The sequence below is a fragment of the Pseudoruegeria aquimaris genome, from assembly GCF_900172235.1.
Lineage (GTDB): Bacteria > Pseudomonadota > Alphaproteobacteria > Rhodobacterales > Rhodobacteraceae > Pseudoruegeria > Pseudoruegeria aquimaris.
In genome coordinates this window covers 1-53782 of record NZ_FWFQ01000025.1, presented here as the reverse complement: position 1 = coordinate 53782, position 53782 = coordinate 1, and the positions used below count along the sequence as shown (strand labels likewise).

Genomic DNA, 53782 nt, shown 5'->3' with positions numbered 1-53782 from the left:
AACGTCCGCGTGGTCAGGACCGTCGACCGAGACCTCTACCGCGAACGCAACAAGGTCGAACGGTTCTTCAATCGTCTCAAACACTTCCGCGGCATCGCAACGCGATACTTCAAAACCGCAGCAAACTTCCTCGCCGCACTTCACCTCGCTTGCTCAAGGCTCTGGATCAGACATTATGAGTCCACGACCTAGTCGCCGATCGTTGCGCCGGTCACGCCGTCGCCTTGCGTGGAGAAGGTCTGGCCGGAGGTGAAGGACGCGGTCAGGTCGTCGTTCACGTTGTCGACGCCGGTGGCGACGGTGGACAGAACGGCGATGGCCAGGCCAACCAAGGCGGCGGTCAGCACAACCCAGTCAACGGTCACGGCGCCGGATTCGTCTTTGGCAAATTTGTTGAAAAGCTTGATCATTGTAGGTCCCTCCAAAGGATCTGAAGTTCAGGTTCGCTCGTTTCACTGACCTTGTCGGACGGTCCGTAAGGCGTCTGCCCTTCTGTCCGGCTCGGTATGACGCCATATGGCCAGTGGATTGGGGCAAGAGTTGGGCGCCCATCGTGCAATTTTGAGCAATGGTGATTTTTGGCCAATCTGGCAGCCAAGGCATTGTAAATAAATAATTTAAATCTGGATTCTCTGCCGATATGCCGCTGCCCTTCCGGCGCGATTTGCGCCGAAACCGCAATTTTCTGGCTCTGGAGGCGAAAATTTGCGATGCTCGGAAACAATAAAAATGAAAACAGAGGCAGAGCAGGACACCGCATGAAGCGGCGCTTCTCATTCTTGACGCTGGTCGTGGCCCTGGCGGGCGCGGGGCATGCCGTGGCGGAATCGCCGTGGCAGCAGCAGGATTTTACCTTCAAGCGCATAAAGGTGCCCGAGGCCGGCGCAGGCAAACGCATCACCGTGCAGATCGATGACTCGGTGCAATGGCCGCCGCCCCCGGTGAAACGCGACAGGGAAAAGGCCGGGGCCGAGGAGGGGGCGGCCGTGTCCGTTGCGGCGGCCGCGGCGGCGCCTGCACCGCAGGCCGATCTCACCAACTGGTTCTGGCAGGGCGTTTCCCCTCTGTTGTCCGACAGCGGGCCGGGGCGGCTCGCGCTCGCGGTGTCGCAGTTGCGGCGCTCGCCCGAGGGGCAGGGGATCGGCGTGCCCCGGATGCAGACCTTGCAGGACATCGCGACCCGCCACGGGACGGACATTCTGAAGGCCACGATCGGCACGCGGGTCTCCCCGGCGCTGGTGCTGGCGGTGATCGGGGTGGAATCCTCCGGCCGCACGCAGGCCGTTTCCTCCGCCGGTGCGCAGGGGCTCATGCAGCTGATGCCGGCGACGGCGGAGCGCTTCGGCGTGGAGGACGTGAACGACCCGGCGCAGAACATCGCCGGCGGCGTGGCCTACCTCGACTGGCTCATGAAGGAATTCGACAATGATCCGATCCTTGCGCTGGCCGGATACAACGCCGGTGAAAACGCGGTGAAGAGGAACGGCGGCGTGCCTCCCTTCGCGGAAACCCGCGCCTACGTGCCCAAGGTGATTTCCGCATGGACCGTCGCGCGCGGCCTGTGCCGGACGCCGCCGGAGCTGGCCACGGACGGCTGCGTGTTCGGCATCCGCACGGCATCGCGCTGAGCGCGACGCGGGGCCGGCTCAGCCGGCGAAGAGATCCGCATGTTCCGGGTGCTTGCGCCGTTCGGCGTTCACGAAGGGGCAGAGCGGCACGATTTTGAACCCCTGCTCCCTGGCATCCTGCACCAGAGCGAGAAACAGCGCCCGCCCGGCGCCGGTGCCGCGCAGGCCATCGGGCACGCCGGTGTGATCGGCGATGACGAGGGAGGGGGGAGGCGACGGAGAAGGTCAGTTCGGCCTCCTGCCCGTCGCGCACGAGGAGGTAGCGGCCCTTGCTGCCGCTGACCTCTTTCCTGATGGTGGCTTCAGACAAGCGTGGCTTCGGTCGCGGCGCGGACTTCTTCTTCCGTCACGCCATCAGCCAGTTCCACCAGCTTCAGCCCGCCTTCGACCACGTCGAAGACGCCGAGGTTGGTGATTATGCGATCCACCACGCCCTTGCCGGTGAGCGGCAGGGTGCATTCCTTCAGAAGCTTGCTTTCGCCCTTCTTGTTGGTGTGATCCATCACCACGACGACCCTTCCGACCCCGGCCACCAGATCCATCGCGCCGCCCATGCCCTTCACGAGCTTGCCGGGGATCATCCAGTTGGCGAGATCGCCGTTTTCGGCCACTTCCATCGCGCCCAGGATCGCCATGGCGATCTTGCCGCCGCGGATCATGGCGAAGGAGGTGGCGCTGTCGAAATAGGCCGTCTGCGGCAGTTCCGTGATCGTCTGCTTGCCGGCGTTGATCAGGTCCGGGTCCACCTCATCCTCGGTGGGGAAGGGGCCCATGCCCAGCATCCCGTTCTCCGATTGCAGGGTCACCTCGATGCCTTCGGGGATGTAGTTGGACACCAGCGTCGGGATGCCGATCCCGAGGTTCACGTACCAGCCGTCCTGAAGTTCCTGCGCCGCACGGGCGGCCATCTGATTGCGATCCCACATGGTCAAGCCTCCCGAACCGTGCGTTGTTCAATGCGTTTCTCGTGTTTGCCCTGGACGATGCGGTGCACGTAGATCCCCGGCAGATGGATCGCGTCCGGATCCAGCGAACCGGTCGGCACGATTTCTTCCACCTCGGCCACGCAGACCTTGCCGCAGGTGGCGGCGGGCACGTTGAAGTTGCGGGCCGTCTTGCGGAACACGAGGTTGCCTGTCTCATCGGCCTTCCAGGCCTTCACGATCGAGAGGTCGGCGAAGATGCCTTCTTCGAGAATGTAGGTCTCACCGCGGAACTCCTTGTGCTCCTTGCCCTCGGCGATCACGGTGCCCACGCCCGTCTTGGTGTAGAAACCGGGGATGCCGGCGCCGCCGGCGCGCATCCGTTCGGCCAGCGTGCCCTGCGGGTTGAACTCAAGCTCAAGCTCGCCCGAAAGATACTGGCGCATGAACTCGGCGTTCTCGCCCACGTAGGAGCTGATCATCTTCTTCACCTGCCGCGTCTGCAGCAGGATGCCGATGCCGAAGTCGTCCACGCCCGCGTTGTTGGAGGCGAAGGTCAGATCCTTCGTCCCGGCATCCTTGATGGCCTGCAACAGAAGTTCCGGAATGCCGCAGAGGCCGAAGCCGCCGGCAGCGATGAACATGCCATCCTGCAAAAGCCCGTCCAGCGCTTCCGCAGCAGAGCCGTAAACCTTCTTCATGTCAGATTTCCCGCAATTGCTCTCTCCTGCCGGATGTTGTGACGCGGCGTCGCGGCGGTGTCAATGAAATGCCGCAACGCAGCGTGAAAAGGGGGGCGCGGGGCAAGGAGAGGCTGTGCGAAAGGGGCAGAGCCCGCGCCGGCGCGGGCAAACAGGGGGCGGACGCGCCTGCCGCTTCGGTCGGCGCGCAAAGAAAAAGCGGCGCCGAAGCGCCGCCGTTTCAGTCCTTGGCCGTCTTCTTCGCGGTGGTTTTCTTTGCCGCGGTTTTCTTTGCCGGGGTCTTTTTCCGGCCGCCCTTCTTGGCGGATTTCTCCGCGATCAGCGCCACCGCCTGCTCCATCGTCACGCTGGCCGGGTCGGTGTCCTTGGGCAGGGTCGCGTTGACCTTGCCCCATTTCACGTAGGGGCCGTAGCGGCCGTCCATGATGTTGACGGGCCCGCCCTCGTCGGGGTGTTCGCCCAATTCGCGGATCGGCTTGGCCGCGGCGCTGCGGCCCCGGCCGGGGTTGGCGCGTTTCTCCGCGATCAGCTCCACGGCCCGGTTCATGCCGATCTCGAAGACGTCCGCCGGATCCTTCAGGTTGGCGTAGACGGGTTTGGCCTCGTCGGGCAGCTGGTGCATCAGGTAGGGGCCGAAACGGCCGAAATTCGCCGTGATCCTGCCGCCCTCGGGGTGCTCCCCGATCTCGCGCGGCAGCGAAAGAAGCCGCAGCGCCTTTTCCAGATCCATGTCGTCCTTGGACCAGCCGCGCGGCAGCGAGGCCCGGGGCGGTTTCTTGTTCTCGGGCGTGGCTTCGCCGCGTTGCACGTAGGGGCCGAAGCGGCCGGCCTTCAGCCAGATCTCATCGCCGTCATCTTCGCCGAGCAGGCGCTCGTCGCCATCGGCGCCTTCGCCGGCGATCGGGCGGGTGTAGGTGCATTCGGGGTAGTTGCCGCAGCCCACGAAGCCGCCGGTGCGCGAGCTCTTGAGGTGCAGCTTGCCGGTGCCGCACTTGGGGCAGATCCGCGGATCGGAGCCATCCTCGCGGGGCGGGTAGAGCTGCGGCGCAAGCGCGTCGTCGAGCACGTCCAGCACCTCGGAGATGCGCAGCTCGCTGGTTTCGGCGATGGCCGCGGAGAAATCGCGCCAGAAGTTGGCGAGCACCTCCTTGTAGTCGCGGGCCCCGGCCGAAACGTCGTCCAGCATGGCTTCAAGCTCGGCGGTGAACTCGTAGCCCACGTATTTGCGGAAGAAGTTCAGCAGGAAGATCGTGACGATCCGGCCCTTGTCCTCCGGGATCAGGCGGTTCTGCTCCTTGCGGACGTATTCGCGGTCCTGGATCGTGGTCACGATGGAGGCATAGGTGGAAGGGCGGCCGATGCCGAGCTCTTCCATCCGTTTGACCAGCGTGGCCTCGGTGTAGCGGGGCGGCGGCTGGGTGAAGTGCTGATCGGGGGTGACCTTCCGTTTCTGCGCCGGCTCGCCTTCCGACATCTGCGGCAGGCGCTTGTCGTCGTCATCGGCCGCGGCATCGTCGCGCCCTTCCTCGTAGACGGCGAGGAAGCCGTCGAACAGCACGACCTGCCCGGTGGCGCGCAGCTGCACCTGCTGATCGGCGCTGCCCACGTCCACCGTGGTGCGCTCCAGCCGGGCGCCGGCCATCTGGCTGGCCAGCGTGCGCTTCCAGATCAGATCGTAGAGCCGGCGCTGGTCCGGTTCGAGCTTGGCGAGCTGGGAGGCATCCACCGTCATGTCCGTCGGGCGGATGCATTCGTGGGCTTCCTGCGCGTTCTTGGCCTTGTTCTTGTAGATCCGCGGCTCGGCGGGCACGTATTCGGGGCCGAAGCGGTCGCGGATGGCATCCCGCGCTGCCGTCACGGCCTCCGGCGCCATGTCGATGCCGTCGGTCCGCATGTAGGTGATATAGCCGGCCTCGTAGAGCCGCTGGGCGGCGTTCATCGTCTGGCGGGCGCCGAAGCCGAACTTGCGGCTGGCCTCCTGCTGAAGGGTCGAGGTCATGAAGGGCGGCGAGGGGTTGCGGCTGGCCGGCTTGGCCTCGACCCGCTGGACGGTGAGGTCGCGGCTCTCGATGGCGTGCACCGCCAGTTCCGCCGCGGATTGGTTGTCGAGATCGTATTTGTCGAGCTTCTTGCCGCCAAGGACCGTGAGGCGGGCCTCGAACTCCTGCCCGCGGGGCGTTTTCAGCAGGGCCTTCACGCTCCAGTATTCGCGGGGCTTGAAGGCCTCGATCTCCATCTCCCGCTCCACGATCAGGCGCAGGCAGACCGATTGCACGCGGCCGGCGGAGCGGGCGCCGGGCAGCTTGCGCCAGAGCACCGGCGAGAGGTTGAAGCCCACGAGGTAATCCAGCGCGCGGCGGGCGAGATAGGCTTCGACGAGTTCCATGTCCACTTCGCGGGGGTGGGCCATGGCCTCGGTCACCGCCGATTTCGTGATCGCGTTGAAGACGACGCGGCTCACCTCGGTGGATTTCTTGATCGCCCGGCGCTTGGTGAGCGCTTCCTGCAGGTGCCAGGAGATGGCTTCGCCCTCGCGGTCGGGGTCGGTCGCGAGGATGAGCGTGTCGTCATCCTTCAGCGCGTCGGCGATGGCCTTCACGTGTTTGCGGGAGTCCGCGCCGACTTCCCATTTCATAGCGAAATCGTGCTCGGGATCCACGGATCCGTCTTTCGGGGGCAGGTCCCGGACATGGCCGTAGGAGGCGAGGACGGTGTAGTCTTTCCCCAGATACTTGTTGATTGTCTTGGCTTTCGCCGGGGATTCGACAACGACGACGGGCATGAATTTCCTCTCGACTCTTCCACGGGCGTATGGCGGCGCAAGATGTGGCGGCGAATTGAGGATTGTCAATGGCGCCGATCACACAAAGCGGGCCGCCGCCTGCCGATCGACGGGGCGGGCGCGAGGGCCGGCCGGGCGCGCGCGGCCGTCAGGCCAGGGCCACGAGCCCGCCCGGAGCGCGGCGGATTCGCCCGTCCAGTTCGAGGGCGACGAGCCCCGGAGCCACGGCCCCGGCGGGCAGGCGCAGATCGCGCACAAGCTGATCCTCGGCGATGGGGGAGGGGCCGAGCCGGGCAAGAATGGCGCGGTGCAGTTCCGCCTGCGCGGGCAGGCCGCCGCCGGGGCGTTCCTCATCCGGCAATCCGGGCAGCGGCGGCGCGGCCTCCGGCACGGAATGGGCCGCCGTGTGTGCACTGCTGTGTGGTTGGGCGGGTTCCCGGGCCGGGCCGATCACTTCGAGAATGTCGTCCACCCCGCGCACCAGCGTGGCGCCGTCGCGCAGCAGCAGGTTGCAGCCCGAGGCACGGGCATCGAAAGGGTGGCCCGGCACGGCCATCACCTCGCGCGACTGGTCCGCGGCGAAGCGGGCGGTGATCAGGCTGCCCGAGCGGGCGGCGGCCTCCACCACCACCGTGGCCCGGCCGAGGCCCGAGACGATCCGGTTGCGGCGCGGGAAGTTCCGCGCCTGCGGGTAGAGCCCCATCGGCATTTCGGAGAGGATGCAGCCCTTGTCGGCGACGGCCGCGGCAAGGGCGGCATTTTCTTTCGGGTAGATCACGTCCACCCCGCCGGCGAAGACGGCGAGGGTGCCGCCCTCCAGCGCCGCGTCATGGGCGGCGGCATCGATCCCGCGCGCCAGCCCCGAAACGACCAGATATCCCGCTTCGGCAAGGCCCGCCGCCAGCCGCCGGGCCATGCGCAGGCCGAGCGACGAGGCATTGCGCGCGCCCACCAGCGCCACCGCCGGGCGGGCCAGCAGCGCCGCATCGCCCCGGATCCAGAGCAGAGGCGGCGCATCTTCGGTTTCCTTCAGCAAGGGGGGGTATTCCGGATCCGTCAGCAGGATCATGCGGGCACCCGCCGCCTTCGCCGCGGCGCATTCCCGTTCCGCGGCTTCGAGGCTGAAGGGGGTATAGTGCTCAAGCCCGGCGGCGCGGGCCACTTCGGGCAAGGCCGCGAGCGCGGCTTGCGCGCTGCCATGCTCGGCCATCAGCCGGTGGAACGTCGAGACCCCGACACGTTGCGAGCGGATCAGGCGGAGCCACGATACACGGCCACCTTCCCCCGTGGGTGAGGTGAGTGGGGGGCGGGGAAGGGCGGCATCTTCCTGCATCGTGGCTCCCTTGGCTTGCAGGAAGGATGATGGCCGTTGTTGGTTAATAGGGTATGAATACGCGCCGTTTTCCTTCGCGCGCCACGGAACGGGCCCGCGTCTGGGCTTTTCGCTCAAGGGCATCACGCGCCGGGGAAGGCGCGCTGAAGCGGGGCCGGCCGGCGGCGAGCTATGCGGCCGAGCCGCCCACGGTGAGCCCGCCCAGCAGCAGCGTCGGCTGGCCGACGCCCACCGGCACCCATTGGCCCGCCTTGCCGCAGTTGCCGATGCCGGGATCGAGCGCCATGTCGTTGCCGATGGCGCGGATCTTCGTCATCGCGGTCGGGCCGTCGCCGATCAGCGTCGCGCCTTTCACCGGCGCGCCGATCACGCCGTTCTTCACGCGGTAGGCCTCGGTGCAGGAAAAGACGAACTTGCCGTTGGTGATGTCCACCTGGCCGCCGCCGAAGCCCACGGCGTAGATGCCGTCCTTCACCTCGGCCACGATCGCCTCCGGATCGGCTTCGCCGCCCAGCATGTAGGTGTTCGTCATCCGGGGCATCGGCGCATGGGCGTAGCTTTCGCGCCGGCCGTTGCCAGTGGGGGCCACGCCCATGAGACGCGCGTTCTGGCGATCCTGCATGTAGCCCACGAGGATGCCGTCCTCGATCAGCACGGTCTTGCCCGAGGGCGTGCCTTCGTCGTCGAAGCTGATGGAGCCGCGGCGGTCGGGGATGGTGCCGTCATCCAGAACGGTGACGCCCTTCGCGGCCACCCTCTCGCCGATGCGCCCCGAGAAGGCGGAGGTGCCCTTGCGGTTGAAATCGCCCTCCAGCCCGTGGCCCACGGCCTCGTGCAGGAGCACGCCGGGCCAGCCCGGCCCGAGGGCCACGTCCATCTCGCCGGCGGGGGCGGGCTCGGCGCGCAGGTTCACCAGCGCGATGCGCAGAGCCTCGCGGGCCGCACCCTGCCAATGGGCCGGCTGCACCAGTTCGGTGAGCCCGGCGCGCCCGCCGCCGCCGTGGCTGCCGGATTCGCGGCGGCCGTTTTCTTCCACGATCACCGAGACGTTGACCCGGCTCATCGGCCGCGCATCCCGCACCCGGACGCCGTCGGGGCGCAGGATCTCGACCTCCTGCATGGAGGCGGCGATGGTGGCGGAGACCTGCACCACGCGCTTGTCCAGCCCGCGGGTGAAGGCGTCGATCTCGCGCAGGGTTTCGATCTTGGCCGGGAAGCTGGCCTGCGCGATCGGGTTCTCATCGGAGTAGAGCCGCCGGTTGCTGGCCTTGGGCGCATCCGCCCAGGTGCCGCCGCCGTCGCCCACGGCGAGCCGCGCGGTCTCGGCGGCGCGTTTGAGCGCCTGCTCGCTGATCTCGGTGGAATGGGCGTAGCCGGCGGTTTCGCCGCGCACCGCGCGCAGGCCGAAGCCCTCGGAGGCATCGTAGCTGGCGGTCTTCACGCGGCCGTCGTCGAACACCAGCACTTCGGAGCGCCGCCGCTCAAGGAACAGCTCGCCATCGTCCGCGCCCTGCGTCGCGGCCCGCAGCACCCGCAGCGCCGCCGCCTCGTCCAGCTTGGTTTCGAAAGGGCGGAAAGGGGCCTCGGACATGGGCAAAAACTCCTGATTTACAAGGGGCCTCCGGGGGAAGCGGCTGTTTGCCGCGCAAGAGGTGCTTGTTCGCTCCGCATTAATATGGTTTCAAGCGCTGCGAACACAATGGGATTCCGGCAGGCGAGGGCCGGATGCGTCGGCGGTAGGGAGCTGCCGATCTGCGAACAGGAAACGGACATGCGACTTCTGAACCATCTTTCGGGCCTCTGGGCAGCAGTTCTGGCAACGATTCTGGCAACGGGGGCTTCCGCGCAGGACGCGCTGGGCGATCTCGAAGTCATCGGCAAGCCGATGCCGAAGGGCACGGGCTTCCAGCCCGCCGCCACCGAACTGGCCCGTGACATCCACTGGCTGGACGGCTTCATCCTCGTGATCATCACCGTGATCACTCTCTTCGTCACGGCGCTTCTGGCCTTCGTGATCATTCGCTTCAACCGCAAGCGCAACGCAGAGCCGGCGACCTTCTCCCACAACACGCCCCTGGAAGTGGCATGGACGCTGGTGCCGATCGTGATCCTGGTCGCCATCGGCTCCGTCTCGCTGCCGGTGCTGTTCAAGCAGCAGGAGATCCCGGAAGGCGAGATCAACATCAAGGTGACCGGGAACCAGTGGTACTGGACCTACGAATACACCGACCACGAGTTCGGCTTCGACAGCTTCATGCTGGGCAAGGAAGCGCTCGCCGACTACGGCTACGCCGAGGATGAATACCTGCTTGCCACCGACACCGCCGTCGTCGTTCCGGTGAACAAGGTCGTCGTGATGCAGGTGACGGGCTCCGACGTGATCCACTCCTGGACGATCCCCGCCTTCGGCGTGAAGCAGGATGCCGTTCCGGGCCGGATCGCCGAACTGTGGTTCGAAGCCGACAAGGAAGGCGTCTACTTCGGTCAGTGCTCCGAGCTCTGCGGCAAGGATCACGCCTACATGCCGATCACCGTGAAAGTGGTGAGCGAAGAAGCCTACCAACAGTGGCTGCAAGGCGCCATCGCCGAATACGCCGGCAAGCCGCTGGAACTGAAAGTCGCTTCCGCCGACTGACGACACGGCGTGAGGCGCCCGTGAACGGGTGCCTCCACCACGAGAGAGCCAGACCATGACGGATACCAGCTACGACATCCAATCCAAGGCCGGCCCGCAAGAGGCCGGTTTTGGCGACTATTTCGCGCTGCTCAAGCCGCGCGTGATGTCGCTCGTGGTGTTCACCGCCCTGGTCGGCCTTCTGGTTGCACCGGTCCCGGTGCATCCTTTCGTCGGTTTCTGCGCGATTCTGTTCATCGCCATCGGGGGCGGGGCCTCCGGTGCGCTGAACATGTGGTATGACAGCGACATCGACATCGTGATGAAGCGCACCAAGGGCCGCCCCGTGCCGGCCGGCAAGGTGACCCGCGGAGAGGCCTTCGCCGTGGGGATCGCGCTGTCGGCCATGTCGGTGGTGATGCTCGGGCTCGCCGCCAACTGGGTGGCCGCCGGGCTTCTGGCCTTCACCATCTTCTTCTACGTCGTGATCTACACGATGTGGCTCAAGCGCTGGACGCCGCAGAACATTGTCATCGGCGGCGCCGCCGGGGCCTTCCCCCCGATGATCGGCTGGGCCGTGGCCACCGGTGGGATCAGCATCGAAAGCGTGCTGATGTTCGCGATCACCTTCATGTGGACCCCGCCGCACTTCTGGGCGCTCGCGCTCTTCATGAACGACGATTACACCAAGGCCGGCGTGCCGATGCTGACCGTGACCCACGGGCGCAAGGCGACCCGCACCCACATCCTCGTCTACACGCTGCTGCTGGCCGTGGTGACGCTGGGCATCTCTTTCACCTCCATCGGCGGCCCCGTCTACATCGCCACGTCGGTGGCCATGAACGCCTGGTTCATCTGGGGCGCCGTCGGGCTCTACCGCCGCGACGAAATGACCGCCGAAGCCGATGGATACAAGGCCGAACGCGCTTTCTTCAAAGTGTCGCTGCTCTACCTTTTCCTCCACTTCCTCGCGCTGCTGGCGGATGCCGCGCTCGGGGTGCTTGGACTGGGGGTGTAGCATGGCGATCCAGAAGGAGCACGAGATCCACCAGCGCCGCTTCGGGCGCAACCTTGGCGTCGGCCTGTGCCTGATCGGCTTCGTGGCCATCGTCTTCGGCCTGACGGTCGTGAAGGTGACGCGCGGTGATCCGATGCAAGGCTTCGACCATGCCGTCCGCCCCGAAATGACGGAGGGCAACTGATGGCGATGACGGGCAAACAGAAATCTCTTGCGGCGACGGTCGGCGTGGTGCTGCTTTTCGGCTCGCTCGCATGGGCAGCAGTGCCGTTCTATGACTGGTTCTGCCGCGTGACGGGTTTCGGCGGCGTCACCAACACGGCCGAAGCCGGCTCAGACGTGATCCTCGACAAGACGATCAAGATCCGCTTCGACGCCTCGCTGGAGCGCGGCATGCCCTGGACGTTCAAGCCGGCCGTGCGCGAGATGGAGATCAAGATCGGGGAAACCGGGCTCGCCTTCTACGAGGCCCACAACCCGACCGACCGGCCGATCGCCGGCACGGCCAGCTACAACGTCGCCCCCTATTCGGCGGGCAACTATTTCACCAAGATCGATTGTTTCTGCTTCGAGATGCAGGTTCTGCAGCCGGGCGAGACGGTCATGATGCCAGTGACGTTCTTCGTGGATCCGGAGATCGTCAACGACAGGGAAGCGAAGTATACCGGGCACATCACGCTGGGGTATACTTTCTACGAAACCGATTTGCCCGAGGAAACCGCCGCCGTTGACGCGCCGCGGACGGGCGATGACAGTTAGCGCGAAATGAGGGACGGAAACTAACATGGCGCACGCTAAAAACCACGACTATCACATCCTGCCGCCTTCCATCTGGCCCCTGCTCGGGTCCGTGGGCGCATTCGTCATGCTCTTCGGGGCCGTTCTGTGGTTCCACGACCATGGTCCGTGGATGTTCCTCATCGGCCTCGTCGCAGTGCTCTACGTCATGTTCGGCTGGTGGAAGGACGTGATCGCCGAGAGCCTCGCGGGTGATCACACCCCGGTGGTGCGCATCGGCCTGCGCTACGGCTTCCTGATGTTCATCATGTCCGAGGTGATGTTCTTCGCGGCCTGGTTCTGGTCCTTCTTCAAGCACGCCATGTATCCGATGGGGCCGGAAAGCCCGGCCGTGGACGGCGTCTGGCCGCCCGCCGGCATCGAGACCTTCGACCCTTGGCACCTGCCGCTGATCAACACGCTGATCCTGCTGTGCTCCGGCTGCGCCGCCACCTGGGCCCACCACGCTCTGGTGCATGAGAACAACCGCAAGGATCTGCGCAACGGCCTGATCATCGCCATCCTGCTGGGCCTGATCTTCACCGCGTTCCAGGCCTACGAATACAGCCACGCGGCCTTCGGCTTCTCGGGCAACATCTACGGCGCCAACTTCTTCATGGCGACGGGCTTCCACGGCGCCCACGTGATCATCGGCACGATCTTCCTCTTCGTCTGCCTGCTGCGCGTCTACGCCGGCCACTTCACCCCGGAGAAGCACGTCGGTTTCGAGGCGGCCGCATGGTACTGGCACTTCGTGGACGTGGTGTGGCTCTTCCTCTTCGCCGCCGTCTACATCTGGGGCTCCTGACCCCGCCGGGCGCGGCGATCTGATCCGCGCCCGATCACCGAACAGGAAAAGCGCGGGGCTCAAGGCTTCGCGCTTTCGCATTTGACCCAGGAGCGGTGCCCTCGTGTTCAAACGGATCATCCTGCCGCTGATCTTCGGCCTCGGCGGCGCAGCCATCCTGATTTCGCTGGGTGTGTGGCAATTGCAGCGGCTGGCCTGGAAAGAGGCCATCCTCGCCGAGATCGATGCAACGATCGCCGCCGATCCGGTGCCGGTTCCGGCGGCGCCCACGCCCGAGGCCGACCAGTTCCGCCCGGTGACGGCCTCGGGGCTCATCACCGATGAAGAGATCCACGTTCTGGGCAGCGTCAAGAAGATCGGCCCCGGATACCGCATCATCAGCGCCTTCGTCACCGATGACGGCCGCCGCCTGCTGCTGGATCGCGGCTGGGTCGGGCTGACGGCCAAGGAGACGCCACGCCCGCCGGTGCGCGCGACGATCACCGGCAACCTGCACTGGCCCGACGAGATGAACAGCTCCACCCCCGCGCCCGATCTGAAGGCCGGGATCTGGTTCGGCCGGGACATCCCGGCGATGGCGGCGCATCTCGATACCGAGCCCGTTCTCATCGTGCTGCGGGAAACGTCGGAAAGCGAACAGGTCACGACGCCTTTCCCACTCGACTCCTCCGGCATTCCGAACGATCACTTGGAATACGTTCTCACCTGGTTCGGTCTCGCGATCGTCTGGTTGGGGATGACAGCGTTCCTGCTCTGGCGTATCAACCGCAAAACCCTCTGAAGGCACAGGCGATATGAAATACATCTCCACCCGCGGCAAAGCCCCTGAACTCACCTTCGAGGACGCCATGCTCACCGGGCTGGCGCGCGACGGCGGGCTCTACATCCCGGCCGAGATCCCGGTGATGCCCAAGGCCGAGATCGCGGCGCTTGCGGGGCTCTCCTACGAGGAGATCGCCTTCCGCGTCATGCGGCCCTTCGTCGGCGATGCCTTCACCGACGAAGACTTCGCCGAGATCATCCAGAAGGCCTACGCGGGCTTCGGCCATGCCGCCCGCGCGCCGCTGGTGCAGCTTGGCCCCAACGATTTCCTGCTGGAGCTGTTCCACGGCCCGACGCTGGCCTTCAAGGATTTCGCCATGCAGCTGATCGGCCAGCTCTTCCAGGTGGCGCTCAGCCGCCGCGGCGAGCGGGTGACGATCGTGGGGGCGACCTCGGGCGACACCGGCTCCGCCGCAATCGAGGCCTTCCGCGGGCTCGATGCCGTGGACGTCTTCATCCTATTCCCCAACGGCCGGGTCTCCGAGGTGCAGCGCCGCCAGATGACGACCCCCACCGAGGCCAACGTCCACGCGCTGGCGCTGGAGGGCGATTTCGACGATTGCCAGGGCAAGCTGAAGGACATGTTCAACGATTTCACCTTCCGCGACGAGGTGCGGCTGGCGGGGGTGAACTCGATCAACTGGGCGCGCGTGCTGGCGCAGGTCGTCTACTATTTCTCCTCCGCCGTTTCGCTGGGCGCGCCGCACCGCGAGGTGAGCTTCACCGTGCCCACCGGCAACTTCGGTGACATCTTCGCCGGCTACATCGCCAAGCGCATGGGGCTGCCGATCAGGGATCTGGTGATCGCCACCAACCAGAACGACATCCTGCACCGCACGCTGGAAACCGGCGCCTACACCACGCAGGCGGTGGCGCCTTCGATCAGCCCGTCGATGGACATCCAGGTCTCCTCCAACTTCGAGCGCGCGCTCTATTTCGCCTACGGCGGAGACGGCAACGCCGTGGCGCAGCTGATGGCGGAGCTGAAGGAGAAGGGCGCTTTCCCGGTGTCGCAGGGGGCGCTTGAGAGCCTGCGCGAAACCTTCTCCTCCGGGCGGGTGTCCGAAGAGGAAACCCTTGCCGCCATCGCGAAGTTCCACGCCACCACGGGCGAGGTGCTCTGCCCGCATTCCGCCATCGCCGCCGAGGTCGCGGCGCGGCGCGGCACCGAGTCGACGCCGATGGTGGCGCTGGCCACCGCGCATCCGGCAAAGTTCCCCGATGCGGTGGAACGCGCCTGCGGGCAGCGCCCCGCATTGCCCGCGCGCATGGCCGATCTTTTCGAGCGTGAAGAGCGGCTGACCGAAGTGCCCAACGATCTGGCCGCACTGGAAGCCCTGATCCGGGAGCGCATCTCCAAGTGACTGTAGAAATCGCACGTCTGAGCAACGGCGTCCGCGTCGCCACGGAACACATGCCGGGGCTGCGGTCGGCCTCCATCGGGATCTGGATCACCGCCGGCGCCCGCAACGAGCGGCTCGAGCAGAACGGCATTGCCCATTTCCTCGAACATATGGCCTTCAAGGGCACCGAGCGGCGCAGCGCGCTGCAGATCGCCGAGGCCATCGAGGACGTGGGCGGCTACATCAACGCCTATACCAGCCGGGAGATGACGGCCTACTACGCCCGCGTGCTGTCGCAGGACGTGCCGCTGGCGATGGACGTGCTGGCCGACATCGTGCTGAACCCGGTGTTCGACCCGAAGGAGATCGAGGTCGAGCGCGGGGTGATCCTGCAGGAAATCGGCCAGGCGCTGGACACGCCGGACGACGTGATCTTCGACTGGCTCCAGGAAGAGGCCTACCCGGATCAGCCCATCGGGCGCACGATCCTGGGGCCCAGCGAGCGCGTACGGGCGTTCTCGCGCAGTGATCTGGCCGGTTTCGTGGCCGAGCAATACGGGCCGGAGCACATCATCCTCGCGGCTGCGGGCGGCGTGGATCACGACGCCATCGTGCGCGAGGCCGAGAAGCTCTTCGGCCACCTGCCGCGCCGCGGGGATCTTCCCGTGGAAGCCGCGTCCTTCCGGGGCGGCGAACGGCGTCAGGTGAAGGATCTGGAGCAGGTCCATTTCACCATGGCCTTCGAAGGGCCGAGCTACCGCGACGAAACCATCGAATGCGCCCAGGTCTTCAGCACGGCCCTGGGCGGGGGCATGTCCTCCCGCCTGTTCCAGGACGTGCGTGAGAAGCGCGGCCTCTGCTATACGATCTTCGCCCAGACGGGCGCCTATGCCGATACCGGCCTGACCACGATCTACGCCGGGACCAGCGCCGAGCAGATCGGTGAATTGACCGCGCTGACCGTGGACGTGCTCAAGCGCAGCGCCGAAGAGATGACGCAGGCCGAAGTGGACCGCGCCCGTGCGCAGATCAAGGCCGGGCTGCTGATGGGGCTCGAAAGCGCCTCGGCGCGGGCCGAGCGGCTGGCGCGCATGATCGCCATCCGCGATCGCGTGCCCAGCATTGAGGAGACCGTCGCGCGCTTCGATGCCGTCACCCTTCAGGACACCCGCGCCTTCGCCGCGCAGATGGTCGAGGCGCGCCGAGTCGCCATGGCGCTCTACGGGCCCGTTGAGGCCGCGCCGGGGCTCGCGCAGGTGAGCGAAAGGCTCGCGGCCTGATGCTTGGGCGTCGGCGCAAGCTGCGGCTCGTGTCGGAGCGCCTCGTGCTGCGTCTGCCGTCCCACGGGGATTTCCGCGCCTGGGCCCATCTGCGGCAGGAGAGCGCGGATTTCCTTCAACCGTGGGAGCCGAGCTGGTCCGAGGCGCATCTGACCCGCAAGAGCTTCACCAACCGCGTCTACTGGGCGCAGCGCAGCCTCGCGCAGGACATGGCGGTGCCGCTGTTCCTGTTCGATCGCCAGACCGACAGCCTTTTGGGGGCGATCACGCTCGACAACATCCGCCGCGGGCCGGCGCAATCGGCGACGCTGGGCTACTGGGTCGGGGCGCGCTACGCCCGGCAGGGCTACATGGGCGAGGCCATCCGCGCGGTCGTCCACCACGCTTTCCACGAGATGGATCTCTCCCGCATCGAGGCCGCCTGCCTGCCGGAGAACGCCGCCTCGCGCGGGGTGCTCGAGAAGTGCGGCTTCAAATACGAAGGCGTCGCCCAGAGCTATCTCCAGATCAACGGCCGCTGGCGCAACCACGTGCTCTACGCAAACCTGCGGGGCGACAGGCGGGGCAAGACGCAGGCCGGATAGGGCGCGACCCTCATGCCGCCTGCGCACTCCGCGGCGTGACTTCCGCGAGGTTTCCCCTATCCTTTAGGCGCAGGAAGGGAGCCGATGTTTCAAGATCTGATCCACCACGCCGCCGTCCGGCCGGCCCTGGCGGCGCTGCTGGCACTGAGCGCGCTGCCGCTGGCCGCATCGTCACTGGCCGCGCAGGAGCGGCGCCCCAGCCATTGCATCGCGCTGGCCGATGCCGCGCCCGGAGTCTCCTCCTTGCAAAAGGCCTCCTTCACGGCGCCCGTGGAGGCGGAAACGCTGCGCATCACCTACGTGGATCACGCCACCTTCCTGCTGCAGACCGCCGGCGGGATCTCGGTTGCCACCGATTACACCGGCTACCTCGGCCTCGTGAATTTCGTGCCCGACGTGGTGACGATGAACCACGCCCACTCCAGTCATTGGACGGCGCGCCCGGATCCGCGCATCCCCCATGTGCTGAAAGGCTGGGGCGACGGGCGCACGCCGGCCGATCACCACCTCGATCTGGGCGAGATGCTGATACGCAACGTGCCCACTGACATCCGAAGCCGCTACGAGAGCGATTTCGTGGAGACTGGCGGCAATTCGATCTTCGTCTTCGAGGTGGCCGGCCTCTGCGTCGGCCATCTCGGCCACCTGCACCACGAACCCGACGCGGCGCAATACGCGGCCCTCGGGCGGCTCGACGTCGTGATGGCGGCGGTGGACGGGGGGATGTCGCTCGACACGGCGACGATGATGAAGATGCTCACCCGCCTGCGCGCCTCGGTGGTGATCCCGATGCACTGGTTCGGCCGCGCGACGCTCGACGGATTCCTCGCCGGCATGAGCGAACACTACGTGATCGAGCAGCGCGGCAAGGCCACCTATACCGCCAGCCTGCGCGGACTGCCGCGTGAGCCTACGATCGTCGTGCTGGAGCCGGCCTTCCTGCGGGAAAGCGAATTCTGACTTGCGGGCCGCGGGTTTGCATGCATGTTGCGCCCAGACCTGAAGGACACGCCCATGCTCAACCCCGCCGATGACGCCTTCCGCGCCCAGCTCGCTCGGAGCCTGCCGGAACAGCTGTTCCGCCCCCTGACCGCCGCCTACCTCGAAGAGCCGCGCGGGCGCTACACCGGCCAGGGCGGGCTGCTGCTGGCCCCGGAGACGGTGGAGCAGGTCTCCCGCATCGTCGCCGCCTGTGCAGAGGCCCGCGTGGGGGTGGTGCCCTTCGGCGGGGGCACCGGCCTCGTGGGGGGGCAGATCCTGCCCGAGGGGCCGGCGCCGGTGATCCTGTCGCTGGAACGGATGAACCGCATCCGGGCGGTCCACCCCGAGGAAAACCTGATGATCGCTGAGGCCGGGGCCATCCTGCACGACGTGCAGACCGCCGCCGCCGAGGCGGACCGCCTGTTCCCCCTCTCGCTGGCCTCAGAGGGCTCCTGCCGGATCGGGGGCAACCTGGCCACCAACGCCGGCGGGGTGAACGTGCTGCGCTACGGCAATGCCCGGGATCTCTGCCTCGGGCTCGAGGCGGTGCTGCCCGACGGCCGCATCTGGAACGGGCTGAAACGGCTCCGCAAGGACAACACGGGCTATGATCTGCGGAACCTCCTGATCGGCGCCGAGGGCAGCCTCGGGGTGATCACCGCAGCCACGCTGCGGCTGTTTCCGCGCCCGATCCAGGAAGGCACGGCCCTGTTCACCGTGCGCGATCCTGGCGCCGCTCTCGAACTGCTGGCGCTGGCGCTGTCGCTGACGGGCGGCGGCGTCAGCGCCTTCGAACTGATCCACCGGGAAGGGCTGAATTTCCTGACCGAAACCATGCCCGAAGTGCGCCAGCCCTTCGCCGAGCGCCCCGAGCGCCCGGAGTGGATGGTGCTCGTCGACCTGGGCCTCGGGCAGGGCACGCCACCGGCCGAACTGCTGGAGGCGATCTTCGAACGGGGGCTGGAGGCAGGCCTGGTGAGTGACGGGCTGATCGCGCAGAACGAAAGCCAGCGCGCGGCCTTCTGGGCGGTGCGCGAAAGCATCCCGCTGGCCAACCGCAGGATCGGTTCGATCTCCTCCCACGACATCTCGGTGCCGCTGGACAGCATCGCGGATTTCATCTCCGAGGCCACGGAGGCCATGCAGGCACTCGGCCCGGTGCGGATCAACTGCTTCGGCCACCTCGGCGACGGCAACCTGCACTTCAACGTCTTCCCGCCCCGAGGGCAGAGCCGCGCCGATTTCGAGCATCTGCGGGGCAAGGTGAAACGGGGCGTGCACGACCTCGCCGCGGCCTATGGCGGCTCCGTGTCCGCCGAACATGGCATCGGCCGGCTGAAGGTCGATGATCTGGAACGCTACGGGGACCCGGCCAAACTGGCGGCCATGCGGGCGATCAAGGCGGCGCTGGATCCCGCCGGCATCATGAACCCGGGCGCCGTGCTGCGCGGCTGAAACGGCCCACTTTGTTCCGGAAATATCCCCGCCGGAGGCAGAAAGTCTCCGGCGCCCAGGCGCCGGACCGGGCGGGGGCTCTGCCCCCGCACCCCCGAGGTATTTGGCGCGAGAGGAAGGGGTCAGTCCTCGTTGATGTCACGCTCCCAGATCTTCACCTGCCCGTGGCCTGCGCCGAAGATCCGGCGCAGGAGCCACCAGGCGAGGCCGGACAGGAGGGCGAATACGACGAGCGTGAGGGGCAGGGAGGCCGCCATGGCGGCGCTCGCCGCGCCGGGCAGCAGGAAGACGAGGCCGACGAGGGCGGCGCCGATGGCGAAGCCGAGCAGGATGAAGCCCGGCGCCAGCACTTCGAGGATGGCCAGCACGAGGCCGGCGGCCATCCAGAGCCACCATGTTTCCCACATCAGCCCTTGCCCTTCAGCATGGTGAAGGCGTCGGCGAAGGCGTCGATCGCGTTTGCGGGCACGACGACCGTCTGCTTGCCTTCCCCCTGGCCCAGGGCGACGAGCGCTTCGACCTGTTTCAGGGCCACCTGGTATTGCGCCGCTTCAAGGCCGTTCTCGCGGATGGCCGCTGCCACGACGCCGGTGGCGTAGGCTTCGGCGTCGGCTTCGATCCGGCGGGCCTTGGCGCTCTGTTCGGCGGCGTAGAGTTCGGCGTCTGCCTGAAGCTCCACCGCGCGCTTGTGGCCCTCGGCCTCGGTCACCTGGGCGCGGCGGGCGCGTTCGGCGTTGAGCTGCTGGAGCATGGCGTCGCGGGTGGCCTGATCGAGGTTCACGTCCAGGATTTCGGCCCGGGTCACCTCGATGCCCCAGTTGTCCACCGCATCCTCCACCTGCTGCTTGATCGAGGCGATCAGCTGCTGGCGGTTGGACTGCACTTCGTCGAGTTCCATTTCGCCGATGCCCGAGCGCACGATGCCGGCCACGGTGGTGGCGATGGCGGCGTCCACGTCGCGGATCCGGTAGACCGTCTTTTCCGGTTCGAGGATGCGGTAGAACACCGAGGTTTCCACCTGCACCAGCACGTTGTCGGCGGTGATGGCGTCCTGCGTGGCGTTGGGCAGCTGGCGCTCGAGGATCGAGATCTTGTGGCGCACGACGTCCAGAAACGGGACGATGAAGTTGATCCCCGGGCCCAGCACGCTGCGCAGACGGCCGAAGCGTTCGACCACGTATTTCTCGGACTGGGGCACGATCTTCACGCCCTTGGCGATGCAGATGATCAGGAAGATCGCCAGCAGCAGCAGGGTCAGCCCGCCTTCGGGCAGCACGCCCAGCACGTCATCAGGTGTCAAATCGCTTCTCCGCCAGTCGCTTCATTCCATCTTGGTATGCACGGTTCGTGCAGCGAGTTCAAAGGCCTTCGAATTCGCAGAGCGCAAAGACATCCATGCCCATCGCCTCGAGCCGCTTGCGGCCCCCGAGATCGGGCAGGTCGATGATGAAGGCGCAGCCGACGATCTCGGCGCCGAGCCGCTCCACCAGCTTGATCCCGGCTTCCGCGGTGCCGCCGGTGGCCAGCAGATCGTCCACGATCAGCACCTTTTCGCCCGGTTGCAGCGCATCGTCGTGGATTTCGACGATCGCCTCGCCGTATTCCAGCGTGTATTCCTCGCTGATCGTGGTGCCGGGCAGCTTGCCCTTCTTGCGGATCGGGACGAAGCCGACGGACAGCTGGTGCGCGATGGCGCCGCCGAGGATGAAACCGCGCGCCTCCAGCCCGACGACCTTGTCGATGCGCTCGCCGGCGTAGGGGTGCAGCATCTGGTCGATCGCCATGCGGAAGCCGCGCGGATCGGCGAAGAGGGTCGTCACGTCGCGGAACAGAATGCCTTCGTGGGGGAAATCCACGATGGTGCGGATGTAGTCTTTCACGTCTTTTTTCATGGCGCTTGCCTGAGCCCTCTCGCAGCGATTCCCGAATGTTCGCGCAGACTAAGCGCGGCGGGGGGCGCGGTGCAATGCGGCTGTGGTGCGCTCCGTCATGCCGCCCGGCGCAGGCTCGCCGTCAGCACGCCCATGCCGATGAGCACGGCCCCGCCGCCGCGCGTGATCCAGGTGAGGATCGCGGGACGGGAGATCACGCGGCGCAGGCGGTCGGCGGCCAGCGCGTAGGCCAGCGCGTTGAGCGTGGCGAGGGTCACGAAGGTGGCGACCAGCACGGCGAACTGCGGCAGCAGGGGGGCGCCGGTGTTCACGAACTGGGGCACGAAGGCGATGAAGAAGGCAATCGATTTCGGGTTCAGCGCGGTCACGACGGCGTTGTGGGTGAAGACGCCGCGCGCGGTGATGTCGGTTTCGGGCACCGAAAGCCCCGCGCTGGGGGCGGAGCGGATCAGCTTGATCCCCAGCCACACGAGGTAGGCCGCCCCAACCCATTTCAGCAGTGTGAACAGGGCCGCCGAGGTGGCCACGAGCGCGCCCAGCCCGGCGAGCGAAAGCGACATCGCCACGAAATCCCCCGTGGCCACGCCGGCGGCCGAGGCCACCGCCACCGAGCGCCCCTTGGAGAGCGCATAGCTCAGCACCAGCAGGATGGTGGGGCCGGGAATGATCAGCACCGCCGTGGAGGCGGCCACGAAGGCGAGCCAGAGTTCGAAGGACATGGGCCTTCCTCCCTCAGCCCGCGAGCACGCGGCCTGCGACGGCATCGAGCTTGGCCAGAAGCGCCGGGTCGCGTTTGTCCGGCGTGGTCAGGATGGCGTATTCCAGCGCCTTGTCGCAGCCGTGGGGGCAATCGGCGCGCTCGGCGCCAAGACGCGCGGGCAGGCCGGCCACGAGGCCACGGGCCTTCTCTGCGTTGCCCATGAGGGTCTTGATGATCTCGGTCACGTCCACCTCGCCGTGGTCCGGGTGCCAGCTGTCGTAGTCGGTGATCATGGCCACGGAGGCGTAGCAGAGCTCGGCCTCGCGGGCGAGCTTGGCCTCGGGCATGTTCGTCATGCCGATCACGTCACAGCCCCAGCTTTCGCGGTACATCTTGCTCTCGGCCAGCGTGGAGAACTGCGGGCCTTCCATCGCCAGGTAGGTGCCGCCGCGATGCACGGTGATGCCGGCGGCCTTGGCCGCATCCTCGCAGGCATCGCCGAGGCGCGGGCAGGTCGGGTGCGCCACGCTGACATGGGCCACGCAGCCGGTGCCGAAGAAGCTCTTTTCACGCGCGAAGGTGCGGTCGATGAACTGATCCACGATCACGAAATCGCCCGGCGCCATATGCTCGCGGAAGGAGCCGCAGGCGGAGACGCTGATCACGTCCGTCACGCCGAGCCGCTTGAGCGCGTCGATGTTGGCGCGGTAGGGCACGGTGCTGGGCGAGTGAACATGCCCGCGCCCGTGGCGGGGCAGGAAGGCCATTTTCACGCCGTCGAGCGTGCCGGTGAGGATCTCGTCCGAGGGCGTGCCCCAGGGGCTTTCGACCGCCTGCCAGGTGGCTTTTTCCAGCCCGTCGATCTCGTAGAGGCCGGAGCCGCCGATCACGCCGATCATCGTCTCTTTCATGGGGAACTCCTTTTCGCGCGGCTCAGGCGTCGTCGGGGCGTTTCAGGGTGAAGACCTCGGCCACGCGGGTGTAGTCGCGGTAGCCGAGGCGGGCGAGCGGCTGGAAGGTGGTGATGTCGAACATCCCGTCCTTCAGGCAGTCGTCGCGCATGTGCACGCCCACCACCTCGCCGATGGCCATGTAGTTGGAGGGGCCGCGCAGCTTCACCACCTCCACGAGGCGGCATTCCAGCGCGGCGGGCGCGCCGGCGACCATCGGGCAGTCGATCTCCCGGCATTGCGCCTTTTCGATGCCGACGCGGGCGAATTCGTCCACCTCGCGCTCGTAGGCGCCGGAGGTGTCGCTCATGGCCTGGAAGGCGGAGAATTCCACGATGTTCACGCAGAAGACCCCGGTTTCCTCGATGTTGCCGAGGCTGTCCTTGCCGCGCGGGCGGTCGGGCTTGTCGGACGTCGAGGAGAACATCACCTGCGGCGGGGTGTAGGCGATGGCGTTGAAGAAGGAATAGGGGGCGAGGTTGTCGCGGCCATCCGATCCGCGGCTGGAAATCCAGCCGATCGGGCGGGGCGTGACGATGGCGTTGAAGGGATTGTGCGGCAGGCCGTGGCCGTCTTGGGGGCGGTAGAACATCCGGGCGATCCTAATGGTTTGCCCAAGGGGTAGCGCCGTGCTAGGGGCGTTTCCACCCCTGAAGGATAAAAAACGTGTCATACAGGCTGGCCCGGGAAACGAAAGACGACTGGTGGGAGGTGGAAGCCCTCTACGATACCTGTTTCGCACCGGGCCGCGAGGCGCTGTCATCCTACCGCCTGCGCGCGGGCGTGCCGCCGGTGGCCGATCTCTGCACGGTCGCCCGCGACGACTCGGGCATCCTTGCCGGGGCGATCCGCTACTGGCCGGTGATGATCGCGGGCAAGAGGGCGCTGCTGCTGGGGCCGATCGCCGTGCACCCGACGCGGCAGGGCGAAGGGCTGGGCGGGCAGCTGATGTACGAGAGCCTGGCCAATGCCGCCAAGCACGGCTGGGAGCGCATTCTTCTGGTGGGCGACTACCCCTACTACAGCCGCTTCGGCTTCGAGCGCCTCGACGCGGTGCGGATGCCGCCGCCGACGAACCCTGAGCGGGTTCTGGGGATGGAGCTGGTGCCGGGCGCCTGGGAGGGTGTCACGGGCGATGTCGTCCGGATGCCGGATGAACACCTCTGATATCTGAAGCCCCGGCCCCGTGGCTCGAGCGACCAGGCCGCCGCCGGGCCGCCACCGGTGCGGCGTCAGAGGATCATGTCCTGCGTCTGGAGCCATTCCTTGACCGGTTTGCGCACCGATTGGATGCCGCTGGCGCGGGCTTCGTCGATCACCGCCTTGGCTTCGCGCAGATCGACCCGCCGCAGGAGGTTCTTCACCGGCCCGATGGAGGCCGGGCGCATCGAAAGCTGCCGCAGGCCCATGGCCGCGAAGCAGAGCGCTTCCACCGGCCGGCCGGCATCCTCGCCGCAGAAGGAGACCGGCGTGCCCGTTTCGTTGCAGCGGTTCACGATCTGCTCGATGAAGCTCAGGTAGCTGACGTTGAGCGTGTCGTAGCGCCGGCGCACGCGCTCGTTCTCGCGGTCCGCGGCAAAGAAGAACTGCTTCAGATCGTTGCCGCCGATCGAGATGAAATCCGTCATCTCGAAGAACTGGCGCGGGGCGAAGGCGAGGGAGGGCGTTTCGAGCATCGCGCCGATCTCGATCTTCTCGGGCAGCGGGTGGCCGAGGCGCGCTTCGCGGTGCAGCTCGCCCTCCACGAAGGCCCGGGCCTCGCGGTATTCGTCGAACTGGGCCACGAAGGGGAACATGATCGTCAACGGCCGCCCGCTCGCTGCGCGGATCAGCGCCTGAAGCTGCATCCGCATGACGCCGGGCTTGTCGAGACCGACGCGGATCGCGCGCCAGCCCAGAGCCGGGTTCGGCTCGTCCTGCGGCTTCATGTAGGGCAGCACCTTGTCGGAGCCGATGTCCAGCGTGCGGAAGACGACGCGCTTGCCGCCGGCGGCGTCCATGACGCGCGCGTAGATGGCGGCCAGTTCGGCGCGGCGCGGCATCTGGTTGCGGATCAGGAACTGCAACTCGGTGCGGAACAGCCCCACGCCTTCCGCGCCGGAACTGTTGAGCGAAGGCAGATCGGCCATGAGACCGGCGTTCATGTGGAGCTGAACGACCGTTCCGCATTTCGCCTGCGCCGGCAGATCGCGGATCGAGGAATAGCGTTCCTGCGCCTGCGCCTGCATGGCCATCTTGTCGCGGAAGGCGTTGACGATGCTGTCTTCGGGGCGCAGGTGCACCACGCCCTGCTCGCCGTCCACGAGGATGTGATCGCCGTTCAGCGCCTCGGTGGTGATGCGGCCGGCGTGGATCACGAGGGGGATCGCCAGCGCGCGCGCGACGATGGCCGCGTGCGAACCGACGGAGCCTTCCTCCAGCACGATCCCCTTGAGCTTGCGCCCGTAGTCCAGAAGCTCGGCGGGCCCGATGTTGCGCGCCACGAGCACCGGATCCTTCGGCAGTTCGGCCCCGGTGTCCTTGCCCTGCCCGGTGAGGATGCGCAGCAGCCGGTTGGAGAGATCGTCCAGATCGTGCAGGCGGTCGCGCAGGTAGGCGTCCGGGCTCTGTTCCAGCCGGGCACGGGCGGCGGATTGCTCCTTCTCCACCGCGGCCTCGGCCGAAAGCCCGCGGGCGATGTCTTCCTCCATGCGCCGGCGCCAGCCGCGCGAATTGGCGAACATCCGGTAGGTTTCCAGAACCTGGAGCTGCTCCTTGTCGCCGGTGCCGGCGGAAGACAGCAGCTCGTCCACCGAGACCCGCAGTTGCTCGATGCCGTCGTTCAGGCGGCGCAGCTCGGCGTGGGGGTCGTCCGCGATCGGGTTTGTGACGACGACGCGCGGCTCGTGCAGGAACACGTGGCCTTCCGCAGTGCCTTCCTGCCCGACGGTGCCCTTGATCATGACGGGATGCGTGTGAAGCGCCGAGAGCGCCTCGCCCTCGCCGACGAAAGCGCCCAGTTCCGTCATCTCGGCCAGAACCATGGCCACGACTTCCAGCGCGTAGATCTCGTCATCGGAGAACTGCCGGGCCTGCTTGCTCTGGACGACGAGAACGCCCAGCCTTTCGCCCACGCGCTGGATCGGCACGCCGAGGAAGGAAGAATAGATCTCCTCGCCGGTCTCCGGCATGTAGCGGAAACCCGGCTCCGCCGGGGCGTTGGCGGTGTTGATCACGCGGGAGAACTTGCCCACGCGCCCCACGAGGCCCTCGCCCAGACGCATCCGCGTCTTGTGCACGGCTTCCGGGTTCAGGCCCTCCGTGGCGCAGAGTTCGAGCGTTTCTGCGTCCCGGAACAGGTAGATCGAGCAGACCTCCGTCTGCATGGAGTCGGCGATCAGGTGGGTGATCCTGTCGAGCCGTTCCTGCCCGGCGCTGCCTTCCGCCAGGGCATCCTTCAGACGCCCCAGCAGTTTGCGGCTTTCGCTTTCGGTTCTTTCCGACATGGCCTCGTTTCGGGGCCTTTCCTAGGCTGCCTTCTCCAGTTCGAAGGCATCATGCAGCGCCTGCACAGCGAGTTCCATATATTTCCGGTCGATCAGCACCGAAATCTTGATCTCGGAGGTGGTGATGACCTTGATGTTGATTCCCTCGGCGGAAAGCGCCTCGAACATCTTCGCGGCAACCCCGGTGTGGGAGCGCATGCCGATGCCCACGACGGAGACCTTGGCCACCTCGGTGTCGGCATCCAGCGCGTGGAAGTTGATGATGCCGTCTTCCTTGGCCTTCTTCACCGCCGCTTCCGCCCGCGCGACCTGATCGGTCGGGCAGGAGAAGGTCATGTCGGTGCGGCCCTCTTCCGAGATGTTCTGCACGATCATGTCCACGTTGATCCCGGCTTCCGACAGCGGGCCGAAGATGGCGGCGGCGATGCCGGGGCGGTCGGCCACGGAGATCAGGGTCATTTTGGCTTCGTCGCGGGAATAGGCGACGCCGGAGACAACATTGGATTCCACGATTTCCTCCTCGGCACAGACAAGGGTGCCGGATGTGTCGGTTTGTTCTTCGAAGCTCGAAAGCACGCGCAGCTTCACGCCGTAGCGCATGGCCAGCTCCACGGAGCGGGTCTGGAGCACCTTGGCGCCGAGCGAAGCCAGTTCCAGCATCTCCTCGAAGGCGATCCTGTCAAGCTTGCGCGCCTTGGAACTGATGCGCGGATCGGTGGTGTAGACGCCGTCCACGTCGGTGTAGATGTCGCAGCGCTCCGCGTTGAAGGCGGCGGCGAAGGCCACGGCGGTGGTGTCGGAGCCGCCCCGGCCCAGCGTGGTGATGCGGCCCTCCGGGCTGACGCCCTGGAAGCCGGCCACCACGGCCACCTTCATGCCCTCGGCGAATTTCTGGTTGATGTTCTCGGGCGGGATCTCCTCGATCCGGGCCGCGGAATGGGCGCTCGTCGTCTTGAGCGGCACCTGCCAGCCCTGCCAGCTGCGCGCGGGGATGCCCATTTCCTGAAGCACCAGCGCCATCAGGCCGGCGGTCACGTTCTCGCCGGAAGAGACCACGGCATCGTATTCGCGCGCGTCGAAGAGCGGCGATGTTTCCTGGACCCAGCCCACCAGTTCGTTCGTCTTCCCGGCCATGGCCGAAACGATCACGATCACGTCGTATCCCTTGGCCACTTCCACGCCCACGCGCTTTGCGGCCCGGCGGATGCGGTCTAGGGTGGCGACGGAAGTGCCGCCGAATTTCATTACCAGTGTGGGCATCGAAGCTTCCTTGCCTGCGGGTTCTGAGCCGCTGGCTTCATACGGGCGCGCGGGCGCGCGTGCAAGGTGCTCGCGGCATTCCCTTTGCCGCAGGGGCGAGAAATCTTGGCAAAAGTTGCTCAAACGGGCCGTGCGGCGCTGCGCCGGTTACCCGGCCCCGCTCAGAACGGGTGGGGGCGGCCGTCCCATGTCTGGAAGCAGCCGGTCGTCTGCGGCGAGAGCGCGGCGAAGCGCGCCATCAACCCCTCCACCGCTTCCTGCGTGGAGATGTCGGCCGCGCCGCCGCCCATGTCGGTGCGCACCCAGCCGGGGTGGTAGATGCCGACGGCGATGCCCTCGGGCGCCAGATCCTGGGCCAGGTTTCGGCCGAGGTTCAGCGCCGCCGCCTTGGAGGCGCGGTAGATGTAGGAGCCACCCGGCGCCTTTTCCTGCGAGGCCATCTGCGAGGAGATGATCGCGATCTTGCCCTTGGCCGCCCGCAGGGCCGGCAGCAGCGCCTGGATGCAGAGGAACACGCCGGTGACGTTCACGGCGAACGTATGTGCCCACATCTGCGCCGGGTAGCCGTCCATGCCCTGGCCCTTGTCGAGATAGACGCCGGCGTTGCAGACCAGCAGGTCGATGGCGGTGGTGCCGATCCTGTCGGGCAGGGAGGCGACGGAGGCCGGGTCCGCCACGTCGAGCGCGATTTCTCCGGCCGCGGGGGTGCGCGCGGTGGCGATCACCGTCTCGCCGGCGGCGCGGTAGGCCTCGGTCAGGGCGCGGCCGATGCCGCGATTTGCGCCGGTGATCAGGATCGTCATGGACAGCGGCCCTCAGTTGGTCTTGCGGGTGGGAAGGAAGGGCAGGGGCGCCACGGGAATGCCGTCTTCCAGCAGTTCCTTGGCGTCCCTGAGGCTGGCCTCGCCGTAGATCGAGCGCTCCGGCGCCTCGCCCAGGTGCATCTTGCGCGCTTCACGCGCGAAGGAGGTGCCGACGTATTCGGAATTGGCCTCGATCTGCCGGCGCAGGGCCTTGAGCGCTTCGGCGCGCTGTTCCGGGGTCAGCCGCGGCGCGTGCGGGCCGGCGGCCACGGGCACGTGCCCGCCCTGCGGATGCGGCGTCGGGGCGGCGGCGGGCTGCGCGGCGCCGGCCGCCTTTCGGGACGGGCGCACAGGGGGCGCCATCAGGGCCTTGGAGACGGAAGCCGTGCCGCATTCGGGGCAGGCCACCATGCCTGCCGCCTGCAGCTTGTCGAAGGCGTCGGCAGATTGGAACCAGCTTTCGAAGCCGTGGTCGTTCTCACATTTGAGCGCGTATCTGATCATACCTGGCACATCCTGATTGAACCGGGCGACAATTATGCATTCAACGCGCAAGATCAATGGGGCAGATCGCGCGCACCGCCCTTCCGCCGGCGCGGCGGGACGGCCAAAACGCTCAGGAGGCCTGTTTCCGCGCCGTCGGTTCGAAACCGCGGATCAAGGCCGCCAGCTCCGGCTCGTTCACGCAGGCGGCGGCCTTCTTGCGGGAAAACCAGCGCCGCCGGCGCTGGTGCGCCTCGGGGTATTCCTTCTTCAGTCCCTTCACCTGCATCGGGTAGACCGCGACCTCGCAGGGAAAATCGGGCTCGCGCTCCATCGTCTTTGTGTAGGAATAGAGGCCGATGCTGCCGGTGCGGGTCCGGCCCTCGGCCCCCGCCTCCTCGTAGGCCTCGATCGCGGCGGCTTCCTCCGGTGAACGCCCGTCCATCGGCCAGCCCTTGGGAATGATCCACCGCCCTGTGCCCCGGCTGGTGATCAGGAGGAACTGGATTTCGCCGTCGCGCAGCCTGTAGCAGAGCGCGCCATATTGTTGGCGGGCCTCGCGGGATGTGGCCGCGCGGCGCGCGGATGTGCCCCTGCCGGGGTTATCAGCGGTCAATTTCGATGTCCTGCCCGTTTGTCTGCCTGTTCTTCTGCCTGCATGTCTGCCCGTGTATCCGCCGCGTTTCAGGCGGGTATCGTGTTCCCGGGTTTGCCCAGGTTGATGGCTGCATTATCTGGGAAAACAACATAAAATACCACCCCCACGCCGGAGACCGGCCACAGGAGGCCATCGCGAATGCCTGATCCAGCGCCCCGGACTCCCCCGACTCCCCCGGCGCCCGCCCCGCGCGCTGCCGCGGCGCCGGCCTTCATCGGTGCCGAGATCTTCCGCAGATCCAGCTACGGCGCCCATCATCCGCTGCGGGTGCCGCGGGTGTCCACGGTGATGGATCTCGCCCGCGCGCTGGGGATGATGCCGCCGGGCAGCTTCCGCCTGAGCCCGCGGGCCAAACCCGCCGCGCTCACCCGGTGGCACGATGCCGGCTACGTTGCCGCGCTGGCCCGGGCCGAGGCGCGCCAGCAGGTGAGCGAGGCCACGCGGCGGCGCCATGGCCTCGGGACGCCTTCGAACCCGGTGTTCGCGGAAATGTATCGCCGCCCCGCCACGGCGGCCGGGGGCTCGCTGCTGGCCGCCGAACTGATCGCCGGAGGCGGGGCGGCCTACAATCCTGCGGGCGGCACCCACCACGGGCTGCCGGACCGCGCCAGCGGGTTCTGCTATCTCAACGACGCCGTGCTCGCCATCCTGCGCCTGCGCGATCTGGGCGTGGCGCGCGTGGCCTACGTGGACATCGACGCCCACCACGGCGACGGCGTCGCGCTGGCCTTCCGCGATACGCCCGAGGTGCTCTGCCTCTCGGTGCACGAGGAGAAGCGCTGGCCCTTCACCGGCGCGCTGGGCGTCGGTGGGGCGGGCAACCTCGTGGATCTGCCGGTGGAAAAGGGCTTCAACGACAGCGCCTTCGCCTTCGTGCTGGAGGAGCTGATCCTGCCCGTGGTCGCGGATTTCGCGGCGGATGCGATCGTGCTGCAATGCGGGGCCGATGCCCTGCTGGAGGATCCGCTCTCGCGCCTCGCGCTTTCAAACAACGCCCATGCCGATTGCGTGCGCGCGTTGCGCCCTTTGGCGCCGCGCATGCTGGTGCTGGGGGGCGGCGGATACAATCCCTGGAGCGTGGGGCGCTGCTGGGCCGGGGTCTGGGCGGCGCTGAGCGGGCAGGCCCTGCCGGAGCGCGCGCCGCCGCAGGCCGAAGCCATCCTGCGGGGGCTGCACTGGAGTGGCCACAGGCTGGCGCGCAACCCGCCGGAGCACTGGTTCACCACCCTGCGCGATGCGCCGCGGCCGGGGCCGATCCCGCCCCGCCTGCGCGCCGACGTCGCGGCGCTTCGGGCGGCCTTCCGCGCGTGAGCCGCGCAATCGGCTTTTTTACGTGGTATCTTCCCGGCGGGGCAGGTAATTCTCTGCGTCAAAGGCTTAGGCTCCACCACGGAAACGAAGACGCATGTTTAACAACAAGAATATCCTGATCACCGGCGGCACGGGCTCTTTCGGCAAGAAATACGTGGAGCACATCCTCGCGGAGTTCAGCCCGAACAAGGTCATCATCTTCTCGCGCGACGAGCTGAAGCAGTTCGAGATGCAGCAGAAGTACAACACGCCCTGCATGCGCTACTTCATCGGCGACGTGCGCGACGGCGAGCGCCTGAAGGAAGCGATGGACGGGGTGGACTACGTGATCCACGCCGCCGCTCTGAAGCAGGTGCCCGCCGCCGAATACAACCCGTTCGAGTGCATCAAGACCAATATCCACGGCGCCCAGAACGTGATCCAGGCGGCCATCGCCTGCGGGGTGGAGAAGGTCATCGCGCTCTCGACCGACAAGGCCGCCAACCCGGTCAACCTCTACGGCGCCACCAAGCTGGCGTCCGACAAGCTCTTCGTCGCCGCCAACAACATGGTGGGCGGCCGCGACACCCGCTTCGCCGTGGTGCGCTACGGCAACGTGGTGGGCTCGCGCGGCTCCGTCGTGCCCTTCTTCCTGAAGCTGATCGAGGAAGGCGCCACCGAGCTGCCCATCACCCACGAAGACATGACCCGTTTCATGATCACGCTGGATCAGGGCGTGCAGTTCGTGCTGAAGAACTTCACCCGGATGCAGGGCGGTGAGATCTTCGTGCCCAAGATCCCTTCCATGCGGATGGTGGATCTGGCCAAGGCGATGGCCCCGGATCTGCCGCAGAAGATCATCGGCATCCGCCCCGGCGAGAAGCTGCACGAGGTCATGTGCCCGGCGGACGACAGCCACCTGACGCTGGAGTTCCACGATCACTACGTGATCAAGCCGACGATCCAGTTCGCCCATCACACCGATTTCTCCGTGAACCGCCTCGGAGAGGCCGGCACGCCGGTGCCGCAGGGCTTCGAATACAACTCCGGCAACAACACCCAGTGGCTGCCCGAGGCCGAGTTCCTCGAGATGGCCAAAGACGTCGAGCGATGATCCCCTACGGCCGGCAGGACATCCGCCAGGAGGACATCGATGCCGTGGTCGATGTGCTCAAGAGCGATTTCCTCACGCAGGGCCCGCAGGTGCCGGCCTTCGAGCAGGCGGTGGCCAAAGCCGCCGGGGCGCGCCACGCGGTGGCGGTGAACTCGGCCACCTCCGCGCTGCACATCGCCTGCCTCGCGCTGGGCCTCGGCCCCGGCGATCTGCTCTGGACGTCGCCGATCACCTTCGTGGCTTCTGCGAACGTCGGCCGGCTCTGCGGCGCCGATGTCGATTTCGTGGATGTCGATCCCGACACCGCGAACATGTGCCCGCAGGCCCTGGCCGAGAAACTCGCCGCGGCGAAGGCCGCCGGGCGCCTGCCCAAGGTGCTGATCCCGGTGCACATGTGCGGCCAGTCCTGCGACATGGCCGCCATCGGCGCGCTGGCGCGGGACTACGGGGTGAAGATCGTCGAGGATGCCTCCCACGCCATCGGCGGCAGCTTCGAAGGCAAGCCGGTGGGCGATTGTCGCCACAGTGACATCACCGTGTTCAGCTTCCACCCGGTCAAGATCGTCACCACGGCGGAAGGCGGCGTGGCGACGACGCAGGACGCGGATCTTGCCCGCAGGATGGAGCTTTTCCGCAGCCACGGTGTCACGCGGGATCCGGCGCTGATGGAGGGCGAAAGCGAAGGCGGCTGGTACTACCAGCAGGTCGAGCTTGGGCTGAACTACCGGATGACGGAGCTTCAGGCCGCGCTCGGGGTTACCCAGATGACGCGGCTGGCGGAATATGTTGATCGCCGCAACGCGCTGGCCGAGCGCTACGATGCGGCCCTCGGCAACCTGCCCCTGAAACGCCCGGGCCGCCTTGCGCAGGCCCGCTCCTCCTTCCATCTCTACGTGATCCGGGTGGAGGCCGCCCGGCGGCGCGCCGTGTTCGATGCGCTGCGCGCAGAGGGCATCGGCGTCAACGTGCACTACATCCCGGTGCATACCCAGCCCTACTACCGCAGGCTCGGCTTTGCCCCCGGGCAGTTCCCGCAGGCCGAAGGCTACTATGCGCAGGCGATCTCGATCCCGCTCTACCACGGGCTGACGGAGGCGGCGCAGGATCAGGTGGTGGCCGCCGTGGAAAAGGCGCTCGCATGAGCATCTGCATGATCCCGGCGCGCGGCGGCTCCAAGCGGATCCCGCGCAAGAACATCAAGCCCTTCTGCGGCCGGCCGATGATCCACTGGTCGATCGAGGCCGCGAAGGCCAGCGGGGTGTTTTCGCGCATCATCGTCTCCACCGACGATCCCGAGATCGCCGCCACGGCGCGCGCGGCCGGGGCGGAGGTGCCCTTCCTGCGGCCCGCGCAGCTCTCCGACGATCACGCCACGACGGCCGCGGTCATCGTGCACACGCTGGATTTCCTGAAAGCCGAAGGGGAGGAGCCGGCGGTGATCTGCTGCCTCTACGCCACCGCACCCTTCGTGCGGCCGGCGGACATCCGCAAGGGCGCGGAGATGATCGAGGGGGCCGATTACGTGATCCCGGTCACGAGCTACCCGTTCCCGATCCAGCGGGCCGTGCGGCTGAAGGGGGAGGGGCTCGAAATGTTCGATCCGTCCAACTACGCCACTCGGTCGCAGGATCTGGAAGAGGCCTATCACGACGCCGGGCAGTTCTATTGGGGCACGGCTCTTGCCTGGCGCGAGGGCAGGCCGGCCTTCGGCGCCGGTGCCCGCCCGCTGATCCTGCCGCGCCACCGCGTGCAGGACATCGACACGCCGGAGGACTGGACGCGCGCCGAAGCCATGTTCCGCGCCTTGCGGCAAGGGCCGGGAGCATAGAAGAGGCGCTGCCGTTTTTAGGCGTGCCGTTGCAGCCCAGGGCTGCGGTGGGCGCCGCGGGGGCGCTGCCCCCGCACCCCCGGGATATTTTCGGAACAAAGTGGAAGGGGCCGTCAGCCCAGCGGGGAGGCGGGGCGCTTGCGCACGTAGATTGCGAACTCGAAGGGGAAGCCGTCGGGGCGCAGGGCGTAATCGTGGCGCAGGGTGGGGTGGCCGCCGAGCTCTCTTTTGCAGAAGGCGAAAACCTCCATGGGATCAACGTAGTAGAGCCCATCGTCGTGGTAGTCCACGTGGCTCGTCATGGCGTTGAAGGCGATGCCTTCCTCCGCCGCGTCCCACATGCGCCGCAGGGTATGGGTCATGAAGCCCCAGTTGTCCTCCATGCGGTTGTTGAAGACGCCCGACAGCAGGGCGTAATCGCAGGCGGGCAGGGGGGCGTCCGGTGCCACGAGGCTGGCCTGGGCATCGGGGTCGTCGGCCATGGCGGCATTGGCATGGGCGACGAACTCGGGGACGATGTCCACACCGTGGTAGCTGCCGCCGTGGCCGTTTGCCTTCAGGAAAGCGTGGAGATGGCCCAGCCCGCAGCCGACATCGAGCACCCGGCCGAGCTTCGGGGCGATGCCGCAGAGCACCGCGAACCGCGCGGTCTGGGTTTCGGCATCGGCCCATTGCACCGCCTTGGCGCCGGGGCCGTGTGCGGCCAGAAGCGCCTGGTAATGGGCGATCAGCGCCTCGCTCATGCGCTCTCTCCAAGCAGGCGCGCTTCGAGCTTGGTTTCGTAGAATGTCATGAAATTGAAACGCCCGCGGTAGCCGAACTCGACGCCGACGATGCGTTCGGAGACCTGCCGGAAGGCCGCCTGGGCCGCGTCATAGGGCTCCCGCCAGCCGGCTTTCGGCATCGTGTAGGCCACCGGGTGGCCCCAGAACATCGAGTCTCCGGCTTCCGTGCCGGGGGCGAGGTAGCCCACGTCCAGCAGGGCGTCCCAGGCGCGGGCGAGGTTGGCCTCGGTCGCCATCTCCTTGATCCGGGCGGGGTGGCAGGGGGCCTCCGCGGTGACGATCGTGGTGCCGTCGGGCCGGGTCTGCTCGCTGTAGGTGCCGATCTTGTTGTAGCGGAAGGGCAGGCGCCGGGTGCTGTAATCCTGCAGGTAGTCGGGGCCCTGGATGCTGGCCTCGGGCACTTCGAAGACGAAGAAGCAGGTGCCCACGGGGACGGCGCTGCTCATCAGGTCCACTTCGATGCCGAGCACCTTGGCCAGCACCACCTCCGGCAGGGACCAGAACAGCTTGCCGGCGCTGAGCTGCCGGCCGCCGGCGGTGACGATCACCTTGCCGGGGGCATCCTCGATGCCGCTGACGCCGCAGGAGGTGAAGATCTCCACGCCCAGTTCGCTCAGCCGCTCTAGGGCGGCGTCGCAGAAACCGGTCAGCGCGCCCCGCGCCGGGTAGCAGAACTTCTTGTTCACGCTCTTGCCGGCAAACCGCGGATCGCCCGACATCAGCGAGACCCCGAGGCGGGCGTCCCAGAAGGGGGATTTTTCCTTCAGCGCGATCATCTCGGCGTCGGTGCCGAGTTTCGGGCGGGAAAACATGCCGAGCGCGCCGCGGGCGTCGGCGGAGAACTGCGCCGGATCGCTGCCGGTGTATTTCTCCAGCATCGGCGTGATGGCCTTGGTGAGGGTCTCGCCGTAGGTGTTGCGATACCAGTCGAGGTAATGCGCTGGCACGGGCTTTTCGGGTGCATGTTCAAGAGATGCGAGCTCCGCAAGTGCGGCCTTGGCAAGGGCCGGGTTTTCCTCGCTGAAATCAGGCATTTCGAAGCCATGCGTCCAGTGGGAACCTGTGGTGCAGGCCCATTGCTGATCGTCCCAGATCAGGATGTTGTCGCGCAGGATGTCGGTGTAGAATTCCTCCCCGATCGGGGTGCGGATGTCGAAGTTGTGGGTGCCGTTGTCCACCCACCAGTCCTTCCAGCGTTTGGATTGCAGGTTGCCGCCGATCTTGTCGGACGCCTCCACGAGCGCGACCTTCGCGCCAGAGCGGGCCAGGCGCCAGGCGGCGTAGATGCCGGCGAAGCCGGCGCCCGCGATGATGATGTCGTAGTGTTTCACTGGCTCATCCTTGCGATATCTTCGATGGAGTGTGGCGGGTGGATGCCCGCCCTGACAAGGGGGAGGAACCCGTCGGGGCCGACATGGGCGAGCGCGTCGATGGCGGCGAGGTGCGATTGGAAGCTTCCGAAGAACTGGGGGTATTCCGGATGCGCGAAATTCTGGAAGCGCAGGGCGACGGGGCTTTGCGCGAAGGGATCATGGGCGGACAGGTAATCGTAGGAGCCGACGGGGGAGAGATACTGCCGCGCGCCGTAGGACTCGCAGAAGGCCAGCAGGCGCTCGGCCTTCTCGCCGCCCGACACCCCGCTTTCGGAGGCGAGCACGATCCGGGTGTCGAGCCCGGTGGCCCGGGCGATGGCGGTGATGATATGGCGGTTGACGGCGGAGAGCCCCTCGGGCGTCCGTGCCAGCCCGGCGGTAAGGATCTCTTCCACCAGCGGGTAATGGGGGGCCTTGCCGAGGCAGGCGGCGACGCTTTTCATCAGCTTCCGCTCGAAGCCGTTGGGGGCCAGGAGGGCGTCTTTTATCAATGGTTTCGAGGGTTTGCGGGCCACGGGCAGCGAGAGCATGATCTCGCCGTTCGGCCCCTTGATCCGGTTGCGGCACTGCCAGCTCTGCTTGGAGAACTGCACGTCGTCGAGAAAGACGAAGACATCCGCCTGCTCCATGAGGGCGAAATAGCCGAGCCAGGGCAGGAAGGTCGGCTGCATGATCGCCATGCAGCTCAAGAGGCGATGTCCTCGTAGGTGATCGGATGGCCGGCCGGAACGGCGCGGGCCAGCCGGCGGCCCAGCAGGGCCGGCTTGTCGTTGGGCGGGATGCCGGCGGCGGGGCGCACGAAGCGGAAATCCTCCGGTGTGACGACGTGGCCGGCGGGCAGATCGCGCAGGGCGAAGGCGGAGCGGCGCCCCACCGATTTGGAGACTTGCTCGGCCTCCGTCGTCCCTTTCTCGGAGGAGCCCTTCAGCGCGTGGATGGCCTTCATGCCCTCCGCGATTTCCTTCATCACGTCCGGCGTCGCCGAGAAACGGTGATCGGGGCCCTTGCGGGTCGGGTCGGAGGTGTAATGTTTCTCCACCGCGACGGCGCCCATGGCCGCGGCGGTGAGCGGGCCGATGGCGCCGATGGTGTGATCGGAGAAGCCGACCATCCGGCCGAAGCGTTCGCGCATCGTCTGCATGGCGTTGAGATTGATGCTTTCGAACGGCGCCGGGTAGGATGAGCAGCAATGCAGCAGGATCACTTCGCCGGAATTGTGTTTATCCAACATTTCCACCGCATGGGTGATCTCGGCCAGATTGGCCATCCCGGTGGAGAGGATGATCGGCTTTTTGGTGCCCGCGACGGCCACAAGGAGGTCGTCGAAGGTCATCTCGAAGGAGGCGATCTTGTAGATCGGGCAATCGAGGCTTTCGATGAAATCCAGATCGCGGGGATCGTAGATCGAGGTGAAGGGCAGCAGCCCGCGTTCGCGTGCCTTCGCGAAGAGCGGGGCGTGGAATTCCATCGGCATGCCGGCGGAGTCGTAGAGCTCGTAGAGGTTTTCCTTGCCCCAGACGGGATCCACCGCCATCGAGGGATGGTTGGAGCGGATCGTCAGTGTGTCGGCATCGTAGGTCTGCAGCTTCAGGCTGTCCCAGCCGGCGTCGGCGGCGATGTCCACGAGGTGGAGCGCGTGGTCGAGATCGCGGTCATGGTTGGCGCTGACTTCGGCGATGAGAAAGCACTTCTCGTCGGGGCCGATCGTCTTGCCTTCGATGGTCAGGCTCATTGGGGGCCTCGTTGGGTTGGGGCGTCCTGGGTGAGGGTCAGGACCATATCAATCACATTGGCGGCGCCGGTGCCATCCACGGCGGCCATGGCGGCCGTGTTCCGCCGAAGCAGCGGCGCGCGGGTTTCCGGAGAGGCGAGCGCCGGGAGGCGGGCGAGGTAGGCGGCGCGGCCGCCGTTGCGCCCGTCCTGGTAGATCTCGGCGAATCCGCGCGCGGTGAACTGTTCGAAGTAATCCGCGTAGGCGGGGCCGGCGGCGAGGTAGATGCCGTAGGTGCCGAGGCAGGCGGCCTCGTATCGGATCAGGCCCACGCGGCCCACGATCAGCCCGGCCTGCGCGATCAGCGGGGCGAGGGTGGCCGGCGCGTCATGAAGGCGGATCCGGGAGTGCTGCGCGGCGCGGTCAGCGAGGCCGGCCCGGATGCCCTCCGCGAACAGCGGCCCGACGACGACGTCCAGCGGCAGGCCGGAGCCGAGAAGCGCATCCACCGTGGCAAGGGAGAAGCCGTCCGGGTCCGATCCGCCGCAGGAGACGAGGATGCGCTCGGTTTTCGGCAGCGCCCGGCCGCGCAGCTCCGCGTAGTCCGGGGACAGGATCGTGTAGCGCGCGCCGGCTTCCCAATGCGCGGCATTCGGCGGGGCGGCGCGCAGCCTGCGCGCATTCAGATAGGGCGTGATGATCAGCGCCGGCGGGCTCGGCTGATCGACGTATTCGTCCGGCGGCACGCAATCGATCATCGCAACCGGCACACCCGCCGCTGCCAGCCGGGCGACCTCCTTAGATGCGCCCAGCCCGTTGCCGTGCCAGTTGATGTCGGTCACCACATGAGTCACGTCGGGCGCTTGAGACAGCCAGTCGGTGCCGGCATCGAGGATGCTGCCCGCCGGGATGCCGTCGCGCTCCAGCAGGGCGCGGCTGCGTTCGGGCACGACGTGGCGCACCGGGATGCCGCGCGCGGCGCATTCCTGTGCGAGCGCGTAGGCGCGGCGCAGGTGGCCAAGGCCGATCTCGGGCCAGGCGTCATAGCGCAGGGCGATGCAGGGATCAGCCATCCTTGCCCTCCAGCCAGGGGGCAAGCACCGCCACCGTGCGCGCGGCCGCGCCGCGGTGCTGGGCATGGAAGCCCCCGGTTTTGGCCGTGAAGGCTTGCAGATTCTCAACATTCCGGAAGAGCGAAACCAGATCTTCGGTCAGATCCTTTTCGTTTTCATACTTCCGCATGGCGCCCGCCTCGATTGCCTCCAGTGCCGGGTAGAGGATGCCGTGGATCGAGGGGCCGGTCACCACCGGCTTGTTCAGCGCCAGCGGTTCGATGATGTTGTGCCCGCCCATAGGGTGGAGCGTCGCCCCGACGAAGACCAGATCGCACAGGCTGTAGTAGAAATCCATTTCCCCGATGCTGTCGCCGACCAGAACTTCGGGCCAGTCGAAACCCGCTTCCGGTTCAAACGCGGCTCCCAGCAGGGTGCTGCGCGGGGCGGCCTGGATCCCGCGGGCGTTGAGCGCGTCGCACACCGCGGCAAACCGCTGCGGGCTGCGCGGCACCCAGACGATGCGCGGCGGCGGTGAAACTTTGGCGCGCAGGGCCTCGACCACTCGAAACAGCGCCTCTTCCTCGCCTTCGATCGAACTGGCGATCCCGAAGACGGGCCCGCCCGTGGGATGGGCCGCCAGCAGGCTCGCGGCCGCCGCGATCTGATCTTCCTTCTGGCGCTGGTCGAACTTCAACTCGCCTACGAGTTGGACGGACTCCGCCGGCATCCCGGCGGCGAGGTAGCGATCGGCCCGCTCGCGGGACTTGGTGAGAATGCCCTGGTAGAGCCGCCAGAACAGCAGGCGCACGCCTCCGAACCGGCTGGAATCGCGGTGGAAACCGCGCTCGGTGTAGTTGCCGTTGATCTGGAACATGGGGATTTTCGCCCACCAGGCCTGCATCAGCATGGCCGGCCAGAGCTCGGCTTCCACCACGAGCCCCAGCCGCGGCCGGTGCCAGCTGTAGAACAGCGCGAGGGCCCAGAAGAGATCGAAGGGCACGTAGCCTGAAACGATGCGCCCCGTGGCGATTTCCTCTGGAAAGGCGCGTCGCGCTTCGGCGAGGCCTGCCGCCGAGGAATGGGTGAGGAGGATGTCTTCCCCACGCGCGAGCAGCGCGTGGATCACGGGCGTGGCCGCGCGTGTTTCCCCCAGCGAGGCGGCGAAGACGAACACGCGGCCCCGCGTGCGCGGGCCGAGAAAGCCGAAGCGGTTCCACCAGCGGGTCCCGTAAAGCGGCTCCTTGCGGGTGCGCAGCAACAGGACGATGAGAAAGACCGGCAGGAAAAGATGGATGAGCACCTGGTAGAGCAGGTAGGTGCCCCGCAGCCGCCAACGCTCGGATTTCGTGTAACGATTTGCCGGATCGATATACATGCCGCCGTCCCCAAGATGCGCCGCGCCGGCGCCGGACCTGCGCTCTAGCATGGGGCGCGGCGCTTGTCAGGGGGGCACGCACGGAGGGCACGGTGGGCCCCGAAGGCTGCCGCGCTCAGCCGTAGGTGGCGGTATGCAGGTCGCGGCAGGTGAAGCGCGGCGCGCCCGCGGCGGGGTTGGCGGGGGTGAAGGTGAGCACCCGCGGCGCGCCGGGCAGCAGCAGGATCGCGTTGTCGGAGAAGCGGCCCGGCTGATCGGCCTCCAGCGCCACGAAGAAGGCCGGTGCCTGCGCGCTCAGGGCGATCTCCCAGGATGTGCCGGCCTGCGACACCTCCTTGTCGATCCGGGGCGGCTGCAGATCGTAGGATTTGTAGGGTTTCGGCGCGAACCAGTCGCTGCCCTTCAGGTCGTCCGGTCCCTCCCACGTCAGAAGCAGCATTTCGTCCTCGGCCAAGTCGCGGATCCGGGCCCAGCTCTCGCCCGCGCCGGGGGCGAGGTTGCGCCGGGCGGCCGCAAGGCGGCGACGTGCCCCGCCGGGCGTGAAGGCCCAGACGTCGAGCGCGATCTCGCAGGCGTCGGGCAGATCGCTCACCAGCCGGATGTCGAAACCGCCGGCTTCCGGCACCACCGAGGCCGCCACCGGGGCGAAGAACCGCCGCGCCACGTGATGCAGCAGCTTCCAGCCGCCGCCGTGATCGAGCGAGGCCCACGAGCAGGTGGGCCAGGTGTCGTTGAGTTGCCAGATCAGCGTGCCCATGCAATGGGGCTGCAGGCTGCGCCAGTAGCTCACCGCCGTCTGGATCGCCATCGCCTGCTGCACCTGGCTGAGATAGACGAAATTCTCGAAATCCACCGGGAAGCGGAAGTAGCGGAACATCGTTTCGGCGATGCGGGCGTTGCCGCCCCCGTTCTTCTGGTGGCTCTCCATCACCGGGGCGGCGATGTTGAAATCCTCTGGATCCGCGAAACGGCGGATGACGTCCATCGACGGGTAGGACTGGAAGCCGAATTCCGAGCAGAAGCGCGGCTTCACGTCCCGGTAGTGCTCGAAGCTGCGCCCCTCGTGCCAGACGGACCAGAAATGCATGTCGCCCGAGCTGTCGTCGTGCCAGGCGTCACCGAAAGAGAGCGGCCCCGGCGAGGGCGAGGAGGGCCACCAGTTCACCTCCGGGTCCACCGCCTTGAGCGCGCGTTCAATGGTGTGGTTGAGGCGGTCGTAGGCCACGAGGTAGCGGTCACGGTCCTTGATGCTTTCCTCGTACCAGGTGAGCGCGCCGATCAGTTCGTTGTCGCCGCACCAGAGAGCGAGGCTCGCGCGGTGCTGCAGGCGGCGGGCGTTGTCTTTCACTTCCTCGGCCACTTCGGCGAGAAAGGCTTCGTCCGCCGGGTAGAGCGAGCAGGAGAACATGGCGTCCTGCCAGACCATCAGGCCCAGTTCATCGCAGAGATCGTAGAAGGCGTCGCTCTCGTACCAGCCGCCGCCCCAGACCCTGATCATGTTCATGTTGGCATCGACGGCGGATTGCAGCAGGCCCCGCAGCTCTTCGGGGCGCGCGTTGCCCGGCAGCGCATCCTGCGGGATCCAGTTGGCCCCCTTGGCGAAGATGTCGCGGCCGTTCACGCGGAAGCCGAAACAACGGCCCACGGCATCGGGTTCGCTCACCAGTTCGATCTCGCGCAGGCCGATGCGGCGGCGGGCTTTGGCGCCGCCGATTGTGATGTCGAGATCATGCAGGGGTTGCGCCCCTTGCCCGGCGGGCCACCAGAGGGCGGGATCGGGGATCTCGAAGGTGAACCGGGCCACGCCGGAGTCGATCTCGCCCCGTGCCTCCTGCCCGCAGAGCCGGGCCCGGGCCGGGCCGGGCTCGCCCTCGAAATGGGCGCTCACCTGCACCTGAACGTGGCCGGGGCGGTGGGCCTGGTGCACGAGGACATCGGAAATGCGGGTGTCTTCCTGCGTTTCGAGGTGCAGGTCGCCGTAAATGCCGCTGGGCATCAGCGCGGCGTTCCAGTCCCAGCCGAAATCGCACTGCGGCTTGCGCAGCATGTTGCCGTTGGGCACCGGGTAGTTCTGCGTGTAGGGCACGAAATAGGGCTGGGCCGCCTGGGCCGCGTTGGCGGCGCGGGTGGGGGAGTGGAAGGTGATGGCGATCTCGTTTTCGCCTTCCGTCAGCACGTTCTCCAGCGGCACGCGGTAGCGGCGGAAGGCGTTGGCGGCCTCCAGCACGATTTTCCCGTTCACCGAAACCGTGGCCACCGTGTCCAGCCGCGACAGCACGAGCACCTGGCAGGGCGAGGCCACGGTGAAGCGCCGCGTGGCCGTCCAGTCGTGGTCGGCGATCCAGCGCGCGGCATATTCGTTTAGCCCGAAATAGGGATCGGCGATCATGCCTTTCGCGGCGAGGGCGCTGGTGATGTCGCCGGGGAAGGCCATCTCGAGGCTGTGCTTGCCGGTGCAATCCGTCACGGACCAGGGGCCGGAAAGAGGGGTGATCGTTGCCATCGGGGTCTCCATGCGTTGTCCGTCGGGGCGGAAAAGAATCCGCATGACGACTTCTAAAACGATTTAGATAATTTGCAAGCATCGACTGAAACGATTTAGAAAGGGCTGAAGCACAGGATCGAGCGCCAATGAAACCCAAGCCAACCTTGAAAACGATCGCCGCCCTCAGCGGGTATGCCGTTCCGACGGTGAGCCGAGCCCTGAGCGATGCGCCCGACATCGCGGAGTCCACGCGCCGCAAAGTGCAGCAGATCGCGCGGGAAGTGGGCTATATGCCCAACCGGGGCGGGCTGCGGCTGAAGACGGGCAAGACCTTCACCATCGCGCTGGTTCTGGGCATCGGCGATCGCGTTTCCGAACACGCCGGCCGCCTGATCGCTTCGGTTGCCAACCAGCTGCGGCCCACCGCCTACAGCCTCATCGTGACGACCTATTCCGAGAAAGAGGGCGATCCGCTGGAAGCGGTGAAGCGCGTGGTGGAGAACGGCCTGGCCGATGCCATCATCATCGAGCAGATCGAAACGCGCGATGCGCGCGTGCGCTACATGCTGGATGCCGGCTTTCCCTTCGCCATCTACGGCCGCTGCGCCTGGCCGGAGCCCGTGGCCAGCTACGATTTCGACAACGCGGCCTTCGGCGCGATCGCGGCGCGGGCGCTTCTTGAGAAGGGGCGGCGCCGGATCCTCTGCGTCGCGCCGCCACGCAGCCAGACCTACACCGCCGCGCTGCTGGGCGGCCTCGGCGAAACGCTCGCCCCGGCGGGCGGAACGCTGGACATTCTCGAAGGCGTGCATGGCCAGACCGATACGGAGGCCGGCCGTGCCCGGCTCGCGCAGCGCCTCGCGGAGGGCGATCCGCCCGAGGGCATCGTCTGCTGCTCCACCTCCGATACGCTGGCGGTTCTGCGGCAACTGCGCCGCCGCGGGCTGGTTCCGGGGCGGGACGTGGATCTCTTCACCAAGGAAAGCTACCCCATGGTGCGGGATTTCGAGCCCGCGGTGATGAGCCTGACCGAAGACGTCGAGGCCGCGGGTCGCTTTCTCGCGGATGCCGCCGTCACGGTGATCGAACGCCCGGAAGCGCCGCGCCCGAGCTTCGTGGATCGCCCCTGAAACGAGGCGCGCCGGAGCGCGCGCCGGAGTCAGGCCACCTTCGGGGCGGGGCGTGCGGCTGTCCGGAGCCCGGTGAAGCCCGAGGCTTCGGCGCACGCCACCAGCGCCTCCAGCATCGGAGCGTGCGCCGGGTGGCCGACCCCGAGATTGCGTTGCTGCCAGTAGTCCGCTTCCACGTCGTAGAGCTGCGTGCTTCCGTCCTGATACCGGATGAGCCGGTAATTCCCCTTCCGGATCGAGAACTCATCGCCGTGGCACGTGGGGATCGCGCGGTCGGCCGCCGGTCCGGCACCCTCGATCCGGGGTCGAAGCGACATGCCCATGCCGTTCTCGATGCCCCCGAGGCCGGTGTAGTCCAGGATCGTCGGGCCGACATCGAGAAGCGCCACCGGATCGGAGATCGTCGTGCCTTTGGTGACGCCGGGCTGATGCACCACAAGCGGCACGTTGGCGACCTGTTCCCAGAGCGTTTTCTTGGTGAAACGATCCCGGTTTCCGAGGTGGAAGCCGTGATCGGACAGGATTACGACGAGGGTGTTGTCCGCGTGACGCGAGGATTTGAGTGCGTCCCAAACGCGCCCGAGGTGGTGATCGACATGGGAGAGGGCGGAAAAGTAGTTGCGCACGGACTGGCGCCACCAGCGCTGATCTCCCTGTTCCAACTGTTCCGTTTTCTGCAGATGCGCGTCGGCGTAGGGATCGGGGTCGAATCCGTCCTTCCAGCTCTCGGGCTGGCGGAAATTTTCGACGTCATACATCTCCTTGAAACGCGCGGGCGTGTAGTGCGGCCCATGCGGCCCGTAGAAGCCGATCTCGCGATAGAAGGGCCTTTCATCGTCGTAGGATTCGAAGAAGGAAATCGCGGAATTGGCCGAGTGCGCGTCGTAGAAGGTGTTGTCGTCCTGCGGGTCCGTCGTGCCCCAGCCACCGCGATGCCCGCCGAATTTCCTGCGTGCAACGTCGCCGACGAACTGCATGTCGTTGGGGAAGCTCTTGCGGCCGTCGGAGTAGAGAATCCGGTGAACGGGCCGTGCCAGCGGCGCGTATTTGTGGTGGATTTTTCCGCCGGAGGAGCAGAAGAAACCGGCCTGCTTGAGCCTGTGGGACCAGGTCTCTTCGGGCGAAACCTTCGTGAAATTGCTGTCGCGGTTGATGAAGACGCCGGTCTGATGCGGTGTCTTTCCCGTCATGAAGCTGGTGCGCGACGGCCCGCACAGGGGGGCCTGGCAGTAGGCGGAGTCGAATACGGTGGACTCGGCGCAGATGCGATCGAGGTTGGGGGTGATCAGTTCTTCCCGGAATGCGGTCTTGTATCGCCAATAGGCGACGGAGTCGTCCAGGCTGATCAGAACGACGTTCTTGCAGCTGTCTCGGTTGCTCATGGGGTCAATGTGCCTGTCAATGGAAATTCAGTAGGTTTTGTTATTATGCCGGCCTGCTCGTTGGCCGTGGCGGGCAGGCTACCACGATTTCGCCATCCACAAGCATTTTGTTCGGAAAACCGGTGATCGGGTTCCCGTGCGTTGCCGCAACGCACACATCGTCGATCCCGGTTTCTTGGCGAGTCCGGCTCGGTGGGCCATCGCGGCGTCGGGTGCAGGGCAGGGGCGCGCGGCTTGCGGCCCGCAGCATGACGCTGCCCGCGTGGGGGCGATTTCCGCAATCTGACCAAGGGGAAAAGAGGATGGAGGCGAGTACCGGAATCGAACCGGTGTACACGGATTTGCAATCCGCTGCGTCACCACTCCGCCAACTCGCCGAAGAGGTAGGGCGGTGAATATACGACCTCCCGAGGCTGTGCAAGCGCCGAAATGGAGGAAACTGCGCAGTTGCCCCCCTGCCTGCGATGTGTCAGAAAACAACCCAGTTACAAGACCGCACGCAAGAGTTTTGCCCATGCCGGATTTCGAGCAGAGACGCAGGCTGATGGTGGACACCCAGATCCGCCCCTCCGACGTGACGAAGTTTCCCATCATCGACGCCATGCTGACGGTGCCGCGGGAGCAGTTCGTGCCCGGCTCGCTGCGCGAGGCGGCCTACGCGGAGCAGGCGCTGCCGATCGGCCCCGGCCGGGTGATGCTGGAGCCGCGCACGCTGGCCAAGATGCTGGATGCCCTCGATATCCAGCCGACCGAACTGGTGCTCGATATCGGCTGTGGCCTGGGGTATTCCGCCGCGCTCATCGCACGGCTGGCTGAAGCCGTCGTGGCCGTCGAGCCGCTCGAGGGCCTTGCCGAGGAAGGGCAGGGGCTCTTGTCGGATGCCGGGATCGACAACGCCGTGATCCTCGAACGCGAGCTGGCCCATGGGGCGCCCAAGCACGGCCCCTATGACGTCATCACCCTGCAAGGCGCCGTGGAGGCCCTGCCGGCAGGCTTGATCGATCAATTGAAGGAAGGCGGCCGCATCGGCTGCATCTTCGCGGAAGGGGCCGTGGGAGCGCTGAAGGTCGGCACGAAGATCGGCGGACGGCTCTCCTGGCACTTCGTCGCCAACGTCGGGGCGCCCGTCCTGCCGGGGTTCGAGCGGGAAGAGCACTTCGCACTGTAAACGCCCGCGGAAACAGGCCCGGGCGCCGGAAAAGGAAAACGAGATGTCGAGCAGCACCTGGAAATCGAAACTGGCGGCGCTGGCGGCAGCCGGCCTGCTGGCCGCTCCGGCGGCCTACGCGCAATCCTTGAGCGACACGCTGATCGGGGCCTACAACCACTCCGGCCTGCTGGAACAGAACCGCGCCGTTCTGCGGGCCGCCGACGAAGACGTGGCCCAGGCCGTCGCGCTTCTGCGCCCCACGCTGGAATACACCGCCGGATACAGCTACGGCGCCACCGGCTTCACCAGCAGCAGCAACGTCGAGACGGCCACCGGCAACGTCGGGATCACGGCCGGGCTTCTGCTCTACGATTTCGGGCGCACCCGGCTCTCGATCGATGCCGCCAAGGAAACGGTGCTCGCCACGCGGGATGCGCTCAAGGGCATCGAGCAGGACGTTCTCCTGCGCGCCCTCGCGGCCCACATGAACGTGCGCCGGAGCCAGGAGTTCGTTTCGCTGGCGGAAAACTCCGTGCGCCTGATCGCCGAGGAGCTGCGCGCCGCGCAGGATCGGTTCGAGGTGGGCGAAGTGACCCGCACCGACGTTTCCCTCGCCGAGGCCCGTCTGGCCTCCGCCCGCTCCACTCTGGCGGCCGCGCAGGGCAACCTCGCGCAATCCCGTGAAGAATACCGCGCCGCCGTCGGCGTCTACCCCACGAACCCGGGCGCTCCGGGGCCGCTGCCGCCCACGGCGGACTCGCTGGAAGCCGCGCGGGACATCTCGATCCGCACCCATCCCGACATGTCGCAGGCCAAGCGCAACGTGACGATCGCCGAGATCAATCTCGCGCGGGCGGATTCGCTCAAGCTGCCCACGCTGCGCGGCTTCGCCGACGTGACACACAAGTTCGGCGATCTCTCCTCCGGCCGCAGCCGGGACGACGCGAGCGTCGGCCTGTCGCTGAGCGGGCCGATCTACCAGGGCGGTGCGCTCGCCTCGCAGATCCGCCAGGCCATCGCGCAGCGCGATGCCGCGCGCGGCGCGTTGCATGTCGTGCGTCACAACCTCGGGCAGGAGGTAGGCAACGCCTGGTCGGCGATTCTCGTGGCGCAGGCCAGCGTCCGCGCCGGCACCCAGCAGGTCCGGGCCGCGCAGGAGGCCTTCGACGGCACCCGCGAGGAAGCCCAGCTCGGCGCCCGCACCACGCTGGACGTTCTGGACGCCGAACAGGATCTGCTCGACGCGCAGGCCGATCTCGTCTCCGCGCAGATCGATGTCTACATCGCCACCTATCAGCTTCTGTCGGCCATGGGGCTGATGTCCGTCGAGCATCTCGGGCTCAACGTGCCGACCTATGACCCCGCCGCCTACTACAATTCCGTGCGCAACGCGCCGGCCGGGGTGAGCGCGCAGGGGCGCGAACTGGATCGCGTGCTGCGGGCCATCGGCAAGCAGTAAGCGTCGCATTTTCGACAATCTGTTGTGTGAACAAGGCCTTGCCGCTACTATGGGCGGCGAGGCAAAACACAAAGAGCGGGTCACAGATGGAATCCAAGGCGGAATATGAAGACGTTCTAAGTTCCATTCGGCGTCTCGTCTCCGAGGAAGTCCGCTCGCGTGCGCCTCTGGCCGAGGTCAAGGCAGAGGCCGTGAGGGGCGAATCTCCGGCCACGCGCGTGCTGCGCCCCGCCGAGAAACTCGTCCTGACACCCGCGCAGCGGATCCGGCCCGAAGCTGCCGATCCCAAGCCCGCCGCCGGCAGCGCCGATGGCCCCCTGCTGCTGCACCCGAACACCGCCGTCTCCGAGCCTGAGCCCGAGCAACTGGCGGAACGCGCGGAGGAAGATCCCTTCGCCTCCTTCGAAGAGGTTTTCGGCAAGGATGAATGGCAGCGCGCTCCGCTGGCGGATTCCCGGCTTGCGAGCCTGGAACGCACGATCGCCGAACTGGAATCCGTGGTCAGCGACCAGGGCCATGTGTTCGAGCCGGACGGCTCCGAAGAACTTGGCTCCAGCCCCGAGATCGAGCCCCTGACGGCGGTGCCCCGGCGCCCTGCAGCGGCCGCCGATGAGTGCGAGGAACCCCAGGCCGAGGCGGGCGAGGAATTCGATGGGTCCCTTCCGAGCTTCCTGCGTCATCCCCAGGGGGGCGAAGCCGCGCCGGAGGAAGACACGCAGGCTGACGAGGCGCAGCATGGCGAGGCCGTGCAGTCCGAAGCCGAGGCGCCCGAAACGCAGGAGTGGGCGCGCCCATCGGAAACCGATCCCCGACCTGAGCCCCGTTTCGAACCCGAGGCCGAGGTTCAACCCGAGTTCCGGCCCGAGCCCCGAGTCGAACCCCGCCCCGAACCCCAGCCCGAACCGGTGGTCGCCCCCTTCGCCGAAGAGGAAGACGCCGTTCTCCTTGATGAGGAGGCCCTGCGCCAGATGGTGCGGGATCTGGTGCGCGAGGAGTTGCAGGGGGTTCTCGGCGAGCGCATCACCCGTAACGTGCGCAAACTGGTGCGCACGGAGATCCACCGCATCATCGCGAGCCAGGATTTCGACTGACCGCAGCGCGGCCCTCGCCGCGTAGCCCGACATGGAAGCCTGAAATGAGCCGCCCCGCAGGGCTGGCGGGGCAGCTGGGGGATCAGCGGCGTTTGACCTCCTGCGCCATGGCGAGAAGCTTATCGAGATCTAGGCAGGCTTCCAGGTGGTCGGCCAGCGCGTCCAGCGTCGCGTCCACCGTCGCCTCGTATGCGACGCCGCCCGCGCGCGCGCCGAGCCGTTCAAGGTAGGCGGCGCGGAATGCATCCGCCGCGAAAAGGCCGTGCAGGTAGCAGCCCTGAACCCGGCCATCGGCGCTGCTTGCGCCGTGCAAGGCCCCGTTCACCCGCAGCCAGCCGCGCGCGCAATCGGGGCCATCGGTTTCGCCGATGTGGATCTCGTAGCCCTTGACGGGCGCGCCGCTCGCGATCTCGGTGGCCTCGGTCAGCGCCAGCCGCTTGGCGGGCTTCATCACCGTTTCGATGTCGAGCAGGCCGAGGCCCGCCACCGAGCCCGGCGCGCCTTCGATCCCCTCGGGATCGTGGATGTGCCGGCCCAGCATCTGGTAGCCCCCGCAGATGCCCAGCACCCGCCCGCCACGGCGCAGGTGCGCCGCAAGGTCGATGTCCCAACCCTGGGTGCGGAAATGGGCGAGGTCCGAGATCGTGGATTTGCTACCCGGGATCAGCACCAGATCGGCATCGCCGGGCAGGGGAGCGCCCTGCGGCACGATCACCACCTCGACGCCGGGTTCGGCCGAGAGCGGATCCAGGTCGTCGAAATTCGCGATCCGGGCGAGGTGGGGCACGGCGATCTTCACCCCCTCACCGGGGGCGGAGGCGATGTCCATCACGTCTTCGGCGGGGAGCTTCCATGCGTCGGCAAACCAGGGCACCACCCCGAGCGGGGCCCAGCCGGTGCGTGCGGCGATGGCCCTCATGCCCTCGTCGAAGAGGCTGGGATCGCCGCGGAACTTGTTGATGGCAAAGCCCCGGATCCGCGCGCGGTCCGCTTCGGAGAGAACGGCATCGGTGCCCACCAGCTGCGCGATCACGCCGCCCCGGTCGATGTCGCCGATCAGCACAACCGGCACGTCGGCCGCCTCGGCGAACCCCATGTTGGCGATGTCGCCTTCCCGCAGGTTGATCTCGGCCGGGCTGCCCGCCCCCTCCACGATCACCAGATCGCAGGTGCCGGCGAGCCTATGGAAACTGTCCAGAACCTCGGGCAGCAGCTGCGCCTTCATCCGGCCGTAGGCGCGGGCCTTGACGGTCGCCCGGCGCTCGCCGCGCACCACCACCTGCGCGCCGGTTTCGGTCTCCGGCTTCAGCAGCACCGGGTTCATGTCCACCATCGGTGCCACGCCGCAGGCGCGCGCCTGCAAAGCCTGGGCGCGGCCGATCTCGCCCCCGTCCGCGGTGACGGCGGCATTGTTGGACATGTTCTGCGGCTTGAAGGGGCGCACGGCGAGCCCGCGCCGGCTGTAGGCGCGGCAGAGGCCGGCCACGAGGATCGACTTGCCGACGTTGCTGCCGGCCCCCTGAAGCATGATTGATTTGGTCACGCGCGCCGCTCCCTCTATGGTCCTTTCCCGGATACCCTGAAACGCGCGGAAGGCAAGCCCGTAAAGATGAACACGCCCGCCCACCTGCTGCTCGGCGCAGCCGTCTTCGCACGCCCCAAGGCCCGCGCCGTCACCGCGGCGGCCCTCCTCGGTGCGCTGATGCCGGATCTTTCGCTCTACCTGCTCGCAGGCGGCTCGATCTACGTGCTCGGGATCCCGCCGGAGACCGTGTTCGACGAGTATTACTTTTCCGATGGCTGGCAGACGATCTTCGCGATCGACAACAGCTTCGTGCTCTGGGGCGCGCTGTTCGCCTTCGCGCTCTGGTGGAGGCGCGCCCCCCTCATCGCCTTCGCCGGCTCGGGCCTGCTGCACCTGGTGACGGATTTCCTGCTGCACAACGACGATGCCCGCCGCCAGTTCTGGCCGCTGAGCGACTGGGTGTTCCACTCACCGGTCAGCTACTGGGATCCGGCCCATTACGGGCGCATCATGGGGCCGCTGGAGGCGCTGCTCTGCCTCGCCCTCGGGGTGATCCTGTGGCGCCGCTTCCACGGCCCGGTGGCGCGGCTCTCGGTGCTGCTGCTGCTCGGGCTGGAGATCCTGCCCTGGGCGGTGTTCATCCTGATCCTGGGTGGCGGGTGATCCCCTGCGCAGCCTTCAGGCGGGGCACCGGCAGGGCAGGGCAACAGGGAAGCCGGGGCAAGAAAAAAGTGCGTCTCCCGCGGGGGGAGACGCACTTTTGTCTGATCGACAGAAGCCGAGTGTCAGGCGGCTTCGGCCTGCTGTTGGCGGCGTTCGCTCTCCTCGCGCGACAGCGCGACGGAGGTGCGGACCCCCTTGGCAACGAATTCCATCAGCCCGGCAACAACCCGTTCGTTCGGATCGATCCCGGCACAGGACAGCACTTCGCGCCCATCCCGCGAACGTGCCCACCGGGCAATCTGCTCCGGTCCGTTGCCGTATTTCTTGTCGTCGGCGATCGCATCGTCCAGCGCAGCAAGGACAACGGCGGCAAACAGCTTGCGCGCGCGGTTTCCTTGTTCGTGGTTGAAAGCGGTGCCATCAACGAAATCAGCCATCTCGTCGTCCTTTATTCTTGCTCTTGCATTTCTGGCGTTCGGCGAATATCGCGATTTTCGCGAGATTCGGTATCCCAATTAAGTCAAGGGAGCCATGCGCCGAGTGCATAACTGGTAAAGCGGTGTACGGGGTCTCGGGTGACTTGTCAGCGCCTGACGGTCTGTATATAGGGTTGCGCCAACACCGATCAACCCTCATTGACATGGTTTTGCCTCATGCCAAAAATCAACGGAAACGAAATCCGCCCCGGCAACGTGCTGGAGCACAACGGCGGCCTCTGGGTTGCGGTCAAGGTCGATCACGTCAAGCCCGGCAAGGGCGGCGCCTTCGCGCAGGTGGAAATGAAGAACCTGCGCAACGGCTCGAAGCTGAACGAACGCTTCCGCAGCGCCGACAAGGTCGAGCGCGTCCGGCTTGAACAGAAGGATCAGCAGTTCCTCTACGAAAGCGACGGGATGCTGGTGTTCATGGACACCGAAACCTTCGAGCAGATCGAACTGCCAGCCGACATCCTGGGCGAGCGTCGCCCCTTCCTGCAGGACGGCATGACGATCGTGATCGAATACCATGAATCCGAGGCCCTCAACGCGACCCTGCCGCAGAAGGTGACCTGCACCGTCGCCGAGACCGAGCCGGTCGTCAAAGGCCAGACGGCGGCGAACTCCTTCAAGCCGGCCATTCTCGACAACGGTGTCAAGGTCATGGTCCCGCCCTTCGTGGGCCCCGGCGAAGCCATCGTGGTGAACACCGAAACCATGGAATATTCCGAGCGCGCCTGACCGGCGTGAGCCATCATCGGAAGTCATGACAAGGGGCGCTTCGGCGCCCCTTTCTTGATGCGGGATGCCGCTTCGCGCTCCGCGAAATCCACCCTGGAAGATACAGCCATTCCTCTCGCACGAAATACCTCGGGGGTGCGGGGGCGGCGCCCCCGCCTTCAGGTGCCGAGCATCCGCAACGTTGCGTCACCGGCCTGCATCTCGCCGCCGGCCCGGTCGAAGCGGAGGTAGGCGATCGCCTTGCCGCCGCTCTGGGTGTAGAGCGTTCCGGCCGGTTTGCCGGCCGCGGTGATCTCCGTGCCCACCGGCGCGGACCCCGTGATGGCCACGGTCGCGAGCCCCTTTCGAAGTTCCGTCTTGTGCTTCATCCGGGCGGTCACCTCCTGGCCGACGTAGCAGCCCTTCCGGAAATCCACGCCGGCAAGCCGTTCGAAGCCGCATTCCAGGATGTAGCTTTCGTTGGGGATCAGCTCGATCCCGCTTTCCGGGATGCAATGGGCCACGCGCAGGGCGTCCCAGTCGGTGCCGTCTCCGGGCAGGGCCTCTTCGGCGTAGAGCCGCCATCCGAGCGCCGGGTGGCGCGGATCGGGAAGCGCGCCCTCGGGGGCGGGGCCGGTCCCGCGGGAGAGGGTCAGCCCGCTTTCGCCGATCGTCACGTCGGCGCGCAGCTTGTACATGGTGAGCCTGCGGGCGAGATCCGCCGCAAGCCCCGAGGCCACGTCCAGCAGGATCCCGTCCCCCTGCCGGGTGAGGAAGAAATCCGCCAGATATTTGCCCTGCGGCGACAGCAGCGCGGCGTAGACGAGGCGGCCGTCCAGCGCCGAGATGTCGTTGGTGACGAGGTTTTGCAGGAAGGTGGTGCTGTCCGCGCCGGTCAGGCTCAGAATGGTTCGCTCGCCGCTCATCGAAGGCTCCTCTTGTTCGCGCCCGATCAATATAGGACAACGTGGCGCGGGCAACAGGGCCAACGTCCTGCGCCGATCCCAGAAGGAGTGACCCATGCGTGCGCCGATCTCAGTGATCTTTCCGACGCTCAACGCCGCGCAGAGCCTGCCGGAGGCGCTGGCCGGTGTGATGGAGGCCAATGCGGAAGGGCTCGTGCGCGAGGTGATCTTCAGCGACGGCGGCTCCACCGACGAGACCCGCGCCATCGCGCAGGCGGTGGGGGCCGAGTGGATCACCGGTGCGGCCGGGCGGGGCGGCCAGCTGCGGCGCGCCGCGGCGGCGGCCCGGGGCGACTGGCTGCTGGTGCTGCATGCCGACAGCCGCCTCCCGGCAGGCTGGAGCGCGAAAGTTGCGGCCTTCATCGAGCAGGAGAGCCGCGCCGGTTATTTCTGGCTGCGCTTCGCCGGGGGCGGGGTGCCGGGTGCGCTGGTGGCGCGCTGGGCGAACCTGCGCTCGCGCCTGCTGGGGCTGCCTTACGGCGACCAGGGGCTGCTCATCCCCCGCGCGCTCTACGAGGCCGTGGGGGGCTATCCCGATATTCCGCTGATGGAGGACGTGGCGATCGCGCGGGCCCTCAAGGGGCGGCTCGCTCCGATCGGGGCGACGATCACGACCTCGCCCGCCCGCTACCTGGCACAAGGCTGGCTGCGCCGCGGGGGGCGCAACCTTTCGCTTCTGGCGCGCTACCTCATGGGCGCGGATCCGGAAAAGCTGGCCAAGGCCTACGGCCGACTAGGTCGTGGACTCATAATGTCTGATCCTGAGCCTTGAGCAAGCGAGGTGAAGTGCGGCGAGGAAGTTTGCTGCGGTTTTGAAGTATCGCGTTGCGATGCCGCGGAAGTGTTTGAGACGATTGAAGAACCGTTCGACCTTGTTGCGTTCGCGGTAGAGGTCTCGGTCGACGGTCCTGACCACGCGGACGTT

Annotated in this window: 54 protein-coding genes, 1 tRNA gene and 1 pseudogene; 25 read left to right on the top strand and 31 right to left on the bottom strand. The window is 67.0% G+C overall.

Going from position 1 to position 53782, the window contains the following annotated elements:
- The coding region (locus PSA7680_RS15270) for a transposase (RefSeq protein ID WP_217808310.1) at nucleotides 1-192 on the top strand (192 nt) is incomplete at its 5' end.
- Here PSA7680_RS15270 and PSA7680_RS15265 read toward each other — a convergent pair.
- Nucleotides 189-410 carry a Flp family type IVb pilin gene (locus tag PSA7680_RS15265; protein WP_085868479.1) on the bottom strand — a complete coding sequence of 74 codons (222 nt, stop codon included), beginning with the start codon at nucleotides 408-410 and terminating at the stop codon, nucleotides 189-191. The two genes, PSA7680_RS15270 and PSA7680_RS15265, sit on opposite strands and share 4 nt — an antisense overlap.
- A 348-nt stretch (nucleotides 411-758) precedes the next feature.
- Between PSA7680_RS15265 and PSA7680_RS15260 the strand changes: the two genes are divergently transcribed.
- Complete coding sequence (locus PSA7680_RS15260) at nucleotides 759-1628, top strand: lytic transglycosylase domain-containing protein (RefSeq protein ID WP_085869588.1); 870 nt, start codon at nucleotides 759-761, stop codon at nucleotides 1626-1628.
- Nucleotides 1629-1646: 18 nt separating this feature from the next.
- Here the strand turns inward: PSA7680_RS15260 and PSA7680_RS19170 are convergent.
- The 6 genes and pseudogenes from PSA7680_RS19170 to tldD all read right to left on the bottom strand — a co-directional run bounded on the left by PSA7680_RS19170 (nucleotide 1647) and on the right by tldD (nucleotide 8958).
- A pseudogene (locus PSA7680_RS19170) lies at nucleotides 1647-1938 on the bottom strand (GNAT family N-acetyltransferase).
- Complete coding sequence (locus PSA7680_RS15250; RefSeq protein WP_085869587.1) at nucleotides 1931-2554, bottom strand: CoA transferase subunit B; 624 nt, start codon at nucleotides 2552-2554, stop codon at nucleotides 1931-1933. Before PSA7680_RS15250 ends, PSA7680_RS19170 begins: the two are co-directional and overlap by 8 nt.
- Nucleotides 2555-2556: 2 nt before the next feature.
- Complete coding sequence (locus PSA7680_RS15245) at nucleotides 2557-3252, bottom strand: CoA transferase subunit A (RefSeq protein ID WP_085869586.1); 696 nt, start codon at nucleotides 3250-3252, stop codon at nucleotides 2557-2559.
- 220 nt (nucleotides 3253-3472) lie between these two features.
- Entirely contained in the window at nucleotides 3473-6034 is a 2562-nt protein-coding gene (gene topA / locus PSA7680_RS15240) for a type I DNA topoisomerase (protein WP_085869585.1), read from the bottom strand.
- Nucleotides 6035-6182: 148 nt separating this feature from the next.
- Entirely contained in the window at nucleotides 6183-7367 is a 1185-nt protein-coding gene (gene dprA, locus PSA7680_RS15235; protein ID WP_085869584.1) for a DNA-processing protein DprA, read from the bottom strand.
- 169 nt (nucleotides 7368-7536) lie between these two features.
- Nucleotides 7537-8958, bottom strand: a complete 1422-nt coding sequence (gene tldD, locus PSA7680_RS15230) for a metalloprotease TldD (protein ID WP_085869583.1) — start codon at nucleotides 8956-8958, stop codon at nucleotides 7537-7539.
- 180 nt (nucleotides 8959-9138) lie between these two features.
- On the opposite strand from tldD, the gene coxB reads away from it, so the two are divergent.
- The 11 genes from coxB to PSA7680_RS15175 all read left to right on the top strand — a co-directional run bounded on the left by coxB (nucleotide 9139) and on the right by PSA7680_RS15175 (nucleotide 19049).
- Complete coding sequence (gene coxB, locus PSA7680_RS15225; RefSeq protein WP_085869582.1) at nucleotides 9139-10002, top strand: cytochrome c oxidase subunit II; 864 nt, start codon at nucleotides 9139-9141, stop codon at nucleotides 10000-10002.
- 55 nt (nucleotides 10003-10057) lie between these two features.
- Entirely contained in the window at nucleotides 10058-10999 is a 942-nt protein-coding gene (gene cyoE, locus PSA7680_RS15220; RefSeq protein ID WP_085869581.1) for a heme o synthase, read from the top strand.
- 1 nt (nucleotide 11000) lies between these two features.
- On the top strand, nucleotides 11001-11183 hold the full coding sequence (locus PSA7680_RS15215) for a cytochrome c oxidase system small membrane protein (protein ID WP_085869580.1): 183 nt from the start codon (nucleotides 11001-11003) through the stop codon (nucleotides 11181-11183).
- The gene (locus PSA7680_RS15210) at nucleotides 11183-11758 is read left to right on the top strand and encodes a cytochrome c oxidase assembly protein (protein WP_085869579.1); all 576 of its coding nucleotides are present in this window, start codon (nucleotides 11183-11185) and stop codon (nucleotides 11756-11758) included. The genes PSA7680_RS15215 and PSA7680_RS15210 overlap by 1 nt, the downstream gene beginning before the upstream one ends.
- Before the next feature lie 25 nt (nucleotides 11759-11783).
- Nucleotides 11784-12584, top strand: coding sequence for a cytochrome c oxidase subunit 3 (locus PSA7680_RS15205; protein WP_085869578.1), 801 nt, complete (start codon nucleotides 11784-11786; stop codon nucleotides 12582-12584).
- A 103-nt stretch (nucleotides 12585-12687) separates the two neighbouring features.
- Nucleotides 12688-13365, top strand: a complete 678-nt coding sequence (locus PSA7680_RS15200) for an SURF1 family protein (RefSeq protein WP_085869577.1) — start codon at nucleotides 12688-12690, stop codon at nucleotides 13363-13365.
- Nucleotides 13366-13378: 13 nt separating this feature from the next.
- The gene (gene thrC / locus PSA7680_RS15195; protein WP_085869576.1) at nucleotides 13379-14770 is read left to right on the top strand and encodes a threonine synthase; all 1392 of its coding nucleotides are present in this window, start codon (nucleotides 13379-13381) and stop codon (nucleotides 14768-14770) included.
- Nucleotides 14767-16029, top strand: a complete 1263-nt coding sequence (locus PSA7680_RS15190) for a M16 family metallopeptidase (protein ID WP_085869575.1) — start codon at nucleotides 14767-14769, stop codon at nucleotides 16027-16029. The genes thrC and PSA7680_RS15190 overlap by 4 nt, the downstream gene beginning before the upstream one ends.
- Nucleotides 16029-16613, top strand: coding sequence for a GNAT family N-acetyltransferase (locus PSA7680_RS15185; RefSeq protein ID WP_085869574.1), 585 nt, complete (start codon nucleotides 16029-16031; stop codon nucleotides 16611-16613). The genes PSA7680_RS15190 and PSA7680_RS15185 overlap by 1 nt, the downstream gene beginning before the upstream one ends.
- Nucleotides 16614-16697: 84 nt before the next feature.
- On the top strand, nucleotides 16698-17573 hold the full coding sequence (locus PSA7680_RS15180; RefSeq protein WP_085869573.1) for an MBL fold metallo-hydrolase: 876 nt from the start codon (nucleotides 16698-16700) through the stop codon (nucleotides 17571-17573).
- 54 nt (nucleotides 17574-17627) lie between these two features.
- Nucleotides 17628-19049: an FAD-binding oxidoreductase gene (locus PSA7680_RS15175; RefSeq protein ID WP_085869572.1), complete on the top strand. Its 1422-nt coding sequence runs from the start codon at nucleotides 17628-17630 to the stop codon at nucleotides 19047-19049.
- Between the two features lie 122 nt (nucleotides 19050-19171).
- On the opposite strand, the gene PSA7680_RS15170 is transcribed toward PSA7680_RS15175, so the two are convergent.
- The 6 genes from PSA7680_RS15170 to PSA7680_RS15145 all read right to left on the bottom strand — a co-directional run bounded on the left by PSA7680_RS15170 (nucleotide 19172) and on the right by PSA7680_RS15145 (nucleotide 23183).
- Nucleotides 19172-19459: an NfeD family protein gene (locus PSA7680_RS15170; RefSeq protein ID WP_085869571.1), complete on the bottom strand. Its 288-nt coding sequence runs from the start codon at nucleotides 19457-19459 to the stop codon at nucleotides 19172-19174.
- Nucleotides 19456-20325 (bottom strand): SPFH domain-containing protein, encoded by an 870-nt coding sequence (locus PSA7680_RS15165; RefSeq protein ID WP_370738565.1) that lies wholly within the window; start codon nucleotides 20323-20325, stop codon nucleotides 19456-19458. The genes PSA7680_RS15170 and PSA7680_RS15165 overlap by 4 nt, the downstream gene beginning before the upstream one ends.
- An 82-nt stretch (nucleotides 20326-20407) precedes the next feature.
- The gene (locus PSA7680_RS15160) at nucleotides 20408-20941 is read right to left on the bottom strand and encodes an adenine phosphoribosyltransferase (RefSeq protein ID WP_085869569.1); all 534 of its coding nucleotides are present in this window, start codon (nucleotides 20939-20941) and stop codon (nucleotides 20408-20410) included.
- A gap of 95 nt (nucleotides 20942-21036) precedes the next feature.
- Nucleotides 21037-21660, bottom strand: a complete 624-nt coding sequence (locus PSA7680_RS15155; RefSeq protein WP_085869568.1) for a LysE family translocator — start codon at nucleotides 21658-21660, stop codon at nucleotides 21037-21039.
- A 13-nt stretch (nucleotides 21661-21673) separates the two neighbouring features.
- Complete coding sequence (locus PSA7680_RS15150) at nucleotides 21674-22552, bottom strand: S-methyl-5'-thioadenosine phosphorylase (RefSeq protein WP_085869567.1); 879 nt, start codon at nucleotides 22550-22552, stop codon at nucleotides 21674-21676.
- Nucleotides 22553-22574: 22 nt separating this feature from the next.
- Nucleotides 22575-23183: a flavin reductase family protein gene (locus tag PSA7680_RS15145; protein ID WP_085869566.1), complete on the bottom strand. Its 609-nt coding sequence runs from the start codon at nucleotides 23181-23183 to the stop codon at nucleotides 22575-22577.
- A 74-nt stretch (nucleotides 23184-23257) separates the two neighbouring features.
- On the opposite strand from PSA7680_RS15145, the gene PSA7680_RS15140 reads away from it, so the two are divergent.
- The gene (locus tag PSA7680_RS15140) at nucleotides 23258-23758 is read left to right on the top strand and encodes a GNAT family N-acetyltransferase (RefSeq protein ID WP_085869565.1); all 501 of its coding nucleotides are present in this window, start codon (nucleotides 23258-23260) and stop codon (nucleotides 23756-23758) included.
- Between the two features lie 65 nt (nucleotides 23759-23823).
- On the opposite strand, the gene ptsP is transcribed toward PSA7680_RS15140, so the two are convergent.
- From ptsP to PSA7680_RS15115, 5 genes are all read right to left on the bottom strand, one after another.
- Complete coding sequence (ptsP, locus tag PSA7680_RS15135) at nucleotides 23824-26076, bottom strand: phosphoenolpyruvate--protein phosphotransferase (protein WP_085869564.1); 2253 nt, start codon at nucleotides 26074-26076, stop codon at nucleotides 23824-23826.
- Between the two features lie 21 nt (nucleotides 26077-26097).
- Nucleotides 26098-27336, bottom strand: a complete 1239-nt coding sequence (locus PSA7680_RS15130; protein ID WP_085869563.1) for an aspartate kinase — start codon at nucleotides 27334-27336, stop codon at nucleotides 26098-26100.
- 161 nt (nucleotides 27337-27497) lie between these two features.
- Complete coding sequence (locus PSA7680_RS15125; RefSeq protein WP_085869562.1) at nucleotides 27498-28139, bottom strand: SDR family oxidoreductase; 642 nt, start codon at nucleotides 28137-28139, stop codon at nucleotides 27498-27500.
- Nucleotides 28140-28151: 12 nt separating this feature from the next.
- Nucleotides 28152-28643, bottom strand: a complete 492-nt coding sequence (locus tag PSA7680_RS15120) for a DUF1178 family protein (protein ID WP_085869561.1) — start codon at nucleotides 28641-28643, stop codon at nucleotides 28152-28154.
- A gap of 112 nt (nucleotides 28644-28755) precedes the next feature.
- A complete protein-coding gene (locus PSA7680_RS15115) occupies nucleotides 28756-29238 on the bottom strand; it encodes an NUDIX hydrolase (RefSeq protein WP_085869560.1) in 483 nt (160 codons plus the stop codon).
- A gap of 180 nt (nucleotides 29239-29418) precedes the next feature.
- Here PSA7680_RS15115 and PSA7680_RS15110 point away from each other — a divergent pair, with 180 nt between their 5' ends.
- The 4 genes from PSA7680_RS15110 to pseF all read left to right on the top strand — a co-directional run bounded on the left by PSA7680_RS15110 (nucleotide 29419) and on the right by pseF (nucleotide 33512).
- Nucleotides 29419-30591: an acetoin utilization protein AcuC gene (locus tag PSA7680_RS15110; RefSeq protein WP_085869559.1), complete on the top strand. Its 1173-nt coding sequence runs from the start codon at nucleotides 29419-29421 to the stop codon at nucleotides 30589-30591.
- A 94-nt stretch (nucleotides 30592-30685) separates the two neighbouring features.
- The gene (pseB, locus tag PSA7680_RS15105; RefSeq protein ID WP_085869558.1) at nucleotides 30686-31684 is read left to right on the top strand and encodes a UDP-N-acetylglucosamine 4,6-dehydratase (inverting); all 999 of its coding nucleotides are present in this window, start codon (nucleotides 30686-30688) and stop codon (nucleotides 31682-31684) included.
- On the top strand, nucleotides 31681-32826 hold the full coding sequence (pseC, locus tag PSA7680_RS15100; protein WP_085869557.1) for a UDP-4-amino-4,6-dideoxy-N-acetyl-beta-L-altrosamine transaminase: 1146 nt from the start codon (nucleotides 31681-31683) through the stop codon (nucleotides 32824-32826). Before pseB ends, pseC begins: the two co-directional genes overlap by 4 nt.
- Nucleotides 32823-33512: a pseudaminic acid cytidylyltransferase gene (gene pseF, locus PSA7680_RS15095; RefSeq protein WP_085869556.1), complete on the top strand. Its 690-nt coding sequence runs from the start codon at nucleotides 32823-32825 to the stop codon at nucleotides 33510-33512. The genes pseC and pseF overlap by 4 nt, the downstream gene beginning before the upstream one ends.
- Nucleotides 33513-33625: 113 nt before the next feature.
- On the opposite strand, the gene PSA7680_RS15090 is transcribed toward pseF, so the two are convergent.
- From PSA7680_RS15090 to PSA7680_RS15060, 7 genes are all read right to left on the bottom strand, one after another.
- Nucleotides 33626-34255 carry a class I SAM-dependent methyltransferase gene (locus PSA7680_RS15090; protein WP_085869555.1) on the bottom strand — a complete coding sequence of 210 codons (630 nt, stop codon included), beginning with the start codon at nucleotides 34253-34255 and terminating at the stop codon, nucleotides 33626-33628.
- The gene (locus PSA7680_RS15085) at nucleotides 34252-35628 is read right to left on the bottom strand and encodes an NAD(P)/FAD-dependent oxidoreductase (protein WP_176244157.1); all 1377 of its coding nucleotides are present in this window, start codon (nucleotides 35626-35628) and stop codon (nucleotides 34252-34254) included. Before PSA7680_RS15085 ends, PSA7680_RS15090 begins: the two co-directional genes overlap by 4 nt.
- Nucleotides 35625-36350 carry a WbqC family protein gene (locus PSA7680_RS15080; protein ID WP_085869553.1) on the bottom strand — a complete coding sequence of 242 codons (726 nt, stop codon included), beginning with the start codon at nucleotides 36348-36350 and terminating at the stop codon, nucleotides 35625-35627. Before PSA7680_RS15080 ends, PSA7680_RS15085 begins: the two co-directional genes overlap by 4 nt.
- 5 nt (nucleotides 36351-36355) lie before the next feature.
- The gene (locus tag PSA7680_RS15075) at nucleotides 36356-37402 is read right to left on the bottom strand and encodes an N-acetylneuraminate synthase family protein (RefSeq protein ID WP_085869552.1); all 1047 of its coding nucleotides are present in this window, start codon (nucleotides 37400-37402) and stop codon (nucleotides 36356-36358) included.
- Entirely contained in the window at nucleotides 37399-38454 is a 1056-nt protein-coding gene (locus tag PSA7680_RS15070; RefSeq protein WP_085869551.1) for a hypothetical protein, read from the bottom strand. Before PSA7680_RS15070 ends, PSA7680_RS15075 begins: the two co-directional genes overlap by 4 nt.
- Nucleotides 38447-39862 carry a 3-deoxy-D-manno-octulosonic acid transferase gene (locus PSA7680_RS15065; RefSeq protein ID WP_085869550.1) on the bottom strand — a complete coding sequence of 472 codons (1416 nt, stop codon included), beginning with the start codon at nucleotides 39860-39862 and terminating at the stop codon, nucleotides 38447-38449. The genes PSA7680_RS15070 and PSA7680_RS15065 overlap by 8 nt, the downstream gene beginning before the upstream one ends.
- A gap of 64 nt (nucleotides 39863-39926) precedes the next feature.
- Nucleotides 39927-42314, bottom strand: coding sequence for a beta-mannosidase (locus tag PSA7680_RS15060; RefSeq protein ID WP_139838685.1), 2388 nt, complete (start codon nucleotides 42312-42314; stop codon nucleotides 39927-39929).
- Nucleotides 42315-42442: 128 nt separating this feature from the next.
- On the opposite strand from PSA7680_RS15060, the gene PSA7680_RS15055 reads away from it, so the two are divergent.
- Nucleotides 42443-43426, top strand: a complete 984-nt coding sequence (locus PSA7680_RS15055; RefSeq protein ID WP_085869549.1) for a substrate-binding domain-containing protein — start codon at nucleotides 42443-42445, stop codon at nucleotides 43424-43426.
- 29 nt (nucleotides 43427-43455) lie between these two features.
- On the opposite strand, the gene PSA7680_RS15050 is transcribed toward PSA7680_RS15055, so the two are convergent.
- Together PSA7680_RS15050 and PSA7680_RS15045 are read right to left on the bottom strand one after the other, a co-directional pair.
- A complete protein-coding gene (locus PSA7680_RS15050) occupies nucleotides 43456-44808 on the bottom strand; it encodes a sulfatase-like hydrolase/transferase (protein ID WP_085869548.1) in 1353 nt (450 codons plus the stop codon).
- A 303-nt stretch (nucleotides 44809-45111) separates the two neighbouring features.
- A tRNA-Cys gene (locus PSA7680_RS15045) sits at nucleotides 45112-45185 on the bottom strand.
- A 137-nt stretch (nucleotides 45186-45322) separates the two neighbouring features.
- On the opposite strand from PSA7680_RS15045, the gene PSA7680_RS15040 reads away from it, so the two are divergent.
- The 3 genes from PSA7680_RS15040 to PSA7680_RS15030 all read left to right on the top strand — a co-directional run bounded on the left by PSA7680_RS15040 (nucleotide 45323) and on the right by PSA7680_RS15030 (nucleotide 48508).
- Nucleotides 45323-45976, top strand: coding sequence for a protein-L-isoaspartate O-methyltransferase family protein (locus tag PSA7680_RS15040; RefSeq protein WP_085869547.1), 654 nt, complete (start codon nucleotides 45323-45325; stop codon nucleotides 45974-45976).
- Nucleotides 45977-46019: 43 nt separating this feature from the next.
- Nucleotides 46020-47417, top strand: coding sequence for a TolC family outer membrane protein (locus tag PSA7680_RS15035; protein ID WP_176244155.1), 1398 nt, complete (start codon nucleotides 46020-46022; stop codon nucleotides 47415-47417).
- Nucleotides 47418-47503: 86 nt separating this feature from the next.
- Nucleotides 47504-48508 carry a hypothetical protein gene (locus tag PSA7680_RS15030; RefSeq protein WP_085869546.1) on the top strand — a complete coding sequence of 335 codons (1005 nt, stop codon included), beginning with the start codon at nucleotides 47504-47506 and terminating at the stop codon, nucleotides 48506-48508.
- An 82-nt stretch (nucleotides 48509-48590) separates the two neighbouring features.
- Here the strand turns inward: PSA7680_RS15030 and PSA7680_RS15025 are convergent, their stop codons facing one another.
- Nucleotides 48591-50051, bottom strand: coding sequence for a cobyric acid synthase (locus tag PSA7680_RS15025; protein ID WP_085869545.1), 1461 nt, complete (start codon nucleotides 50049-50051; stop codon nucleotides 48591-48593).
- 66 nt (nucleotides 50052-50117) lie between these two features.
- Between PSA7680_RS15025 and PSA7680_RS15020 the strand changes: the two genes are divergently transcribed.
- A complete protein-coding gene (locus PSA7680_RS15020; protein ID WP_085869544.1) occupies nucleotides 50118-50696 on the top strand; it encodes a cobalamin biosynthesis protein CobQ in 579 nt (192 codons plus the stop codon).
- A 122-nt stretch (nucleotides 50697-50818) separates the two neighbouring features.
- On the opposite strand, the gene PSA7680_RS15015 is transcribed toward PSA7680_RS15020, so the two are convergent.
- Nucleotides 50819-51133, bottom strand: a complete 315-nt coding sequence (locus tag PSA7680_RS15015; RefSeq protein ID WP_085869543.1) for a DUF6280 family protein — start codon at nucleotides 51131-51133, stop codon at nucleotides 50819-50821.
- 216 nt (nucleotides 51134-51349) lie between these two features.
- Between PSA7680_RS15015 and efp the strand changes: the two genes are divergently transcribed.
- Nucleotides 51350-51913 (top strand): elongation factor P, encoded by a 564-nt coding sequence (gene efp / locus PSA7680_RS15010; RefSeq protein ID WP_085869542.1) that lies wholly within the window; start codon nucleotides 51350-51352, stop codon nucleotides 51911-51913.
- A 158-nt stretch (nucleotides 51914-52071) separates the two neighbouring features.
- On the opposite strand, the gene ygfZ is transcribed toward efp, so the two are convergent.
- Nucleotides 52072-52818: a CAF17-like 4Fe-4S cluster assembly/insertion protein YgfZ gene (gene ygfZ, locus PSA7680_RS15005; protein ID WP_085869541.1), complete on the bottom strand. Its 747-nt coding sequence runs from the start codon at nucleotides 52816-52818 to the stop codon at nucleotides 52072-52074.
- A gap of 94 nt (nucleotides 52819-52912) precedes the next feature.
- Between ygfZ and PSA7680_RS15000 the strand changes: the two genes are divergently transcribed.
- On the top strand, nucleotides 52913-53629 hold the full coding sequence (locus PSA7680_RS15000) for a TIGR04283 family arsenosugar biosynthesis glycosyltransferase (protein WP_085869540.1): 717 nt from the start codon (nucleotides 52913-52915) through the stop codon (nucleotides 53627-53629).
- On the opposite strand, the gene PSA7680_RS14995 is transcribed toward PSA7680_RS15000, so the two are convergent.
- Nucleotides 53591-53782: transposase (locus PSA7680_RS14995; protein WP_139838684.1), on the bottom strand; the 192-nt coding region annotated here is incomplete at its 5' end. The two genes, PSA7680_RS15000 and PSA7680_RS14995, sit on opposite strands and share 39 nt — an antisense overlap.

Bases quoted from the DNA above. Each gene is read 5' to 3' on its own strand.
- PSA7680_RS15055 (WP_085869549.1), top strand. From the start codon at position 42,443: ATGAAACCCAAGCCAACCTTGAAAACGATCGCCGCCCTCAGCGGGTAT.
- PSA7680_RS15160 (WP_085869569.1), bottom strand. From the start codon at position 20,941: ATGAAAAAAGACGTGAAAGACTACATCCGCACCATCGTGGATTTCCCC.
- PSA7680_RS15210 (WP_085869579.1), top strand. From the start codon at position 11,183: ATGGCGATGACGGGCAAACAGAAATCTCTTGCGGCGACGGTCGGCGTG.
- PSA7680_RS15130 (WP_085869563.1), bottom strand. From the start codon at position 27,336: ATGCCCACACTGGTAATGAAATTCGGCGGCACTTCCGTCGCCACCCTA.
- PSA7680_RS15050 (WP_085869548.1), bottom strand. From the start codon at position 44,808: ATGAGCAACCGAGACAGCTGCAAGAACGTCGTTCTGATCAGCCTGGAC.
- pseF (WP_085869556.1), top strand. From the start codon at position 32,823: ATGAGCATCTGCATGATCCCGGCGCGCGGCGGCTCCAAGCGGATCCCG.
- tldD (WP_085869583.1), bottom strand. From the start codon at position 8,958: ATGTCCGAGGCCCCTTTCCGCCCTTTCGAAACCAAGCTGGACGAGGCG.
- PSA7680_RS15080 (WP_085869553.1), bottom strand. From the start codon at position 36,350: ATGGCGATCATGCAGCCGACCTTCCTGCCCTGGCTCGGCTATTTCGCC.
- PSA7680_RS15150 (WP_085869567.1), bottom strand. From the start codon at position 22,552: ATGAAAGAGACGATGATCGGCGTGATCGGCGGCTCCGGCCTCTACGAG.
- PSA7680_RS15090 (WP_085869555.1), bottom strand. From the start codon at position 34,255: ATGAGCGAGGCGCTGATCGCCCATTACCAGGCGCTTCTGGCCGCACAC.
- PSA7680_RS15030 (WP_085869546.1), top strand. From the start codon at position 47,504: ATGGAATCCAAGGCGGAATATGAAGACGTTCTAAGTTCCATTCGGCGT.
- ygfZ (WP_085869541.1), bottom strand. From the start codon at position 52,818: ATGAGCGGCGAGCGAACCATTCTGAGCCTGACCGGCGCGGACAGCACC.
- PSA7680_RS15120 (WP_085869561.1), bottom strand. From the start codon at position 28,643: ATGATCAGATACGCGCTCAAATGTGAGAACGACCACGGCTTCGAAAGC.
- PSA7680_RS15125 (WP_085869562.1), bottom strand. From the start codon at position 28,139: ATGACGATCCTGATCACCGGCGCAAATCGCGGCATCGGCCGCGCCCTG.
- PSA7680_RS15065 (WP_085869550.1), bottom strand. From the start codon at position 39,862: ATGCTAGAGCGCAGGTCCGGCGCCGGCGCGGCGCATCTTGGGGACGGC.
- pseB (WP_085869558.1), top strand. From the start codon at position 30,686: ATGTTTAACAACAAGAATATCCTGATCACCGGCGGCACGGGCTCTTTC.
- PSA7680_RS15260 (WP_085869588.1), top strand. From the start codon at position 759: ATGAAGCGGCGCTTCTCATTCTTGACGCTGGTCGTGGCCCTGGCGGGC.
- PSA7680_RS15040 (WP_085869547.1), top strand. From the start codon at position 45,323: ATGCCGGATTTCGAGCAGAGACGCAGGCTGATGGTGGACACCCAGATC.
- PSA7680_RS15265 (WP_085868479.1), bottom strand. From the start codon at position 410: ATGATCAAGCTTTTCAACAAATTTGCCAAAGACGAATCCGGCGCCGTG.
- coxB (WP_085869582.1), top strand. From the start codon at position 9,139: ATGCGACTTCTGAACCATCTTTCGGGCCTCTGGGCAGCAGTTCTGGCA.
- PSA7680_RS15000 (WP_085869540.1), top strand. From the start codon at position 52,913: ATGCGTGCGCCGATCTCAGTGATCTTTCCGACGCTCAACGCCGCGCAG.
- PSA7680_RS15180 (WP_085869573.1), top strand. From the start codon at position 16,698: ATGTTTCAAGATCTGATCCACCACGCCGCCGTCCGGCCGGCCCTGGCG.
- PSA7680_RS15110 (WP_085869559.1), top strand. From the start codon at position 29,419: ATGCCTGATCCAGCGCCCCGGACTCCCCCGACTCCCCCGGCGCCCGCC.
- topA (WP_085869585.1), bottom strand. From the start codon at position 6,034: ATGCCCGTCGTCGTTGTCGAATCCCCGGCGAAAGCCAAGACAATCAAC.
- PSA7680_RS15015 (WP_085869543.1), bottom strand. From the start codon at position 51,133: ATGGCTGATTTCGTTGATGGCACCGCTTTCAACCACGAACAAGGAAAC.
- PSA7680_RS15250 (WP_085869587.1), bottom strand. From the start codon at position 2,554: ATGTGGGATCGCAATCAGATGGCCGCCCGTGCGGCGCAGGAACTTCAG.
- PSA7680_RS15145 (WP_085869566.1), bottom strand. From the start codon at position 23,183: ATGTTCTACCGCCCCCAAGACGGCCACGGCCTGCCGCACAATCCCTTC.
- ptsP (WP_085869564.1), bottom strand. From the start codon at position 26,076: ATGTCGGAAAGAACCGAAAGCGAAAGCCGCAAACTGCTGGGGCGTCTG.
- PSA7680_RS15075 (WP_085869552.1), bottom strand. From the start codon at position 37,402: ATGAGCCTGACCATCGAAGGCAAGACGATCGGCCCCGACGAGAAGTGC.
- PSA7680_RS15155 (WP_085869568.1), bottom strand. From the start codon at position 21,660: ATGTCCTTCGAACTCTGGCTCGCCTTCGTGGCCGCCTCCACGGCGGTG.
- cyoE (WP_085869581.1), top strand. From the start codon at position 10,058: ATGACGGATACCAGCTACGACATCCAATCCAAGGCCGGCCCGCAAGAG.
- dprA (WP_085869584.1), bottom strand. From the start codon at position 7,367: ATGCAGGAAGATGCCGCCCTTCCCCGCCCCCCACTCACCTCACCCACG.
- thrC (WP_085869576.1), top strand. From the start codon at position 13,379: ATGAAATACATCTCCACCCGCGGCAAAGCCCCTGAACTCACCTTCGAG.
- PSA7680_RS15185 (WP_085869574.1), top strand. From the start codon at position 16,029: ATGCTTGGGCGTCGGCGCAAGCTGCGGCTCGTGTCGGAGCGCCTCGTG.
- efp (WP_085869542.1), top strand. From the start codon at position 51,350: ATGCCAAAAATCAACGGAAACGAAATCCGCCCCGGCAACGTGCTGGAG.
- PSA7680_RS15035 (WP_176244155.1), top strand. From the start codon at position 46,020: ATGTCGAGCAGCACCTGGAAATCGAAACTGGCGGCGCTGGCGGCAGCC.
- PSA7680_RS15070 (WP_085869551.1), bottom strand. From the start codon at position 38,454: ATGGCTGATCCCTGCATCGCCCTGCGCTATGACGCCTGGCCCGAGATC.
- PSA7680_RS15245 (WP_085869586.1), bottom strand. From the start codon at position 3,252: ATGAAGAAGGTTTACGGCTCTGCTGCGGAAGCGCTGGACGGGCTTTTG.
- PSA7680_RS15215 (WP_085869580.1), top strand. From the start codon at position 11,001: ATGGCGATCCAGAAGGAGCACGAGATCCACCAGCGCCGCTTCGGGCGC.
- PSA7680_RS15175 (WP_085869572.1), top strand. From the start codon at position 17,628: ATGCTCAACCCCGCCGATGACGCCTTCCGCGCCCAGCTCGCTCGGAGC.
- PSA7680_RS15060 (WP_139838685.1), bottom strand. From the start codon at position 42,314: ATGGCAACGATCACCCCTCTTTCCGGCCCCTGGTCCGTGACGGATTGC.
- PSA7680_RS15205 (WP_085869578.1), top strand. From the start codon at position 11,784: ATGGCGCACGCTAAAAACCACGACTATCACATCCTGCCGCCTTCCATC.
- pseC (WP_085869557.1), top strand. From the start codon at position 31,681: ATGATCCCCTACGGCCGGCAGGACATCCGCCAGGAGGACATCGATGCC.
- PSA7680_RS15020 (WP_085869544.1), top strand. From the start codon at position 50,118: ATGAACACGCCCGCCCACCTGCTGCTCGGCGCAGCCGTCTTCGCACGC.